A 55,643-nucleotide genomic window follows, 5' to 3' on the forward strand; every position below is an offset into this window, starting at 1 on the left:
TAGGCCTCACAGAAGTACAAAGACCCGCCCCCTCCGCAGCGGAAACGCTGGGAAGGGGCGGGCCAATCGTCGTGAAGCGAAAAACTAGCTGTGGTAGTTCGGCGCCTCGACGGTCTGGGTGATGTCGTGTGGGTGCGATTCGCGCAGACCAGCGGTGGTGATCTGCACGAACTGCTTCGTCTGCAGCTCCTCGGTGGAAGAAGAACCGGTGTAACCCATTGCAGCACGCAGGCCACCGACGATCTGGTGGGTAATCGCATCAATCGTGCCACGGTAAGGCACGCGACCTTCGATGCCTTCTGGAACCAGCTTGTCCTCGCTGGTCACATCTGCCTGGAAGTAGCGGTCCTTGGAGTAGGAGCGCTTCTCGCCGGAGAGGCCACGGCCCTGCATAGCGCCCATGGAACCCATGCCGCGGTAGCGCTTGTACTGCTTACCACCGACAACGACGATGTCGCCTGGGGCCTCCGCGGTACCTGCAAGCATGGAGCCGAGCATGACGGTGGATGCGCCGGCCGCGATGGCCTTCGCTACATCGCCGGAGTGCTGCATGCCGCCATCGGCGATGATTGGCACGCCAGCCGCGCGAGCTGGAACGGACGCCTCCAGGATCGCGGTGATCTGAGGAGCGCCTACACCTGCGACAACGCGGGTGGTACAAATCGAGCCTGGGCCGATACCGACCTTGATGGCATCCGCACCAGCATCGATCATGGCCTGGGCTGCCTCGCGGGTAGCCAGGTTACCGCCGATAACCTCGACGTTGGCGCCGAAGTCCTTCTTGATGCGCGCGACCATCTCAAGCACGCGGTTGTTGTGTGCGTGAGCGGAATCGGCCACGAGTGCGTCGACGCCAGCGTCGACCAACAGGCCTGCGCGGGAGTAAGAATCCTCACCGGTACCGATACCAGCTGCAACGAGGAGGCGACCGGAATCGTCCTTGGATGCGTTCGGGTAAGCCTCGGACTTCACGAAGTCCTTCACCGTGATCAGGCCGGTGAGCTTGCCCTCGCCATCAATAATCGGCAGCTTCTCCACCTTGTTGGTGCTCAGCAGCTCAAGTGCTTCTTCCTTGGTGACACCCTCGCTGGCCACAACCAGTGGCATCTGGGTCATGACCTCAGAGACCTTGCGCTCGAAGTTGGATTCGAAGCGCATGTCGCGGTTGGTGATAATGCCAACGAGCTTGCCCTCGTCATCGATGACAGGCAGGCCAGAAATACGGAACCGCGCGCACAATGCATCGACTTCCTCGATGGTCATGTCTGGGCGCGCGGTAACTGGGTTGGTGACCATTCCGGACTCGGAACGCTTCACAATATCTACTTGCTCCGCCTGCTCTTCAGCGGACAGGTTGCGGTGCAGCACACCGATACCGCCCTGGCGTGCCATCCCGATCGCCATGCGTGCCTCGGTGACAGTATCCATAGCAGCAGACGCCACGGGGATGCCCAGGCGGATCTTGCGGGTTAATTGCGCCGAGGTGTTCACTTCGCCTGGCACGATGTGCGATTCAGCTGGCAAAAGAAGAACATCATCAAAGGTCAGTCCACGTAATGCAATCTTGGTTGGGTCATCTCCACCGGTAAACACGTGTGGTTCGGTCATATCTTTAAGTTCTCCTATCACAGACACCTACAATTCGCTTGCTCTTACCTTAGTGCCTAAAGGCCCTAGATTCCTAGCCCGCACGCAAGTCGTGTTGTGCGCTGGCAAATTGCTCTATGGCACTTGAAACAATAGGGTGACCAGTGTGAACTATGACTCCATGATGCCACGCGATCCGTTTGCCGATGATCCCAACGATCCGGCCTCGTTTCTCGATGAAGAGCACATCGAGCCGCTTAGCGACGATGAACGCGCCGCCGTCCTTGAGGATCTGCGACACGTGCGCGAATTTCGCCAGGTGCTCAAGCCACGCGGCATTCTGGGAATCTACTTCTTGTGTGAAGACTGCGACCAGATGCACTTCTACGACTGGGACATCATGGAAACAAACATGGTGGCCACGCTCGGCAATCAGATTCCGCCTGTACATGAGCCCAGCGTGGAGCCTGACCCCAACGCGTTTGTCCCATGGGACTACGCCTTGGGGTACCTAGACGGGCTGGAATCCCGCTAGTACTGCTGCGGTGCTACCGGCGCCGCGGTAGGCTGCGGTTCAACCTCTACCGGAGCCTGCGTCGGTGGCAGTGGGTTTTCGCGCACGGGCGCTTCCACGTACACCGTTTCTACCTGTGTTTGGGTCTGGGTTTCTGTCTGCGTCACAGTCACTGGTGCGCCAGGACTTGGGGTCACTGTCTCAGTGACGGTAGCAACCTGCGCGTCGGTCACGGACTCCGCACTCTCGCGCTGGGACGATTCTGCAGCATCTCGCGGTGCTCGAGTCACGGTCACCGTCACCGTCTCGGTGCCAGGAGTACCCGCCTCGCGGGATTGATTTGCGCGGGCATCGGTTGCAGTGACGTCCGTGCCTTCCTTCATGTCTCCCACGATGGAACGAGCCTGACTGAGCAGCTCGCGCGCCCGATCCTCGTCGCCGTTATCGGTGGCAGACTGCATCTCGTCTAAGGTGCCTGCAAGTTCAACCACGGCCGTACGATCGCCGTAGATGGCCGTAGAGATCGGCCACAGAGCAGAACCTGGGGTGGCGTTATAGATCGCCGCACCGGATCCCACGACAACGACCGCAGAGGCGGCAGCACCGACAAAACCAGCTAGCCACGGATTCACGCGACGCTTATTGCGGGCAGGGCCAAGCGGGAGGACAGCAGCATCAGTGCTCTCCCCCGAGCCATTCGCGCCATCATCCGCGACTTCTTCGCCGCCCTCGATGACGGGTGCCGGTGGCATCTGGCCGTTGACCTCTTGGCGTAGCTCTAAAAGAAGCTGCGCCAACTCGTCTTCGCCGCCTGAGGGATCTTCCCCTCGCGACAAAGACGTCAAGAATGCGTCATCGTCGATCAGCGGTTTGAGCTGATCTGTGATGTCGCTGTTCGCATCCTCATTGCGCCGCTTAGTCATTGTTCGACTCTTTCTCTTGCTCTAAAGACTGCCTTAAGGAAGCGAGCGCACGGTGCTGTGCCACTCGCACAGCCCCCGCTGTACTTCCAACGGCATCCGCAGTTTCTTCTGCAGAAAGTCCCACGAACACTCTCAGAATGATAATGTCTCGGGCCTTCTCACTTAGTGAATCGAGCAACGCTCTGACTCTGTTACTTCCATCAATAACCAGCGCAGATTCCTCTGGAGTGGTCCCGGAATATTCCCCATCTGGAACGTCTTCTGTGGGGTTCGATTTGTCTCGCGACATGCTTCGGTGGGCATCTGCAACTTTGTTGAATGCAATGCCGTACACAAAGGCCATAAAAGGCTTCCCGCGGTCGACATACTTTCCAATCGACTGGGACACAGCGAGGCAGATTTCCTGGGCAGTATCCTCTGCCGTCGGGGTTCGGCCACCACCGATGCGTGCCCGGGTGTAGCGCAGAACCCTCGGGTAGACAATCCGTATCACTTCCTGCAGTGCCCTACGGTCACCGTCTGCAGCCATAGGAACGAGCTCTGCGAGCCGTTCGTCGGCGGTTGAGTCTGACACGATAGCCCTACTTTGCATCTACGGATTTGTACAAGTGCGGTGAAAAACGATTCAACGGATTGATACAGCTTTTCAATCAGTTAAATCGAATCCCAATCATACCCTGTGGCCCAGACATTTCTTGAAGCACGTCACATAAACCCCCACCTGGCCGAAACATTTTCCCAGTTCAGAAGTGATATTACGCGCGCCTTCACTTCTCCATGACCCCAGAAGTACTAGACAAAACGTAGAACATAACCGAAGCCAAACCTGTGAACTGCGTAGGAATTACCCAATTTGGCATACCTAACGTTAAATCGTTAGCAAAAAGCAATATTTTCGCCCCAGACGAGCACTAACACCACACCCTTAACAAACTTTACAAGTGGCTTTACAAGGTAGTTGAGAGGGATTCTTCAGCATTTTCCAAAAGTTCACCCACCTTTAACCTGGACAGTCTGCGCAGGTCAGGAACACCTTTTCACCTAAAGGGGCCACCTATCAAACTTCCGGCAACACAAATTCAACCAAATGTTAACCATGGGATACCACACTTCATCTCGGGTCGCAGCGCGAGCTCAGCGCGAACACTGCACGAACTCAGCGCGACGCCTAGTCAACATCCGTGTCCACCATCTGCGTACAACGCAGCTCCGGTGCTCATATAAAGGGGAATACAACCATGTCTCAGCCACAGCAGCTTCCAGGACCAAACGCCGACTTCTGGGATTGGCAGTTGCACGGTTCCTGCCGTGGCCAGGCATCAGATGTGTTCTACCACCCGGACGGCGAGCGCGGTCGTGCTCGCGCACAGCGCGAGAATCGTGCCAAGTCTATCTGCTACACCTGCCCGGTCCTCGAGCAGTGCCGCGAGCACGCGCTCAAGGTGGCAGAGCCTTATGGCATCTGGGGTGGCATGAGCGAATCCGAGCGCCAGAACCTGCTGCGCGCCCGCCAGCCACGTAAGGTGCGCGCGAAGGGTGCTCCAGCAGTGCCCACCGTTGCAGCTCGCGCTAAATAACACGCAAGTAGCGCGCAAGCGGTATACGCAACGCAAAACGCCCCCACCTTCGCAGTGGTGCACTGGCGAAAGCGGGAGCGTTAAGGACTAGCTCTTAGTGGTGATGTCCGTGGACACCGGCTGCTTGAGCCTCAGGCTCAGCGGGCTTTTCCACAACGGATGCCTCAGTGGTGAGGATCATCCGAGCAACAGACGTTGCGTTTACAACAGCAGATGCGGTGACCTTTACCGGGTCAATGATGCCCTGCTCGATCAGATTGCCGTACTCCATGGTTGCGGCGTTGAAGCCCTCACCATTGGCGCGCTCAGCGATCTTGGAAACAACAACTGCTCCGTCAAGACCTGCGTTGTCTGCGATCCAGTACGCAGGTTTTACCAGCGCACGAGACACAGCCAGCACGCCGACCTTCTGGTCGTCTTCGAACTCGTTCGCGTACTCCTTCAAGATCTCGGAGATCTGCACAAGTGCGGAACCACCGCCGGCGATCACGCCTTCCTGTGCAGCAGCACGCGCAGCGTTGATGGCGTCTTCGACGCGCAGCTTACGCTCGTTGACCTCGGTCTCGGTTGCAGCACCAACGCGGATGACAGCGACGCCACCGGACAGCTTGGCCAGGCGCTCTTCTGCCTTTTCCTTGTCCCAGGTGGAATCGGTATTTTCGATTTCGCGACGAATCTGCTCACGACGAGCCTCAACGGCCTCAGCAGAGCCAGCACCGTCAACGATGACCGTGTCTTCCTTGGTCACGTTCACGCGACGTGCGGAACCAAGAACGTCCAAATCAGCATCCTTGAGGTTGATGCCAACCTCAGGATCAATCACGGTGGCCTGGGTAACTACAGCCAGGTCATCCATGAACGCCTTACGACGCTCACCGAAGTATGGCGCCTTCACAGCAACGACCTTGATGGCCTTGCGGATCGAGTTCACAACCAGGGTCTGCAGTGGCTCGCCGTCGATGTCTTCAGCGATAATCAGGACTGGCTTGTTGGTAGCAACAATCTTTTCCAGCAGTGGCAGGAAGTCTGGCAGCGAGGAGATTTTGTTGCGTACCAGCAGGACGTATGGGTCCTCGAGATCAGCGTGGCCGGTCTCAGCATCGGTGACGAAATAAGGAGACAGGTAGCCCTTGTCGAAGGAGATGCCTTCGGTCACGTCAACGTACGAATCGATGGACTGGGATTCCTCAACGGTGAGAACACCGTCCTTGCCCACTTTGTCCATTGCGCCGGAGACCATCTCGCCGACGATAGCGTCGCGGGAGGACACGGTAGCAACGTTGGCGATCTCTTCGGAAGAAGAAACCTCGGTTGCGCGTGCGCGCAGTTCCTCGACGACCTTCTCGGCTGCGGCAGAAATGCCCTTGTTCAGCTCGATTGGGTTCGCGCCGGAAGCAACGTTGCGCAGGCCTTCCTTCACCAGCGCCTGCGCGAGCAGGGTTGCGGTGGTGGTGCCGTCACCAGCAGCGTCGTTGGTCTTCACAGCGACCGACTTCACCAGCTGTGCGCCGAGGTTTTCAAATGGATCTTCCACGTCGATATCGCGTGCGATGGTGACACCGTCGTTGGTGACGGTTGGGCCACCGAAAGCCTTGGACAGAACGACGTTGCGCCCCTTCGGGCCGAGGGTTACCTTGACCGCATCAGCGAGGATATCCACACCACGCTGAATGCCCTCGCGGGCCTCCTGGTCAAATGCAATAAGTTTTGCCATGGGTTAAAAGACCCCCGACTACTTCTCGACGATTGCGAGCAGGTCACGAGCGGAGAGCAGCAGGTACTCTTCGCCGTTGTACTTCAGCTCGGTGCCACCGTACTTGGAGAAGATAACGGTGTCACCTTCCTTGACGTCAACGGCAATCTTGTTGCCCTTGTCATCGGTGCGACCAGGACCCACTGCAATGACGGTAGCCTCTTGTGGCTTTTCCTTTGCAGAGTCTGGGATAACCAGGCCGGAAGCGGTGGTTGTCTCCGCCTCGACGATCTGAACCAGAACCTTGTCTTCCAATGGCTTGATGTTTACGTTTGCCACGTTGTGTAACCTTTCGAGAGAAATCAGTTTTGTTCTTGTGCTGGTTGGTTTAGTCCTGCACAGCCGTCGTCGCGGGTGAACAACTGTGTGTCAAACAACCTATTTAGCACTCTACCCATGCGAGTGCTAAGTTTCAACATGAATCGCTACAAGCTAACTTTTCTCCAGCACCAGAGGCACTTCTGCCTCCAACGACGTGTCGGTTCCCACACCATAACCGGATTCCGGAGCTCCCTCGTGAATGAGTTGCGCGCCTAGCGCTGCGATCATCACGCCATTGTCCGTGCAGAGCTGAAACCTGGGCACGCGCAGTTCGATCCCCGCCTCGTCGCAACGCTCTTGTGCCATCGAACGCAACCTGGAGTTGGCCGCAACGCCGCCACCAAGCAGCAGCGTCGTCGCACCGGTGTCCTGGCACACGCGAATGGCCTTTTGGGTGAGCACGTCGGCGACGGCTTCCTGGAAAGAGGCACACACATCCTCGATGGAAATGACCTCGCCGTCGCGCTCGGCACGCTCAACGTAGCGCGCCACCGACGTTTTCAGCCCGGAAAAGGAGAAGTCGTGGCGGTGCTCGCCGCGCAAATCCTGCGGGCGGTTGAGGCCACGCGGGAAGGCGATCGCCTGCGGGTTGCCGCGTTGCGCAAGCTTATCGACGATCGGACCGCCCGGATATCCCAACCCCAAAAGGCGAGAGACCTTGTCGTAGGCCTCCCCTGCCGCGTCGTCGAGCGTGGAGCCAAGTTCTTTCATGGGCTTGCCCACGGCCTCGACCTCGAGCAACTGCGTGTGTCCGCCGGAGACCAGAAGCGCGATCGAGTGCGGCAACTCCTCTGCCCCATCGAGGTTGGCCACGGCCACGTGTCCGCCTAAGTGGTTGACACCGTAGAAGGGCACTCCCCACGCCGCGGCATAGGCTTTCGCCGCCGACGCGCCCACCAGCAGCGGGCCGGCGAGACCCGGGCCGACCGTCGCAGCAACGGCATCCGGCTTATCAATACCCGCCTGCGCGAGTGCATCGGCCATCACCTGGGGCATGGCCTCGAGATGTGCGCGGGAAGCGATTTCGGGCACGACGCCGCCGAAGCGCGCGTGCTCCTGCATCGAGGAAGCAACGGAATCGGCGACGATTGTCATCGAGCCGTCCTCGCCTAAGTCGATGACTCCCACACCGGTCTCGTCGCAGGAGGATTCGATACCTAAAACGATCACGGTTTACTTCCTCTCACTCAGGCTGGGACGCTTCATGGTGTACGCGTCTGCACCTGAGGGCGAATAATATTTCTTCCGCAGCCCGATCTGTTCAAAATCAAACTGTTCATAGAGTTTGATCGCGGCCTCATTGTCTGTGCGGACTTCCAAGAACATCTGCCCGTCGTATTGGTCAGCCACGTGGACCAGTTGCTCCATTAAGAAGCGGCCAATGCCACGGCGCTGGAACTGTGGGTCCACGCCAATGGTGTGCACCTCGAATTCGGGATCCTCGCGGGGGCCGAGCATGGCCAACCCTGCGTATCCCATCAGCACATCCGATTCATCGGGTTCGCTGGCATCATCGTCGTTCTCAGCATCAAAGACACCCACGTAGAACGTGTGTGGGGCCGCAAACTCAACGAGGAAAATCTCACGCGACCAGGGGTTGTCCTCGGCGAAGAGCAGCGCTTCAATTTCTGCTACCTGATCGGCGTCCGTGCGCGTCAGCGTACGTAGTTTCACAATTGAACCTCAGGAATTGCCGGTGACTTCGGTTTCTGCGCCGGGACCTTCGCATCGGGCCTGCGCAAGTAGTGCGGCTCCAACGGTGCCGGCGTGGATGTCAGATCCGCGACGGCAACCAGCGCCGCAGCCGTCGGCGCCACGTTGCTCGCCTTCGGAGCTTTAACAGCAAGTGAATCTCGGAGGTGATCCGGCACGCTGATCGCATCCACCTCGTGGTCAAGAGTAAGTGAAGCAGGGGCAGTCACGTCGGGTCCAGCAGTGCGGACACCCTGGTCATAAGCCGCCCAATACACCTCGCGGCGACGTGCATCGGTGACCACGAGGACACGTGGCTCGTCGATTAGCGAGGCGACAGCGTCATGGGTGACCACGCCGTGGACCGGAATGCCGAGGGCCTGGCCGAAGGCGCTGGCCGTGGACATGCCGACGCGCAGCCCGGTGAACGGGCCTGGGCCACTGCCAACGACGATGGCGCCTAGGTCAGCGAATGTGAGCCCGCCGCGCTCCAGGAGCTTCTGGACGGTGGGGACCAAAATCGCGTTGTGATTGCGCGTGTTCGGCACGATCTCGTCGATGGTGTCACCCGTGTCGGTATTGACCAATCCGGTGACAAGGTCCGGTGTTGCTGTATCGAGGGCAAGGACCCACATTAGATGCGGTACCCCAAAGTCCACGCCTCGCCGTCCTTGTAGAACGGAAGCGGGGTGTTCATCGGAATGGCCTGCTGCATAGCGGCTGACTGGCCCTCGAACTCTGGGCACAGCTGAATCTGATCAGTGGAGACCTGGTCGACACCGATCTCTGCGTTTTGATCCATTGGCAAAAGCAGCACGTAGTCGTAGTCGCCGCCGAGGTCGAGGTCCTGGCCGACGAGCTCCAGCTTGATCTGCTGCAACTCAGGTGGCTCGTTGCTGCACAGCGTCAGAATGCCCTGGTATTCGTCGCCGTAGACATCTGCGGGGTTAATCTCAGCGTCAGCCATGAGTGCTGGTCCGGTTGCTGGGGTGATCTGGTTCAAGGTCGAGCTCAGGGAACTCTGACCAGCAGATCCAGCATTGCCCTTAGGCAAAATAAAGATCAACACCGCCAGGATAATGACCCAGACGGCGATGACGATGCCGAACCAACCTTTGTCTTTGCTGTTGAGATTCATGATCCCGATCCTACAACCACTTAGATAACTAGCAAGAACAGCACCTGGGCTGCCACGATTTTGCCGATCATGGTTGTCGGATACACCGTGGCGTATCCGCGCTCAGCGAGATCGGTGCGGGTCTGGGTATTGAGGTAGCTAATCACCGCGGGGTTGGTGGTCATACCGGCGGCAACACCCATGGCCTCGTCCCATTTCAGCTTGAACATCCATATGCCCACGAAGCCGATCACCAGCGCGGAGATCATGGTGAGCGCGAAACCCACACCCATATAGGTCAGTGATGACGGATCGGTAAGCGCGCTGCGGAAACCCGCGCCCGCGGACGTGCCCACACCAGCGAGGAATAACGCCAAACCAAGAGTGGAAATCGTCCGATTGGCATGGAACGGCAGCTGCCAGTGGATCGGACCGGTGCGATTGACCGCGCCGAGGATCAGGCCCGCGACAATCGGACCGCCGCCGAAGCCGAGCGTGAGCGTGGTGCCACCAGGTAGTGGGATGGGGATCGCGCCGATGAGCAGGCCGAGTGTGAGGCCCATAGCGAAAGGCAGCAGATCGACGTTGCCCAGCGCCTTCTCCGAGTCGCCGATGTAGGCCCGGACCTTATCCATCTGGCCTGGGGCGGTGACCACGCGCACGCGGTCGGAGTAGTTCAAAACGGTGCCCGAGGTCGGCACAATGGAGGAATCACCGCGGCGTACGCGCGCGATGAGAAAACCCTTCTTCGCCGGGTCGAGGTCGCGGATTTGATGGCCGGCCACCTCGGGATTGGACACAGTGTATTCGCGGTAGACCAGATCGGTGTCTTCGATTTTTATCACGCGTTCTTCCCCGAGCTGCGGAATTGCCGCAGATAGCGCCTCGGCGGTGCCGTGGATCAGCAGGATCATCCCCGGTTGCAGCTGGCCGGATTGATCGGCCAGCTTGTGGTCATCCGGGTCGTTGGTGATGCGTGTGGCCAGGATTTCTTCGCCGGTGATCTCTCGTAAGTCCCCGATTGTTCCGGAGATTCCTTCCCGGATTTCCACTCCCGTCCACTTCAGCGGAGCGGTGATCAGCCCCTCGTCCGCGGCATCCTGCTTGTGCTTAACTTTCAGCGCTGCTGCACCAATGGCGGCCACGAGGATGGGGCCAATTACGCCGCCTGGATAGGCCAGCGAATAGCCCACCACGGGTGCTTGTGATTGGGCGGGATCGACCATTTCCACCACGGCTGCCATACCAGGGGTCGAACTCAGCGCGCCCGCGAACATACCTGCACCCATCGCAGGATCGAGGTCGAGGCCCTTAATGAAGAGGATTGCAACGCCGACTAGTACCACGATCATCACGATCATGAACACGGAGAGCTTCCACCCGCGGTTTTTGAATTCGCGGAAGAAGGCCGGCCCCGAGGACAAACCGATGACGTAGACGAACATGGCCAGACCGAGCTGATATAGCAGCGGTGGGAGTTGGATGTCGGGATTTGCCGTGGACAGGCCCAGTGCCACGAACAAGACCGCCGCGGCACCGAGCGAAATCCCGAAGATGTTAATCTTGCCGATGGCCAAACCCAGCGCCAGCATGATGGCCAGGGCGAGCAGTGGATTTGTAGCGAGGTAATCCAACATCTCTACGATCTCCGTCAGTGTCCGAAGTTAGTGTCCGAAGTGCCCAGCCACGACCGAGACCGGCCACCTGACGGTGAGCTGGCGCGTCCCCCACACGAGCGCAAGAGTTTCGGCGAACTCGTCGAAAAGGTGCTCGTGTCCGTCCCGGCGCGCATTGGCCGTGGCCGACCAGGTGCCCAAGTACGCCATGAAGTCCTGCACACCCATGGTGCGCACGATGTCAGGGCTAGTGATCTCTACCCGCTCGAATGGAAATGGCAGGCGCTTCATGCCGGTTTCGACGTGCACGCGGCGTTCATCCCAGAATTGGTGGAATTCGCCGTAGTAGAACTCCTGGTAGGCGCGGTCTGCCTCCGCATCATCAATCATGCACAGGCCGTAGCTGACTAGGGCGATCAAGGCGCCGGGGGCTGCCACGCGCTCGGCCTCTGCGTAGAACTCATCTAGGTCGATCCAGTGTGCAGCTTGGGCCACCGTGATCAGGTCGGCGCTGCGCTCCGCGACAGGCAATGCTCCGGCATCGCCAGCGGCGTAGCAGGCCTTCCCCGTGGCTGCCTTGAGCTGGGACAGCGAAATATCGGTGCCCAGGGTGAGGTCGTATTCGCTGGTCAAGGATTCGGTGAGCTGGCCGGAGCCACAACCGATATCGAGTGCAACGTTGTGCGATTCCGAGTGCTCGGCCAAGCTGTGCGCCAGCTCTGTCGGGTAGGTAGGGCGAAACTTGGCGTAATCCCCGCCATTATCAAATGTCAGCGACATGATGCGTCCTCCACGAAATAATTCGACCTTCGGAATCTGGATCCTTCTGCACTAGTGTCTCACGATCGAGAGAAACTAGCAGGTAATCTTGGCTCAGTTGTTCCACCAGTCCACCGCCCCATTCGGCAACAACCACCGATTCCTCAAGCGCGGTATCAAGATCGAGGGAATCTAGTTCCCCTAGCGGATCGCCGGACCCGGACTCGTCGATAAGCCGGTACGCGTCCATGTGGATCAGCGACGGACCGCCGACGGTGCTTGCGTGCTCGCGTGCGATCACGAACGTCGGGCTGGTCACGCGCCCCTTAACCTGCATACCCTTGGCAATGCCTTGGGTCAGGGTGGTCTTCCCGGCGCCGAGGGGGCCGTCCAGGATCACCACGTCGCCGGCCTCAAGTGCTGCGCCGAGTTCTTCGCCGAGGAGCTGGGTGTTCTCGCGGGCATCGCACTGCCGTGTGCCTTGAGGTGGGAAGGAGTCTTTCATGGTGGCCTAGATCCTTTCTGCCATCACGCCGGTGCCAACATAAGTCCGTTCGGTGCGGCCGTTGGGGCGACACACGACCTCATAGTTGATGGTGTCTGCGCGCTCCGCGAGCTCGGTTGCGTCCATGCCGCCCGCTCCGAAGATGACACCTTCGTCGCCAATGTCGACGCCGCGTGAGTTATCCCCCAACCAGATCACGATCTGGTCCATGCAGACCCTGCCGACCTGCGGGTAGCGGTGCCCATTGATCGTGACCTCGATCTTGTCCTGCCAGTTACGCGGCATGCCATCGGCGTAGCCTGCGGGAATCACGGCGGTAAAACCATCCGCCGGAGCAGTCCAGGTCAGACCATAGCTGGTCCCCTCCCCCTTGGAAATTGGTTTGACCACGGTCACTTTCGCTACCCAGCTCATCGCCGGGATCAGACCGTGCGCGCGTCCCGCGACGGGTTCTAGCCCATAGAGACCGACACCGGGGCGCACCATGTCAAAGTGCAGATCCGAGCGGGTCAGGGTCGCCGGGGTGTTGGCCAAGTGGTTGACCGGCAGCTCGAGGCCCGCCGCCCGGCCTTGATCGATTGCGCGCCGAAAGTGGTCTGCCTGTTCGTCGTTGAACGGGCTTTCCGGTTCGTCGCCACAAGCGAGATGAGTCATCAAACCGACAACTTCGAGCTGCGGGGCATTTTGCGCGAGCTCGAAGGCCTCGGCCCAATGCGCCTCGTCGATGCCCGAGCGATTCATCCCGGTATCCACCATCAAATGGATCCTGCGGGGCGTGGGGTCGTCGATAAGCACCCGCATGTGCGCCAGCGAGGGAACGCCGAGCTCAACGTCGACGGGTAAGTCGTCGCTAAGCGCCCAAATCCAGGCCAGCACCGGCTTGTCTGTCAGGGTGCGCACGCGCCGTGCCTCGGCGAGTGTGGCCACGCCGAACGCGTCCGCGCCCGCCTCATCCATCACTGGCACGACGCGCTCAACGCCGTGGTTGTACGCATCGGCTTTCACCACGCACATCAAGGCGGCGGGTTCGACCATCGCCTTGATGGTGCGCGTGTTGTGCGCGATGGCATCTAGATCAATGCGGGTGGCAAGCAGACTCATGGTGCTTATTGTGCCACTACTGTCCAGCGAGATGACCAACGCCGATCGCAATGAGCAAGGCGGCCACAAGCCAGGTCGCCCACAGGGAGACCTTTTGCGGGTTACGGCGTGCTTTTTCAAAGAGCTTTCCGACGAACGACTGTGGAGATTTCCTCACCCAGCCCACCAAGATCGCGCAAACAATGGGCAAGCTCAGCGCCACGGTCGCGTACAGGATGAGCCCGGCATAACGCGTTCCCACGTCGATTCCGCTGGCGGAAAGCACCGCGAGGCCGGCGTAAAACGGTGCCGAGGTTGCCGACTGGACCAAACCCAAGATGAAGCCCATCAGCACGGTGCGCAGGGTTGGTTCGCGCATGGGCACCATGATTGTGTTTACCAATTTGGAGTTATCGCCGCCGCGCAGCGCCATGAGTCCGACGATGCCACCGGTGGCCACCAGGACCCAGCCGAAGACGGGGCCTTCGACAAACGTACGCACGATGTCGCCCAATCCGTCGAAGATGAACAGCATCACCAGCGACAGTGTGGCCACACCCAGCCAGTCACCGAGGATGAGCAGGCTCGTGACCTTGGCGTATTTCTTCCTCACCGGCGGGATAGTGATGCCTACCGCGACGATCACGCCGATGAGCAGGACGTTGATCGAATCGATAAAAGCAAAGCGGAGTGCATCAAGCATAAGGTTTAGGCTACTTCCTTAGTGGCTCTGAGTGCGAGCGATGAGGGCTTCGATCGCCGCGATGGCTTCGTCTGGGTCCTTGACCGAGACCAGCGTCGATTGCGGGGCGCCGAGCTCGTCGGCGCCGTGTTCAATCCGCACCGTGGGGCCACCGACGATGAAGGCGGTTGCCCCTTCGATATGGCGCTTACCTGCACCATCGGAGAGTTTAGTGGTCGGGCCCGCACTGACACCTGTGATGGCGGATGCTGGGACCTGTTCGTCGAACAGACCGCCGGAAAAGTGGATATCCACCCCGCCCTGATGGACGCGCACGGTGATTTTTACGAATAGAAGCAGGAGCGCAACCACGGCGAGTACCAAGAAGATGGCCACTTCGACGATGGCGGGTGCCGCCAACCAGCGATAGATGGCCCCGCCGATCAGTAGCGCTGCGATCGCGATCAAGACGATGCGCATGCCTCCGTTGAGTCGCTGGGCAAATACGGCTGTTTTCATATGCGGTGGGGTCCTCGAGGTTGGCTGAGCTCTACTGTATGAAAGCCTAGTCAAGGCCCGGGCCACGGGTTAATTGTCGTGCGTTCTTTGCAGAATCGACGGATGTGCTGTTTTCGGGGCCCGTGGGCACGAAAAACGCCCCTGGAAAGTTTTCCAGGGGCGTCGTCGTCAAGCGAAGTGCTACTCCACGGTGACCGACTTTGCAAGGTTACGTGGCTTATCAATGTCCTCATTGCCGCATTCGTGCGCGATATCTGCGGCCAGGAACTGCAAAGGCACGGTGGCTAGCAGCGGCTGCATGATGGTCGGGGTCTGCGGGATGCGCACCAACCAGTTCGCGTACGGCTCGACGGCAGTGTCGCCGTCTTCAGCGATCACGATGGTCTTCGCACCGCGGGCACGAATCTCCTGAATATTGGAGACGATCTTCGAGTGCAGCTGAGGCAGGCCGCGAGGAGAAGGCACGATGACCACGACAGGCAGGTCGTCCTCGATCAGCGCGATCGGGCCATGCTTGAGCTCGCCAGCGGGGAATCCCTCGGCGTGAATGTAGGCCAGCTCCTTGAGCTTCAGCGCGCCTTCAAGCGCGATTGGATAGCCCACGCCTCGGCCCAGGAAGAGCATGGTCTTAACGGCCCCGAGGGTCTGAGCGATCTGCTCAACCTGCTCGCGAACGCCGAGTACCTCTTCAACCTTGGCGGGGATCGACTCGAGCTCCTCCCAGATCTCGCGGATCTCGTCGGGGTACTTGGTGCCCTTCGCCTGAGCGAGAGCCAGGCCGACGATGTAGTTCGCAGCCACCTGAGCCAGGAATGCCTTCGTGGAGGCCACGCCGATTTCTGGGCCCGCGTGGGTGTAAATCACGGCGTCAGATTCGCGCGGAATCTGCGAGCCGTTGGTGTTACACACAGCCAGCACCTTCGCACCCTGAGTCTTGGCGTGGCGCACTGCTTCGAGGGTGTCGGCGGTTTCGCCGGACTGGGAGATGGCCAACACGAGCGTGCGCTCGTCGAGAACTGGGTCGCGGTAACGGAACTCGGACGCCACCTCGATCTGCACAGGGATGCGCACCCAGTGCTCGATGGCGTACTTTGCTGCCAAACCGGAGTGGTATGCAGAACCACAGGCCACAACGAAGACCTGGTTGAACGACTTCAAATCAGTATCGGAAATGCTGTTCTCGTCGAGAGTGACGCGCTCACCATCCCAGTGACCTGCCAAGGAATCGCGCACAGCTGCAGGCTGCTCGTGGATTTCCTTCATCATGAAGGAATCAAAGCCTTCCTTCTCCGCTGCCGAGATATCCCAGTCAATGGTGAATGGCTTGCCCTCGCCCGGGGTGCCATCAAAGTTGAGGATCTCATGGGAGTCCTTCTTAATGATCACCACGGAATCCTGGCCCAGCTCGATGGCTTCCTTCGTGTAATCAATAAACGCTGCCACATCCGAGCCCAGGAACATTTCGCCCTCGCCCACGCCAACGATCAGTGGCGTGGAACGGCGAGCCGCGATGATCTGATCAGGGTGATCGGCGTGCAGGAACAGCAACGTGAACGCGCCTTCGAGACGGTTCAGCGTCTTGAGCGCCGATGCACGGAAATCACCTGCGGTGTCGCCCTCGTTGTACGCCTTGGCGAGAAGGTGAGCTGCAACTTCCGAGTCAGTATCGGACTTGAACTCGACCCGGTCACGCTCGAGCTCGTCGCGTAGTGCCGCAAAGTTCTCGATGATGCCGTTGTGCACGATGGCAACCTTGCCATCAAAAGACAGGTGCGGGTGTGCATTCTCATCCGTTGGACGGCCATGGGTTGCCCAGCGGGTATGTCCGATCGCTGTAGATCCGCTCAGCGCATCGGCCCCTACTTCGTTGATTTTGTCTTCGAGGTTGGCCAGCTTTCCTGCGCGTTTCGCCGAAGCAATCGTGCCATCGTTCGCGACCGCAATACCTGACGAGTCGTATCCACGGTATTCCATTCGACGCAATGCATTTACTGCTACATCAAGGCCTTGATTATCTCCAACATATCCAACGATTCCACACATGGGAACAGAATAAACTACGATGCCTCAATCGCAACACCCTTCCCATTCCGCTGCGCTTTGGACGGAAAAATGCCTAAACCACGATAGGTTGCACCTACCCCCGGAGGTAGCAAAATAAAGTATCGTAGGGGACGTGTCTGCGAATTTGAAGAAAACACTCAGCGAATTGTCCAAGCGTGGTCCCCATCGCGTCATGGAGGGCGATCTTGGTTTTACCGGCCTACCGGGCAAGGTGTACACCCCTGCCGAAGGCAATGGTGTTCCCGGAGTCGCGTTCGGCCATGACTGGACGAAGTCAGTCAAGGACTACCACCGCTTTTTGCGGCACCTGGCCAGCTGGGGAATTGTTGTAGCCGCCCCTGACACCGAGAAGGGTTTTAATCCTAATCACAGCGGTTTCGCTGCCGATTTGGAAACGTGCCTGCAGATTGTCGCCGGTGTGAAGCTGGGCCAAGGCAACACCACGGTGTCCCCCAACAAGCTTGGCGTCGTTGGCCATGGCATGGGTGGTGGTGCTGCTGTACTGGCTGCAGCAGACAATCCTAAGGTTAAGGCAGTGGCAACGATTTACCCTGCCAACGTTGCCCCTTCCGCTGTCGCGGCTGCGCGCGCATTAGATATCCCAGGCTTTGTCATTGGTTCCGGTAAGTCCGATCTGTTCAACGCTGGTAACCCTGCCAAGCTCGCCTATAACTGGAAGGGCGATGTGGTCTACCGCGAGATCGCGAATGGTAATCAGCAAGGGTTCTCCGAAGACACCGGTTTCCAATTTGTCCTGGGTCAGGGTTGGTCGCAATCCGGAGCACGCGAGACTGCTCGTGGATTGGTGACCGGCTACCTGCTGCATCAATTAGCGCAAGACAACAAGTATTCCGACTACTCGGAGATCGAGGCTGAAGGACCGAAGGTGACCTCCTTCTCCGGCGAGGAGCTCGCCGAGAAGGCTGGTTTTGCTAAGGACGACGCGAAGTTCTAGCTCGCCTGGCTTGGGTCTTCCCGACGCAACACGCCTTGGACCCGACCGCCGCGAAGTGTCCCCTTGGGATACATCGCCGGCGGTTTTTTGATGTTCATTTCTCGAGCTCGTTCTTGCTGGCGAACTTGTTCTTCCATTTGCTTCTGGGCTTTGGCCAGCGCCGCCTCGAAATCAAGCATGCGTTTGGCGGTGCGCTGTTGGAATTGTTCCGCAAATTCTTGAAAATCCATTAGAACGAATCAACCTTTCGTACTCGGCTCTGTGGCTCCGGGGACTCAGGTGGATCGCTGGGCTCCGGTGAAGGTGGGTCGGGTGAAATAGATGCGGCTGCCTCTGTAGAAGTCTCTGGCGCAGGCTGTGGCTCTAGCTGTGACGCTGACTGTGGCTTTTCAAATCCTTGTTGTGGCTCTTCTACCGCTGCAGGTTCAACGCTTTCTTTCTTCGGCGGTGGAGGCGGTTCCGCAACATCGGCGAGCTCCTTTGGAGGAGGAATCACACCGTATTCGGGCTCGGGTTCTGCCTGTGCAGCTTCAGTTTCGGACTCCGGTGCTGGCGGTGCTGGAGGTGCTTCAGGCTCGGTCGCAGACTCCGGCGGGCAGTCTTTCTCCAATGCTGGCTCGACTACAGGCTCCTCCTGTTGTTCCGGTGCGGGCTCTGGGCAGAGTTCCGTTGAACAGCTTTCAAAGAATTCCGCGGAAATAAGGCTGAGCGCACCCAAAACACGCGCACACCCGAGTTGCCCCATCGGCCCCTGCATCATGTCTTGTACATCTTGTACCTCAACCGACTTCGGTGCGAGTCCTTCAAGCGGTGCAATGTCCACTTGGCCCGAGGAGGTGAAATCAACATCAATATTGAAGTTGACGGTCAACCCAGCAGACGCCGTTGTGGTTGCTGAACTGGCCAAAGACGTGGATTCAAGGTTATCGAGGGCGACATTCGTCTCCTCGATTCGAATCGCTTCGTGTGTGGTGGGTGTTTGTTCGACAACTGGCGCTACTGCACTGGGTTGAGGCTTTTCAGGCGCAACAGGCGAAGCAGGAGCACTCGACACGTCACTTGTATCTTGTGTGAAACCCGACGGCTTCCCTCCGGAGGTAGGTGGCAGAACATCATTCGGAACAGCGTCAGGCTCTGGCACTACAGGCTCTGGCACTACCGGTGGCGGCGAATCCGGAACCTTCCGGTCGGCCTTGGGCTCCGTATACGTCTCACAAGGGGGCTCTGGATCCCTCTCCGCTAATTCTTCGCATTCATCCCCCAGCTGATCCAGGATTTCCCCGATGCAAGAATTGGCATCCTCGTTGACGTCCTTCGCATTTTGCAGTGCGTGCAACACAAGTTCCGTGATCACGGTGCCTGAAATCCCGAGCGGTGTGGTCAAGCGAGCAGTTTTGAGAACGCGCAAGGCCAGCTGAAGCAGCACGTTCGATGAGAGCTCTGTCGATTCCACAATTGTGCCCACCGACTGCCCACCGTCCTCCATGCTGCAGCGCAACTGTTCAACGCTTTCAGAGAAATCGTCTTGGTCTTGCTCGATGCGTTCCTCATTTTCTGCCGGGCGACCGTCCCCAATGCCGCTGAACAGAGGTGCAATATAGGTTCCGAGGAAGTGCTCGATACCTAGAACGAGGCTGGTCGCACTGCCCCACTCACGGATGGTCCAGCCTTCCCCGCTGTCGTCTTTAGCACCAGCTGGCCCCTTCTTCCGGGGCGCGGCAAATAACTGGGTTCCTGCCGCTGAAATACTCCCCGGTTGCAGCCCATCCCGCTCGTCAAAGGACCCTTTCAAGTCCGTAAGAAAATCATTGATCGCAGGCCCTGCTAGGGCCGATACTTCCGGATTCGAGGACACCTCACCGGCAATCTGTGCGATAAGCGCTCGAGAGTCAACGGAGCTCATGTGCACCCAACCCTTCCGCGGTGTTGTGGTCTTGCTCCGAAATCTCGGATGCCAGCGAGTGCAACGCATCAAAATGCGTTAACCGATTGTCCAGTCGCTGGAGCATCGACGCATGGACTTTGCTTAACGACGAAGCCAAGCGCTGGCCTTGTTCTGCGAATCCCTGCCCCGTGTCACTTACTCGAAGCTGCGGAGCGTGCCCCTGCCCTTCCACACGCATCGCCTCAATTTCTTGTCGTGCGCTGTGCAGCGCCGAACGGATCGCTTCAGTATTCGCTCTCAAGTCAGACATGCACCTTGCCTCCCCTACTCAATCCCCGCACTTATTAAATGCGCTTACCTTCTCTTGGACTGTGCGGGCATGCAAAAGGTTCCCTGGATGAGGAAAATTCTTTCCACTCCAGGGAACCGGGGTGTTACAGGTACTGCAGAGACTACAGGTACTACAAAGGGCGAAACTAGACGGCAGCGACGACTGCGGCGAGACTTCCAGCTACCTTGCGGGCATGTTCTTGGTCGGCAGCCTCTACCATCACGCGGAAAAGCTCTTCGGTACCAGAGGGACGCAGCAGCACGCGACCCGCTTCTCCTAGCTCAGCTTCCGCCTCGGCGATAGCGCTCTTGACTGTTTCGGAGTCCATGATGGCTGCCTTGTTCGAGACAGGAACGTTAATCAGGACCTGCGGTAGGACCTGCATCACCCCTGCGAGCTCTGCGAGGGACGTGCCGGTTTCTACCATGCGCGCCATCAGCATCAGGCCGGTCAAGGTGCCATCACCGGTCGTCGCATACGCCGGTGCCACGATGTGGCCCGACTGCTCTCCACCAAGGGAGTACCCGCCACGGTTGAGTTCCTCGAGAACGTAGCGATCGCCCACCGCGGTCTGCTTGATCTCGATGTCTTCGCGCTCCATCGCCAGCTTCAGGCCGAGGTTACTCATTACTGTGGCCACCAAGGTGTTCTTGCGCAGCGAGGAATTTTCCTTCATGCCCACGGCGAGGATGGCCATGATCTGGTCGCCGTCAACAACATTTCCCGCTGCATCTACGGCCAAGCAGCGATCGGCATCGCCGTCGTGGGCGAGACCGATGTCAGCGCCGTGCTCACGAACAGCACGCTGCACCTGATCAATGTGGGTGGAACCGCAGTTGTCGTTGATGTTGAAAGAGTCGGGCTTGTTGAAGATAGCCACTACCTCGGCACCAGCCGCAGCATAGGCCTTCGGTGCCACTTCGCTGGCTGCGCCGTTAGCAGTATCGACAACAACCTTGATACCACTCAGATCGGTGTCCACTGCTTCTTTCAGGTGGGCCAGGTAGCGGTCCTGGGCATCATGGGCTTCTTCAATGACGCGACCGACACCGGTACCAGTTGGTCCGCTGTCTTCCAGGTTGTCCAACGCCTTTTCAATCTCGTCTTCAACATGGTCTGGGAGCTTCTTACCACCAGCGGAGAAGAACTTGATGCCATTGTCAGGCATAGGGTTGTGCGACGCCGAGATCATGACGCCAATGTCCGCGCCATAATCATCAGTCAAAAAGGCAAGTCCTGGTGTGGGGATGACGCCGACGCGCAATACGTCCACGCCACGCGAAGCCATACCGGCAGCCATCGCTGCGGCGAGCATCTCGCCGGAGACTCGTGGGTCCCGCCCGATCAGTGCCATCGGGCGACGCTTGCTGGAGTCACGGTCCCTCGTCAGGACGGTCGCAGCAGCTGCACCGAGTTTCAGGGCCAGGGATACGGTAAGGGTGTCGTTGGCCAAGCCACGGACACCATCTGTTCCAAACAGTCGAGTCATAAGAAACATTATGACTGTCTCACTAGAAAAAGCGAACGCCACCCCTCCCAAAACTGGAAGAGGTGGCGAAAACCACGCGTAGAAAATTTAACGCTTGGAGTACTGAGGTGCGCGACGGGCCTTGTGCAGACCTGCCTTCTTACGCTCAACAGCACGAGCGTCACGGGTGAGCAGGCCAGCCTTCTTCAGGGTTGGGCGCTCAGCCGGGTTGTAGATGTTCAGCGCACGTGCGATAGCAAGACGCAGAGCACCGGACTGGCCGGTTGGGCCGCCGCCTGCAATGTTTGCCTTGATGTCGAACTGACCTTCACGCTCAAGGGTGGTCAGTGGCAGCAAGATGTCCTGCTGGTGCAGCTTGTTCGGGAAGTAATCCGCGAACTCGCGACCATTAACGGTGATCTTGCCGGAGCCCTCAACGACGGTCACGCGAGCGATTGCGCGCTTACGACGACCAACGGTCTGGATTGGGCCCTCGTGCAGAACTGGAGCTTCAACCTCAGACGCTTCGTCTTCGGTACCAGCTGCGCCTGCGAGTGCGTCACCGATGGTGTAGTTGAACTCTTCGGTTGCAGCGGTTGCAGCAGCGATGTCGCCAGCGTCAGCAACGTTGTCTTCTGCTGCGTTGTCGATGTTGGTGTTGTTTGCTTCAGTCATTACTGTGCCACCTGCTTGAACTCGTAGGTCTCTGGGTTCTGGCCTGCGTATGGGTGCTCAGAGCCAGTGAAAACGTGCAGCTTCTTAATGGACTCAGCGGAGAGGCGGTTGTGTGGCATCATGCCCTTTACCGACTCTTCGATGACGCGGTCAGCGCGCTCGTCCAGTGCACGACCCAGGGTCATGGACTTCAGACCACCCGGGTAACCGGAGTGGCGGTAACGCATTTCGCGGTCGCGCTTGTTGGAGGAAATGTGAACCTTGTCAGCGTTGATAACGATGACGTGGTCGCCGGTGTCGGCGTTAGGTGCGTAGATTGGCTTGTGCTTGCCGCGCAGGATGTCCGCAACGGTAGATGCAAGCTTGCCCAGGACCACGTCAGTGGCGTCGATGACGTACCACTTACGGGTAATGTCACCGCTCTTTGGGTGGTAAGTAGACATGCATGACTCCTTAAAAGTCTGTCTCGATGGCTGCCGGCCGGAAAAGTCACAACGTATTTCCCACTCCTTGCGGCGGCCGGTGGAGACCCGTGGAGTGTGTGCACGCAATATCGCTTCACGACGATTGCCTGCGTGGAAATACACAGCTCTGAAAACAATACTCCAGCTTGGTCCAAGACACCAAAACGCTACTACCACGAAAATCAGTCGAAGGCGCGGCAAGGCTCGGTGCAAGTCCCCCCTCCTGCACCGAGCCTTCACCAACGTTGAAGTTCCACGCACTGCCCGGCGCGAGAAACCTTCCGCTTATGCCTCACTAAGCCCCCAGTTGCGATCCGCGTCCGCCCTCGCCTAACTCTGGGCTGACTGCACCTGGTGATTAGTGAAGCGACGATCCGATCGAGTTACCGCAGCCAGCTCGCTGCAGCGGCATCATTGATGCCCTTCATGCGCATGTTGCCGTCGCTGACGGTCTTAGCAATGGAGTCCAAGATCATGTTCAACTCCGCTGCGGCTTCGTCCCATTTGCGCTGGTGCATCTGGTAATTCTCCGAAGCTTCACCAGTCCAAGTGGCAGCCATGGGGCGGAGCAAGTTCTTGAGTTCTTCCAATTCGGCCCCGACGCGAGCGGAACTTGCCTGAAGGTCATCGGCCGCTCCCGCGAGGCTACCGAAGCCATACTGAATTGAGTTTGTCATGTGCAGTCCTTTACTTGTGATTTACAGGTTGGTCTCTAGAGCGCAAGGCCCTCATCGGGAGTGATGGTCTGGAAAGCCTCGGCGTTCATGGCTTCGGCTTCCTCGTAGTTGCTGGCGTTGTCGCGGATGTTCAGCGCGATGTCGCGCAGGGCTTCGGCGAGGCGACGCTCTGCATCGTCGTAGCGCACCATCAAAGACGAAAAGGTGTTCTGCGCCGCGCCCTGCCAGAAGCTGCCGGTGGATTGAGCGACGTCCTGGACGCGCGCGAGTTCTTGCGACACCGAGTCATTGACATTGTCGGTGTGGTTAGCCGCTTGGCGCATGACGTCGGCTTCGGTGCGCAAGGATGCGCTCGCCGTATCAGTTGGTTGAGTCATCGTGGTTGATCCCCCTGGTTGGTACTGTTTTTGCCGGTGGAAAGATCCTGATTCGGACCCTTCTACTACTCTTTGACTTCAAAACTGGTGCTTCGGTTCCCTCGGATCCCAAAAAAACTGAAAACTTTCCTGATCAGCGCGAGTCCCCGGAGAAGTCCCCGGAAAAGTCCGCAGAGTCACGGGCCATCGTGCACGTGGCTCGCTGCACTGTCGACGGTGCTACGCGGGTATGGCATCCCAGGGAGACCTGTTTCCCGTCTTCGACCCAGGTGATCCAGGTGGCCTCGGAGCCATCGGGAGCATTTTGGTGATATTCAATCCGGGCGGCGTCCACGGAGATCAAACTCAGCTCGGGATCCATTTCAATCTCTGACTCCACTTGGGAGAGAAGTTCTTCCGGCGGAAGCCCAAACAGGTCGTCGACGGCGAGTTGCAGCCGCAGATCGGGATCGTCTCCTTCGGCTTTCCACATATCTCCATCAGCAAGGAGCTGAAACCCGACGGGAAGCTCCACGCTGAGACCCGCTTCGTTCAGGATCACTGTGTCTTTGGTTTGTTGCTCTGTCGTCTCGTCGGGAGAGACCGTCGGTTCGTGTACCTGCTCTACATCCGGATCCTCGTCGCCTTCGACGTCTTCTACCTGCGCCACGCCCGCCGGAGCGTCATTGTCCGAAGAGGTCGTCGTTATGGCCCAGAGTCCTGCTGCCAGGACTCCGACGACCGCTACGGACAAAATGAGCATCGAGCCCCGACGCCCACCGGTTTCCAGTGCTGCCGCAGTCGCCGCGGGCCGTGTGATGTCAGTACTCGCGGGTTCTTCCTCCACTGCGACGGGCTCGAGCTCGAAAGAGGTGGCAGGGGGATCGTCGTGAAGCGGAAACGTCCCGATCTGGAAACCGCGCGCTGCGCACTCGTCGACGACCTGCTGCGCCACATCCGCCGTGGCGGACACGGCGACCGTGCACTCTTCAGGGGCGGTGGGCGCCAGGCTCACGCAGTACTCGGCGAGCTCGGCTGGACTCGGGTTGTCGTAGCGGTAGAAGGAGGTCTCGGCGGTAATAACGGTGACGGATGGTTGGATCGAGATCAAGATTGTGCTCATGGTTGAACCTCCCCTGTGGCATCGACGCTGGCGGGTTCGGCTGAGGCCACGTGGACGGTGCCGAAGACCTCACCGGATGTGATCAGCGTGCCTCGTCCTGGTGGCTGCGACCCGGGGCGCACGCCAAAGACGGCGCCTTCCTCGCGGTGGGCGTCCATGATGAACACGGTCGGTTGTTGGTCGCGGAGGGCGCTGAGGAATCGGCCCATCAACGCCCGCGAAATACCTCCGAACTTGCGCCCCACATAGATATGGAGGCCGATGTCTCCGGAATGCGGGAGCAGCTCGATCAGGGCGCGCAGGTGGTCTTCGGGGAGCAGGTCGAAATCATCGATGACGAGGTAAATATCGGGGCCCTGCCACCACGATCTCGCCGCGATCTCCTCCGGCGTGACATTGGGATGCGGAAGGCGTGCACGAAGAGTGGCAACCGTGGAATTGATGGCCTTGCCCGCCGCGTCCGTGGTCGGGGCGTAGGAGGCGACCATCGAGTCGTCGATAGCTCCGAGGTGGTGGCGCCTGGGATCGACGATGACTAACCTGGCCTCCTCGCGAGGCAGAGAGGCAATACTGTGCATCAGCGAGGCCAGCACCGTCGATTTGCCCGACCCCTGGGTGCCTGTGACCAGGAAGTGCGAGGACTCGAGGCCAACAGGCGCCAAGTGTGGCCCGCCCACGCCAAGCGGGATCGTGTGCGTGCCTGCCAGCTGCGCCAGGTCGATGTGGCTCGGCAGCATCTTCAGCTGAGGGACGGGCTCGTACCCGGCGCGCTGGGCCTGTGCCGCGATGTGCGCCACGTCTTGTTTCGCGGTGCGGGCAATCAGCATGAATCGGCCCTGGCTATCTAGACCGCGGCCCGGCGCACTGGGGAGTTTATTTTGTAGTTTTCTGTCGATGACCGAGTCCATGGCCTCACCGAGACGCAGCTCCAGGCGAGTGCCAATGAGATCGCGGATGACAGCGCGAATCGCCGACCACCGTTGAGTCGCTATTACCAAGTGCACCCCGGCGGCTGGACCATCGGAGGCAATCGCGCCGACTTGGTTTTTAATGTCGTCGAATTCCTGGTCGGCTCCCACCAGCGCGTGCCAGCCGTCGAGGACCAACACAATGCGACGCGGAGGCGGGTCGGTGAGAAAGCCTGCCACTTCGTCGATGATGCGTCGCAGCTTTTCGGGTTGGTTTTTCGTCGCAAAGCCTGCAAGGTGAGGCAACCGCTCGAGGTCGCGGTAGTCGCCATTGCCCGCATCGACGATATAAAAGGCCAGATCAGCGGTCGAATGTGTGGCAGCGAGGGAAGCAATAATGGTGCGCAGCGCGGTGGATTTTCCGGTTTGTGGGCCTCCAGCGATGGCAACGTGCCCGCCCGACTGGTTCAAATCCAGCACGAGATCATCTTGGCGTTGGTGATAGGGCTGATCCACAATGCCGATGGCACAGCGCATTGTGCCCTTGTCCTCGCAGACGCGAGAAATCTCGATTTCCTTGGGCAGCGGGGGCAGCCAGACCTGATGCGCGCGCTGTTCACGCAACGCAGCGACACGGCTGGCCAGCGCCACCACCTCGCGTAGTAGCGTGGTCGTTTCATCCACCGTGACGGTCGTTTCGGTACTGCGCGCGCCACCAGCATCGAGGGTGCTCCAGTCGTGATACAGCTGCACGGAGGCGACCTCGAGCGGCGCATCGGTCAGTTCGCGCTTCTCCAACGCGCCCGAGACATACGCGCCCTGGAAACGGGTGAGCTGATCGGAATGCCGTTTCAAATATCCCGCGCCCGGTTGCGAGGGCAGCTGATAGGCGTCGGTCACACCAAGGACCTGCCGCGACTCGGCCGCAGAGAAGGTTTTCAGCCCGATCCGATACGAAAGGTGCGAATCCAACCCGCGCAGCTTGCCCTCTTCCAAGCGCTGGGAGGCCAATAACAGGTGCACGCCCAAGGACCTGCCGAGGCGCCCGACGGCGACGAAGAGTTCCGCGAAATCAGGATGCTGTCCGAGTAGCTCGGAAAACTCGTCGACGACAATCATCAGACTCGGCAGCGGTGCGAGATCCGGTCGCGTGCCCAACCGCGCCTGCGTGTACTCGGTGACATTGGCAAAGTTGCCGGCATGACGCAGGAGCTCTTGACGACGATTGAGCTCCCCCGAAATCGCATCAAACATGCGCTCCACCAGGATCGCCTCGTTATCCAGGTTCGTGATTACTGCTGAGGTATGAGGCAGTTCCTCACACCCCAGGAAGGTCGCACCCCCTTTGAAATCGACGAGGACAAAGTTCAGCTCATCGGGCGAATGGCTCACTGCGAGGGCAACAACCAGGCTTTTCAGCAGTTCCGATTTGCCTGAACCGGTCGCCCCAATGCATAGCCCGTGCGGCCCCATCCCGCCATGCGCGGCCTCCTTCAGATCAAGCTGGACCGGAAAGCCACGTTCGTCCACACCGATGGGCACCGTGAGCTGCCCGCGCGTGCCAAACCTGCCCGGCCACAGCTCATGTTCGCGAATCTGATCGATGGCCGGCAGCTCCAACAGTGACATGAGATCGCTATGGGTTTCGGCCCGCCCACCAGCGGGTCGTCGAAAAGCGGCGAGAGCGCGCGCCACCAGCTCCGCGTCCTGGTGCCCAAAATCGTCGGGTGCGCCGAGCCTTTCCGGCCCCACCACGGTGCGCACCTCCACCGCATCCTCGCCGATGTGTAGGTGAATCCCGTCGTCGTCGCTGAAACGATGCACCGGGTCATCGGCATCTTCGGCCACAACAATCACGCAGACAAACGCATTAGAGCCTTCGCTTAACGACGAATCCGCGCGCAGCACCACATCAGTCAGATCCGGCGAGTGGGTGTCCACCACGATAATGCGGCACTCTGCCTGCTCGGGATCACGCGAGTGAATCGACCACTTCAGCCACTGGAAACTCTTCGCTGCGCACCGATTGTCCACGCTGACGGTCTCGGGGCCGTGGAAGAAAATCAACTGCGAAAGAATCGCTGCGGCTGTCGACTCGGCCTTCTCCCCCGACAGCGTGATCAGGCGGAAGGCCCGCAGTTGTAAAACAATCGGGATGCTGTGCACCGCGCTGATCGCAGCCACCGTGCGACGCAGAATGACCGCACACACGGGATCCAAGTCTTCCGTGGAGCCCGGGTCGTCGACCTCGACTGGGGTGCACAGCGAGGCAACTCCCAATCCGAGCCGCACTTCGAGTGCGTGCGGATCGCTGCTCCCTCGCTCCCACAGCCTGGCCGGGTCTGTGCCGTTGACCAGTGTTTTTGGGTCCGGGTGCCGGAATTGTTCGTGTGCACGTTGGGCCTCGGCGTTCTTCAGGGCTTGCTCACCGAGCGCATCAAGGTGGCGCAGGTAGACTCGGCGCTGCTCATCGATATCGCCGGTGCGTTCCGGAGGCGCGATCATCATGACCATGCTCATCCCCATCATCAGAGGCATGAGCATCATCATCGGGCTCATCCCTTGGCCTGACAGCGCCATGATCAACACCATGGCCACCATCGCCGTGACCATGACAATGGGCATGATGATGCGGATGATCGGTTCTTTTTGTGGCTTTTGTGCCTCTGGAACTGTCTCGACTTTCAGCGTGCCCTGCGGCAGCGCCGGTGCCTCAACCCTGTCCTCGGGTTGTGGTGGCACGATTGTTGTTTCTCGGTAAATACCAAGCACTAGAAACCCCCGTTTCCCTGTGTTTATGGTGTGCACCGCCAGCCACGTCCCCCGACATGGTCCCCCTAGCTGTGGACACGATTGCGATGTTAAGTCATGATGGTCGTGTTCGGGCGGTGAGGGGACCGCTCACAAAATTACGGGGGTAATTTCGAACGTGACTTCGGCAACGCATCACATAGTCCGCGTGACCATACGTTTAGACATTGGCGGGCACCATTCACACGCCGACATGGCGCTACCTAGTTCGTCGACGTTCAACGAGCTCCTTCCCGAGCTCGCCGTGCTGTTGGAGCTTCCTGAAAGTGATCAGCCCTGGGAATTTGCTTCGGTGGCCGGTGCCGTTTTCGACGCGGACACTCCACTGCATAGCCACGGGATCCGCGACGGGCAGATCGTTGTCCTGCATCCGAAGACCTCGTCGGCCCCGCCGGTCGTGCGCGATGCCGCCGAATCCCTGGTGGCACGGGCCCACTCTCTTGCCGAAACGCGGGGGTTGGACACGGTGGCCTCTGTCATCGGCATCGCCGCCTGCACCATCGTGGCTGCATCGTTTATGGCGGTGCCCTTTGCGCTTGCGGGAGCTGCAATCGTCGCTACGCTGCTCGCAGTATTTACCCGCAGGCAGGCGTTCAGTGTGGGAGCAATTCTGGCCGGAGGTGCGGCGCCCGGGCTGTGGGTAGCAAGTGCCAGCGACTCGCCAACGAGCCTGGGGATGGGGCTGCTCGTCGCCATCGGAAGCAGCAGTGTCTTGCTCTTCGGCGCGCGCATTGCCAACATGGTGAGCTCACGAGTCACCGCGACATTATCGGCTGTGTTCCTGGTGATTGGCAGTGGTGTTGTGGGGCTTTGGCTGCCGGGCGACGCCGCACCGGCAGCAGTATCAATCCTTATTGCGCTGCTTCTGGTCATGGTCGCGCCGGGATTAGGCACAAGGTTAAGCGGGCTGAAGATCCCGCGGGTGCCCACTGCCGGGGAGGAACTCCCGGATGCCACCGACCACCAACCCGATGTGGATGAGCGCGCCGAAGCAGCAAAACTCATCGCCGACGGACTGCTGTTGGGAACTTCCCTCGGGCTGCTTCCTGCCTTGGTGCTCCTAGCGCATACGGGAGGGGTGTGGGAATGGGCGCTGCTGATGTGCACCGCCGGTGCGCTCGCAGTGCATGGTTCCAGGCACCACTTCCCCATCCCGCGTGTGGCACTGACGGCGACGGTGTTGCTCGCCCTTGTCGCAGCGAGTGTGGCCATTACCACCAGCGATGCCCACCCCGTGTTCATCGCACTCACGCTAGTTATCACCGCGATTCCGATAACGAGCCCGTTGTGGTCGAAGTATGTCTCCGAACTCGAGCCCACAACGGTCGTCTGGTTCGAGCGCGCTGAACAAGCAGCGATCATTGCGGTCATTCCGCTGGCGATGCAGGCCGCCGGACTCTTCGTGTTGATTAGGGGTCTCGGATGAACACCTGCGTGAGGCTTGGTGTGGCTGCCTGCCTCATCGCCATCGCCGCGGCCACCGGGGTACCTTCCGCTAAAGCACAGGACCGCGAATGCGCTCTGCCCGCGCTGCTGCCCCAGGATCCCAGCCCGACAGATGCTTCGGCGCTGCACGACATTGCCACGGGGCGCGGGGTCACGGTTGCGGTAATCGATACCGGGGTTTCTCCGCATCCCGAGCTCACCCGCGTTCTTCCCGGCGCGGACTTCGTGACGCCGGAGACGCCCGATCCGCTCTTCGACTGCGATGGTCACGGCACCGTTGTTGCCGGAATCATCGCAGGCCACAGCCTTGGCATCGCCCCCGGCGCCCAGATTCTTTCCATCCGCCAGACCTCGGGTTATTTTGAGGCCGCCCCCGGGGCAGAAGAAACCGCCGGCAGCCTGGAAACGTTGGCGCATGCTATCAACGACGCCGTCAATCATGGTGCCGACGTGATCAACATTTCGGTTGTGTCCTGCGTTCCGCAGTCCATCGCATCGCGTATCGACGATGGCGTGTTGCGTGGGGCACTGGAGCGCGCAGAGGCCGAACAGACAGTAGTGGTCGCCGCCGCGGGCAACACCTCGGAGATCTGTCCGCAGGGTTCCTTCGTTTATCCGGCGCACCTACCGACAGTGGTGTCCACAGGTGCGCGCGAAAGTGGGTACCGTCTCGCCGACTATTCGGTCTCCGGTCCAGCAGACATGGAGATGGTGTCCGCGGCTGGTTCCCCTGTGGCTGGCTTGTCTCATTCGGGCAGCGGGTTTGCCGAGGGAATCACCTCCCCAGGCAGCGACAGCATTGAGCATTTCGCCGGCACTAGTTTTGCCGCACCAGTAGTCAGTGGCATCGCTGCCACCCTCAGGCAGCGCTACCCCACCGACTCCGCGGCGGAGATCAGGCAGCGTATCTACGCTGCGGCGGAACCTGCCGATGGCTTTATTGATCCTCACTCAGCGCTCACGGGCATTCCGTCTCCCGGATCTGGCCACGCACACCCGGTTGAGGTCATCCCCACAGCCCACGACGACGATCGCACGCTGCCGCGTGCCGGGGTGGTGGCGATCGCGCTGCTCATCATTGCTGCGTGCGTGGCCACGGTTGCGGGTGCACGCCTTCAGCGCCGAGCATGAAACTCGCCTAGCGGTGCAAGCCCATCGCATACATTGCTGGATCCGCGAAGTTCGCCCAGCCCATCGACCAGGCACCGTAGAACAGGGCCATGAAGGTCACCCAGACCACGGCCACACCTGCAGAAATCACGGCGTAGCGCGTGGTGCGGTTCTGGCGGTGATACCAGGCAAAGAAGCCGTCATAGGCTTTGACACCGAAGCCCAAAACGCCACGCGCCCACTTCTGTTCCAGCGAGATGATGGCCACGCCAATGAACACGGTCAGCCACCCTGGTCCCGGCAGCGGGATGGTGATTAACCCAACGACCAGTACGACCCAGCCAAGCAAAATGGTCGCCGGTGCCACGAGGAAGCCACCCTTGCGAGCTTTCAAACCCTGGTGATGGGCTTCAAATGACGAGATTTTCTGTGAAATCATCTCGCGCATCGTCGGTGATGCGGTTGTTGTTTTAGCTTCCATGTTTCCTAGAACGCATCATGAACTGCGATCGTTCCCCTTAAAACGGCTCCACATGTGATTAATGTGGGGTTGGTTTCAAATCAACAGCTTTTGCACAGCTATCTTTGCAGCTACATTAAGTATTATGTCTGGCGCATCTTTTCCATCGACAAGCCCTTTCCGAAGGCGCGCCATTGTTGGCCCCCTTTTAATCCTGGTCGCCACGCTGCATATTATTTTCGGCATCATTGGTTCGGGCCAGCTTCTCATCGATGCAGCCATCGACGGCTGGATCGGAGCATTCACCGGTGAGCGTGCCACCTTTCAGTGGTACCTGATGACCGGACTGGTCGGCATCATCGGTGGGATCGCCATCAACACCATCGAGCGGGCCGGGCGCCTGCCGTGGCCCGTGTCGTGGGGCTTGTTGCTCACTTCCATCCTCGGTCTGTCCATGGACCCCGCATCAGGGTTTATCTTGGTCTTCCTCGTGGGACTCATCGCCGTGTGGCGCTCGTATCGCGACAGCATCACTCCCGATCAACCGCCTGAAGAAGCGCTCGATTAATCCCCCTTCGGCCACTTCCCCGTTTCCGTGAAAGTGCGCACCATGTCAGTGAAGAGCTCGGGATCCTCGGCGCTCCACGCGTGATGAACCCTCGGCGCGGTCCAGGTTTGCAGTTGTGGCAGCGCCTCACGCAGAAGCGGAAACGCTTTGCTTATCGACGAAGTCTCGTGCTCAGCGGTCACTGCGAGCACTGGGCCCGAATACGAGATGGTGGACTCCGTCAGAGTCTTGTCGACGACGTCATGAAACATGGCTCGATTCGTGTCCGGACTCGGCCGTGACGCCGTGGTGATGAATAGTTCTTGTGCATCTTGTGGAATGCGAAACAAGGGCACCTGGAGTGCCCAGTACCACCGCCGATGCCACAACGGTACCTGCAGGGAGATCACGAATTTTTCCACCCGTGAATAACCAGCCACTGGGGCACCTGTAATGAGGCACGAACGCACGACCTCTGGATGGCGCGTGATTAGGCGGATCGCCACGACCCCGCCTAATGAGAGGCCAACTACGTGTGCTTGCCCGCCTACCGCGCGGGAGCGGATGAGTTCTGCGATTTCATCTGCCACCGCATCCAAGCCTGGCCATTGTGTCTTATACCGCTCGCCGAATCCTGGAAGATCCGGGGTGAGGATGTGCCGGTCGGGCAGGTGCTCGACGACCCCTTGCCACGTCCATCCACCGGCACTGCCTCCGTGCAAAAAGATAATTGTTTCGCCTGTGTGTGGTCTATTCTCGGTCGGATATTCGGTTGGGTATGTGGACATGATCATGGCTCCTTGGTGGGCTCTCTCTCCGAAAGGTGATGCGCGATCTGCTCAATCCACTCAATTTCGGCCTTGGCGTGGTGGACACCATTCATCCTTGTGGCCCCTCGCAATACGCTGGCCAGGTCATCCCCAGCGATGTCAATCTCGGACAGCTCTGCGATGACCTCTTCGGCGTGCCGTTTTCTTTCGCTGAGCAGCGCCAGGACGGCATCCTCACCCAGAGGTGCTGCGAAGAAGAGCCTGGCCAGGAAGGGTTCTTTGACGCGCTCGGCCTCGAGTGGCGATTCCAGCCACTCCCTCAGCTCGGCGGCGCCAGCTTCGGTGAGCGAGTGGACCTTGCGGTCCGGCTTGCCCTCTTGGGGAATCACTTCGGTATCGATGAGCTTGGCCGATTCGAGGCGCCCGAGAGTGCGGTAGATCTGCGAGAGGTCCGCGTGCCAAAAATGGGCGACGGAACCCTTAAAGGCACGTCCCAAGTCGTAGCCGCTCATGGGTTTCAGAGACAGCAGGCCAAGGATTGCGTGTTTGAGTTCCATACCTCTATAGTACTACGCACATATATGTATAGTCCATTATGAATGTGGGTGCGAAAATGCCCCCGCACCGGAGTTCGATCCGGGGCGGGGGCAGTCGTCGTGAAGCGAAATCTTTTTAGAAGACGGAATCATTCCACCAGCGACGCTCCGGCACACCGCCGCGGCCGCCGTCCTCGTCGAGCTTAACGCCGACGAACTGGTAGAGGTTGACCACGTTGTGCTCAAAGCCCCACTCGGAACCTGCCATGTACATGCCCCACAGCTTCGCGGTGGGCTCGCCCGCGAGCTCGACGGCGCGGTCCCAGTTCCCCTTCAGGTTCTCGCACCAATCACGCAGGGTGCGCATGTAATCGAAGCGCAGGGACTCGGTGTGCACGACCTCGAAACCGGTGTCCTGCATCTCCTTGGTGATGGTGCCGGAGCCGGTGAGCTCGCCGTCGGGGAAGATGTAGCGGTCGATGAAGGTACCCTTGGCGGTCTTGTGGTTATCCGGGTAGGTGATGCAGTGGTTGACCATGATGCCGCCGGTGCGCAGCTTGTTCTGCAAGAACTCGAAGAAGCTCTTGTAGTTATCCACGCCGATGTGCTCGAGCAGGCCGATCGCGGAGATGCCGTCGAAGCCGGTCTCCTTCACGTCGCGGTAATCGAGGTAGCGCACCTCGGCGAGGTCTTGGAGGCCCTCTTCCTCAATCTTGGCCTGTGCCCAATCTGCCTGCTCCTTCGACAAGGTCACGCCGAGCGACTTCACACCCTGGCGCGCCGCGTAGCGGACCATGCCACCCCAGCCACAGCCCACATCGAGGTGGGTGTCGCCGGCCTTGAGACGCAGCTTGTCGAATACGAGGCGGTACTTGTTCTCCTGGGCGTCGTCGAGCGATGCGTCCTCGGTTGGGTAGTAAGCGCAGGTGTAGGTCATGGCCTTGCCCAGGAAGAGCTCGTAGAACTCGTTGCCCACGTCGTAGTGGTCGGAAATGACCTCGGCGTCGCGCTCCTTCGAGTGGCGCGACAGGCCCTGGCGGATGGTGCGCTCGATCCACGAGGAACGCTCGACCTCTGGGACCGGCTGGACCTGGATGCAGCCCATCGACGCCAGCGAGCGCATGATCTTTGCCAGCGTGGTGAAATCGGGCTTCTTGAACTTTCCATACATGTCCCGCAGCGCGTCGAAGATGCCATAAGGGTGCGCGAGGTGCTCGCCCTCGACGGTGATGCCCTCGGTAACGTACGCGCGAGCGAGTCCGACATCGCCCGGCGAGGTAACAATGTAGGACAGGCCCTCAGGCGAATTGACGTTGACCGTGTACTTCGCATCTGGCGAGCCGGCGGTCGATCCGTCGAAAGCCTTCCAATAAAACGGGCTTTCACCCTCAATAAAGGTGTCAATGATCTCGCCGACGGTCAGCGGTTCAAAAGCGGAGCTCATGGTTCGTACTTTCCTTGTCTTAGAGTTAAATATTCTAGAAATTTTTGCGCCGGTGGCTAAGTGCTTTACGCGCTCTACACGCCGCCGACAGTTTTCTCGTACAGGCCCGGGAAGCGCTGATCGGGGTCATAGACCTTCTTCAACTCCTCCGGCAGCTTCCCACCATAGAGTTTCTCGAACTCATCGCGGGTGTAGAAGGCCTCCGAGTACAGGGACTTATGTCCGCCGAGCTCGGAGACGCGCTTCTCAATCACCCGGTTAAATGCACCTGGTGTGGCCTCCGGGGTGACTAGGTCGCCGGGGACGGCAGACCAGAAGCCCACATTGATCCAGGTGGAATGGGTATCGAGTGGGTAGAGCGGCCACGGCACGGTGGCGTCCTTTGTGACGTCGCCGGTGCCGATGAGTTCTTCGGAGCCATCGCGCAGCCGGATCGGGCACAGCCACAACGGCTCGATATCGCAGGATTCGAAGAACCATTCCAACCATTCCGCCAGCTTGTCCACGGTGACCTCAATGTCTTGGACAACGCGCTCGCGGTGTGGCAGGCCCTTGGGCTTGTTCAGCAGGTTGTGCTCCACGTCGTACTTGCGGTCAATGCCGATGAGCTTCCAGTAAACGGAGCTGCGGCGCATCTCGCGTGGCCAGAGCTGGCGCACCGTGGGCTCCTGCGCGCCGAAGGCTCGCGAGCACCAGAACCAGTCCGTGTCCCAGCGCCAGATGTAATCGCGGATGGTGAGGCGATCATGCTTCACACCGTCTGGGTGGTGCAGGGAGCGGTAGTAGATCTGATCGCGGGTGTAGTCAGAGACTGGTCCTTCCTCGTCGCTTGCGACGGCGAGGATCAAATAGGACTCGTCCGGAGAAAACGACACGCCATCGATGCCGTGCAGCGGCTGGCCTTCGAATTGCTTCTCCTCGACGGCTTTCGCCAGGCCTTCTTGGTAACTTTGCAGATCGTGGAAGCGCACGTGCTTCAGCTCGATGAAATCCTTCACCGGCTCCAACTCGATTTTTAGGCGCACAGCATAACCCAGCGAGCCATAGGAGTTCGGGAAGGAACGGAACAGATCCACATTTTCGGTGCGCGAACAGGTGACAACTTCGCCCGTGCCCGTCAGGATGTCCATTTCAATCACGGACTCGTGAGGCAGGCCATTGCGGAAGGAGGTGGATTCCACGCCCATACCCGTGACTGCGCCGCCAAGCGTGATCGTCTTGAGCTGCGGGATGACAAACGGCGAGAGCTTGTGTGGCAGGGTTGCATCCACTAGGTCTTCGTAGGTACACATGCCCTGCACGTCGGCAGTGCGCGCGACGGGGTCAACCTCGATAACCCCATTGAGTTCGCTGACATCGAGGCCTGCTGCTTCTCCTCCACGCCCACGGAAGAGGTTGGACGTCTTCTTGGCAAGGCGCACGCGCTTGCCCTTCGGTACTGCTTGGAAACTGCTCAGCAGCTTCTCTACGCCTTGGGTGTGCCGGTACCAACCAACTGGCTGGATGTGTTCTGCATCCACGCTGCGGCTCTGGAAAGTCGACCCGAGAGCGTTACTCAGTGTGCCACCAATATTGACCAGACCTTGGGGAATACTCATGACATACCACTCTAACTACTTTTTCGTATCGCTGCCCGCCGAGTAAGTAAAAAACTTAATAAGTACTCTTGAGGGCCGCTTCTCTTGAAAGCGCCGCGCCTTCTGGGAGGAGGCGGATAATGGCCCACGGTGCTTCGTCGACACGGTTAACTCCTAAAGATTGCAAGGCCTCGGGTTGTTCCACTTCGTGGTGCTGCCCGACAGGGGAAACCACGTGGTAGCTGTGGCCGGTATCGACGCCGACCGCGCCGGCGGGAAGTCCTTTGAAGTGCGTTGCCACGGACTCGCCGGAAAGCTCGACGCTCTCACGTAGTGCGTCTGGCTGAGTAAGCGTGGCCAGTGCATGCGAGTCGGTGGCGCACAGTGGTTGCTCGCTGGGGTCGAGGAATTCCGACGCCTGTGCGGGCAAGGAGAGCGCAGCTGGGTCGGCGGCATCGGGGTAGGCATTGAGCTCTGCGCGGGTGATGTTTCGGGCGGGTGCGCCTGCTGCTAGCAGCATCTCCTTCTGAGTCGCCGTGATGGGCGCAATCCCGCCGCTTGCGTGTCGCACCCATGGGTCTGCTTCTGCGACACTAAGCACCTCCGGCAGCGGCTGCGGGAGTCGGATCGGTTGTCCTTCCTCCAACACGCTTAATACTTCGGCCGGCGGCTCCCACCTGGGGGTCTGTTCGGAGATCCCCAAGACGCGCCGGATGGCTCTGCCGTCGGGAGTATCGCTCGGCGGCAGTTGAGTTCTCCTCTCTGCGGTGGCCAACCACTCGGTCTGGCCGACCCGTGCAACCACGGCGGCGTCGTCGTCAAGCGATTGCACTGAGGCGCCCACGATGACGCTGACGCTTTCGCCCTCGTGGCACACGGCCCACCCACCGGGCGTGGTGTCCTCCGGTGCAGGAGCGAAGTCATTCGGAGCCACGGCAATACCCACGGGCACACCCTGGACCGCTTCGGCCAGCTTCTCCGTACCAATGGTGACGGGTTGGACCGGCTCGTCGACGATGAGGCGTGCCGACGAGAGGTTGGCTACCGGATGCAGGCGATCGTCGATACGCACGAACAGCGAGCCCTGCTCAGAGCGCACCACGGGCGCATCGCCGGGATCGGAATTTGGCTGCAACCATGCCAGCAAACCGGCCACCGCTGCGATTAGCGCGACGGCCACCATGCCTAGGATCCCAGCCCGCTGCCGAGACGCGAGCGGGTCGTGGATCATCCGAATATCGCCAAATACTAAACCGTGCTCTACCCGCCTGCGCAGAAACTTATGCCCCGAAACCTGCGCACGGGTGGTAGGCAAAAGCTTGCCAGCCACTAGATTCCCCCGAATCCCCGAACTTTTGTCTCCCGCGAGCTGCTCCCGCGGTACTAGGGCTCAGTGTAAAAGCTCACCGGGGAAGCCTCAACTGGAATCGCTGGAACCGCTGGGCTTTCCGCAGCTTCCTGGGGTGTCCGATCCGGTCCAAGCGAATCCGAGCCCTGCTCCAACGCATCCCGGCGCATCTGCGTGAGTTCGGCTTCGGTGAATGCGGCGTCAACGGCGAAGATGACCGTCGAGCCCTTGCGGAACACCGGGGTGGCGCCCTCTGCGGTCCATAGGCCGCGCAACATCTCCCAGCGGTTCGTCTGCTGCGACCAGAAATTTCCGGGGCTGAGTAGGTAGAAGCGCACGTCCATCGCTTCGGCAGCCCGGTCAATCTCGTTGTCAGCATTCGGATTGTCGCGCGTGCCCTCGCCCAGCAGGTAGGGCTGCGCATAGAGTTTCTTCGTATTGGAGTTCTCGTCCGCCTTCGGCCACTGGTAATGGCGCGACACCGTGGGTACCCCGTTGTAAGCATAAATCCAGGAATGGCCATCGGCGGGTTCACCCATGGTCAACCCTTCGTAGGCGGCAGGTTGTGCGCCCAGCCAATCGAAGGCGGCGAGGTCGTTCTCGTTGACCATTCGCCCGCTGAGGCGGGAAGATTTGAATATGGCCCGGGCCCCTGCTTCGGAGGTGTCGGTGACCCACCAGGTGGCGCCCCACCCCACGACGATCGCCACGACGACGGCTAGGGCGCCGGTCACCCGAGCCCACACGGGGCCGTTGGCGCGCGCCGAAAGAGGCGCGAGGGTGACCACGCGGATCAACACGGCGATGCCGATTGCGGCTGCGGCGACGATCACCATGGCCACGGGCATGACAAGTCTGTGTGCTCCGTTGTAGTGCACCGACGTGATCATCTCGAGGACATCCCCGAACCATCCGTCGAAGGGACGAAGACTGTGCACGAGGACTACTAGGAATACGCCGTACACTACTGCGACCCAGACGAGACGCTGCTTGAGCACAATGAACAATGCACCGATGAGCGCGAGCCACAGCAAGATGGTGGGATCGAAGTTCGGGAAGAACTCTTCTACGTGACGGGTCTGCATCCAAAATGCTTTCGTCCACGCTTCCGCCGACGTCAGCTCGCCGTCTCGACTCCACGAAGCAACATCTTCTGCTTGGTTACTTCCCGCAAGAATTTGCGGCACGTACAACAACGCCCCGACTACCGCCGGGCCGACCAACCAGAAGAAGTCCTTCACCCTGGAAGCCGCCGGGACCCACAGCAGATAGAACAACCAGAAGATCGCCACGGCTAGGGCGACGACCGTCACCGACGATGGGTGAACCTGGATGAGCCCGACAAATCCCAGAGCCGTTGCCAGCGCCGTGACGTGGTTTCTAGCCACACCGACGAATTGCGCAATCACGATCCCAGTCATGGCCATAGCAAGCAGATACGGCCACGCACCGACATAGTTGCCAATCCAAATGATCACCGGCGTAGCGAAAACCAGTATCGGTGCGAGCGCCCCACCAATCTGGAACACCAGCCCACGGTTGCCCACCATCACCCAGACCAGGCTCACCATTGACAAGGTCAAAGCCAGGCTCGGCGCGATAATGCTGGCGAGGTTGACCGCAGGAATCGGATCGAGCGAGGCGGCCTCTGCGAACAACGCTGTCCCAGCGTGAAACGCCGAGGGGTAGAGCATGACCGCATGGGTTTCCAGATTCTGTAGCTCACCCATTCTCGTGGCCGAGGCGATGCCCTCGTCCATGATGAAGCGCACCAGGTTGGCGTGCCACTGGGAATCCCATCCCTGCACAATGTTGCCCACTCCACCCGGGGTGGCCTTCAACCATCGCACCTGCTTGGAGATAAGCAGCCAGGCTCCCACCGCCACGCCGGCCGCAGGAAGGATCCACGAGGGATCCAGGATGCTGCCCTGGCGATTCTCTTTGGACCACAGCCTCTCACGCCACGTTTTATCAGGGTCTTTTCTCCTCGCGCGCCATGCAAATGCGAGGCGCCATAAAGACACGAGCGCTAGAACAACCAGCCAGAACAGTAGGAAGGTCGCCCAAGTAAAGGGAATATTTAGCGCGCCCCAGATCCAGGCGGACAGGCCCAGCAAGCCAAACGTCACCGGCATGGCAGAGGCGACAGCCGCGGGGAGTTTTACCCCAGAGACAAACGCAATGAGGAATCCCGGCAGCATGAAAACAGCAATTGCCACCCAAATGGCTACATCGGTACTCATCGCATCGCGCTTTCTACTTCAGCCTCTTGATGAGGCAAGGACACACTGATTGTAGACCGGCTCTCCCCTGCTTTTGAGAACAAGTGACCGGAACCTAACCAACCGATGGGCCCGGCTCCTCGTCGAGTTCGCTCGCGTCACGCATCCCGCGCGTGGCCGCACTTCTAAGTGCCAGTTCTTCGTCGGGCGGGTACGTCACGCCCATCAGCGTCAGCCCGCGTGCGGGTGCGAGCGGCACCTGGGAACTGCGCTGCTTTTCCTGCAGCAGGACTGCGGCCCACGAGAGATCACGCCTGCCCTCGCCTACCGCCAGGCACGCACCCACCAGTGCTCGCACCATGTTCCAGCAGAAGGCGTCGGCGATCACTTCCGCCTCGTAAAGGTTAGGCTCCATGCTTGTCGACGAATCCCTCCACACAAACGATTGCAGGTCACGAATCGTGGTCGCGTGTGGGCGTGGTTTACAAAAGGCCGCAAAGTCATTGAGTCCAACGAGCGCGTGGGCCACTTCCTGCATTGCCGTGACTTCGACCGGTTTGATCCAGGTGGCTGTATCGCGCACCCGCATGGGTAAGGCCCCGCCGGGATGGGTGGTAATCCGGTAGACATACCTGCGACTGAGCGCTGAAAATCTCGCGTCGAACCCCGCAGGGGCAAAAGCAACCTCGTCGACCCGGATATCTTCGGGTAAAAACCTGCCTAACCTACGTACCAAGCGGTGAGGATCACCATTCAAGGTGCGCTGATCCAGGCACTCGAGGGGAATATCGAAGTGCGCCACCTGACCGGCAGCATGGACTCCCGCATCGGTGCGGCCCGCAACCGTGAGCTGAACGGGAACGCGCAGAATGGTGCTCAGCGCGTCTTCCACTACCTCCTGAACGGTGCGGATCGGACCATCCGGTCCCTCCTTCTGCCGAGCCCAACCGTGAAAGTCGGTTCCGTCGTAGGCCAGGTCAATGCGCAGGCGCGAAGTTGGGTGTGAGGCGTTCTCCATGATTGATTCAGCGTAGCAAGTTGCGCCGTGTCGGAGGTGTTCTCCCCTGTCATCTGTTATCGACCAGTATGTACTTTTCGGCCGTGAAACCCCACGAAACCTTAAATCGGTAGATAGTGTCCGTGACGCCCGACCAGCGGACCAGCATCCCAACCCCAGGCATGCGAAAACCGCCTGGCACGCACCAAACGGTGCGCACTAGGCGGTTGTCGGTCTAAGAAGAATTACTTCTCCTCGGACTCCTTAGCTTCTTCAGCCTCTGCCTCTACAACCTCAGCCTCTTCAGCTTCGGTCTCCTCAGCAGCAGCCTCTTCAGCCTGCGCTTCTTCGGCTGGAGCCTCTTCAGCTTCAGCCTGCTTGGAAGCAGCAGCGCGGGTTGCGCGCTCAGCCTCAGAAGAAACGGTCTCCTCGAGAACGAGGGAGATCTGGGACATTGGTGCATTGTCGCCGGAACGGTTCTCCAGCTTGATAATGCGGGTGTAGCCGCCTGGGCGGTTCTCGAACTTCTCAGCGAGTTCGTTGAACAGGTACGAAACAACAGCCTTATTAGGGATGTGCTTCGCAACTTCGCGGCGGTCGGCCAGGGTTCCACCCTTAGCCTTGGTGATCAGCTTTTCAACGTACGGACGCAGGACCTTTGCCTTTGCGTCAGTCGTCTTGATAGCACCGTGCTCGATCAGAGCCGCAGCCTGGTTAGCCAGAATGTGCTTCTGGTTGGATGCGGATCCGCCGAATCGGGCGCCCTTCTTTGGGGTAGGCATTTTCGTACTCCTCGTGTGCGGATTGTTGAGCGCGCGAGCCGTTGATCTCCGAATTGCTCCGAAGAACTCAGGCTCTTATGTCGCGTGGCAGTTACTCGGCTTCGTCCGCGCTGGAATCGATGTAGTCGCCGGTTTCGGCGTCGTACCCTTCGATCTGAGTTGGGTCGAAATCTTCCGGTGCGTCCTTCAAGGTCAAGCCCAAAGAAGCGAGCTTGATCTTAACTTCATTGATCGACTTCTGGCCGAAGTTGCGGATATCCAGCAGGTCCGACTCGGTGCACTCAGCGAGCTCACCGACGGAGTGGATTTCCTGACGCTTCAGGCAGTTGTAGGAACGAACGGAGAAGTTGAGGTCCTCGATCGGCAGGTTGTACGCGGCAATGTACTCGGTCTCCTGTGGGGATGGACCGATCTCAATGCCCTCGGACTCGATGTTGAGCTCACGGGCCAAGCCGAAGAGCTCGACAAGAGTCGAACCAGCAGATGCGAGAGCGTCACGTGCGGACATGGAGTTCTTGGTCTCCACGTCGATGGTGAGCTTGTCAAAGTCGGTGCGCTGCTCAACACGAGTAGCTTCGACCTTGTAGCTGACCTTCAAAACTGGAGAGTAGATCTGGTCAACCGGAATGCGGCCGACCTCACCAGCGGAATCTGGCATTGCTGGAACGTAGCCACGGCCACGCTCAACAATGAGTTCCATGTCCAGCTTTGCCTGCTCATTCAGGGTTGCAATCACGAGGTCAGGGTTGTGGATTTCCACACCTGCAGGAGGCTGAATGTCGCCTGCAGTGACCTGGCCTGGACCTTCCTTGGACAGGTACATAACCACTGGCTCATCAGAGTCAGAGGAAAGAACCAGTTCCTTGACGTTCAGGATGATCTCCGAAACGTTCTCCTTGACACCGTTGATCGTGGTGAACTCATGGAGCACACCGTCGATCTTGATGGAGGTCACAGCTGCTCCAGGAATGGAGGACAGCAGGACGCGGCGCAGGGAGTTGCCGAGGGTGTAACCGAAACCTGGCTCGAGTGGCTCGAGAACGAACTTTGAACGGTTGGTATCGATGTATTCCTCAGTCAGCTGAGGGCGCTGTGAAATGAGCATGGACTTCTCCTTTGTCGGCGACCGCTATTTGACGCCGGTAGGAACGAATATATGAAAGAGTGTCCGACTTCCCTGAACCGAAGGATATGGACAAGCCATAAACTTACATCGGGTAGGCGGGATGAAGTGATTACTTCGAGTAAAGCTCGACGATGAGCTGCTCTTGGATAGGCACCTCAATCTGAGCGCGCTCGGGCAGCTGGTGCACGAGGATGCGCAGGGTCTCAGGAACGACCTGGAGCCATGCTGGAACAACAGCATCGACCAGGTTGTCTTGAGCTTCTTCGAACCAGATCATCTTCTTGGACTTGTCACGAACATCGATGATGTCGTGCTGAGTCACGTGGAAGGATGGAACGTTCATCTTCTTGCCGTTGACGGTGAAGTGTCCGTGGGAGACCAGCTGACGCGCCTGACGGCGGGTGCGAGCCAGACCTGCACGGTACACAACGTTGTCCAGGCGGGATTCGAGCAGAACGAGCAGGTTGTCGCCGGTCTTGCCGGAGAGACGGTTAGCCTCTTCGTAGTAACGACGGAACTGCTTCTCCATTACACCGTAGGTGAAACGGGCCTTCTGCTTTTCCTGCATCTGCAGCAGGTACTCGGATTCCTTGATGCGAGCGCGGCCAGCCTGCCCCGGAGGGTATGGGCGACGCTCGAAGGACATATCTCCGCCAACAAGGTCGACGCGAAGACGACGGGACTTGCGGGTTGCTGGGCCAGTATAACGAGCCATAATTTAGAACCTTTTTCCTTTCCCTTAAACGCGACGACGCTTCGGAGGACGGCAGCCATTGAATGGCTGTGGCGTCACGTCCGAGATCGACGACACTTCGAGGCCTGCAGCCTGGATGGAACGGATTGCGGTTTCACGACCGGAACCTGGACCCTTGACGAAAACGTCGACCTTCTTCATGCCGTGATCCATTGCCTTACGAGCAGCATTCTCAGCAGCCAGCTGTGCAGCGAACGGAGTGGACTTACGGGAGCCCTTGAATCCGACGTGACCAGAGGATGCCCAAGCAATGACAGCACCGGAAGGGTCAGTGATAGACACGATGGTGTTGTTGAAGGTGGACTTGATGTATGCGTGGCCGTTGGCCACATTCTTTTTTACGACGCGACGACGCGCGCCACGAGACTTAGGAGGCATGAATTACTTCTTCTTTCCTGCGATGGTCTTCTTCGGACCCTTGCGAGTACGTGCATTGGTCTTGGTGCGCTGACCATGAACTGGCAGGCCACGGCGGTGGCGCAGTCCCTGGTAGGAACCGGTCTCAATCTTGCGACGGATATCTGCCTGAACTTCGCGGCGGAGGTCACCCTCGACCTTCCAGGTAGCTTCAATCACGTCACGCAGGGCGGCAACCTGGTCATCAGACAGGTCGTCGGTACGCAGGTCAGGGGAAATGCCGGTCTGCTCGAGCAGTTCCTTGGAACGGGCTGGGCCAATTCCGTAGATGTAGGTAAGTGCAATCTCCATGCGCTTGTTGCGAGGCAGATCAACACCAGCTAGACGTGCCATAAGGTACATGCCTTTCGGGTTGTTACGATGGTTTTCTCCCTATCCGTCCGTGCCAACCGACACTTGCCCCGGTCCGTACCGGGTGTTGGGTCGTGATACGCGCGGCTCCGGCCATCGCAGCCAGAGGTAGTAACAGGTGCACACAAGTGCGCGCCCTGGGTAAGGAGGCTTAATGTCTTACTTGTAGCGGTACGTGATGCGCCCACGGTCCAAGTCGTATGGAGAAAGCTCCACGACGACGCGGTCCTCAGGGAGGATACGGATGTAGTGCTGGCGCATCTTGCCGCTGATGTGGGCAAGAACCTTATGCCCATTGTCTAGTTCGACACGAAACATTGCATTTGGCAAAGGCTCGATAATTCGGCCTTCAACCTCAATTGCGCCTTCTTTAGCCATAAACTCCGCATTCCCGGCATACAAATTGGCTTGTATACCTGCATTTTTGGTGGTCCACTATCATGGTGAGCACGTCTTGTGCTACACCAATGGCCAACTATAGCGCCTCCACCCCCAAAAACAAAACCGTTCCCGCAGGTCGCGCGGAAACGGTGGGGCAAAGCTTGACGACGATTGACCGGCCGCCGCGGCCAGTGGGCCGAAAAGGTTCTAGTAGATGTAGACCTTGTCGCCAATGTTGAGATCGTTGAAGTACTTCTCTGCGTCTGCGCGGTACATGCGAACGCAGCCAGCAGACATGTTGTCTGGGGTGCCCTCATGGAAAGCGTGGCCGTAGTTGGTGAAGTAGGTTGCGAATGGCATTGGTGCGTTGTTGAACTCGTAGGAGATCTCGTCGCGTACCTGGCGGTTGACGTAGAAGGTACCACGTGGGGTCTCCTGGCCGACGCGACCGGTGGAGACGCGAACTGCACCGTAGTAGACCTGACCATTGTTCTGCAGCCAGGAGCGCTGACCTGCGATATCAACGCAGACCTTTGCATCAGCTGGGCAGGAGCCGTAGTCGAATGCAGGAGCCTTCGCAGCCTGCTTGACTACTGCCTGTGGGCGAGGAGCAGGAGTTGCACGTGGGGTGCGACGCTCGATAATGCCTGGGTAGACAACCTCGATTGCCTCGTCGATGCCGGCACTGAACTGCTTGGTCAGGTTGGGATCTACCTGGTCGATAACGCGCACTGCACGCTGCGCGTCATTGCGAGCAGACCACGCAGTATCTTCCACCTGCTGAGAGATTTTGTCTGCTTCCGATTCAATATCGAAAGGCAGGGTGGAAGAAAGTTCGTTGAGGTCCTGGGCCTGAGCAGTAGGAGCTGCGAAGAGACCCACTGCGGTGATCAATGCTGCGCAAGCTGCGCCAATACGACGAGAAATCAAAGACATGCCGACAGTATATGGCAATACTTATGAGTCTGTTAGTTAACTGTCGATTCGGGGGGTAAGGATACGTGGACCCTGTGAGGTCGCTGCCACCGTGTGCTCCCAGTGCGCGGCAGGTGCCGAGTCGAAGGTAACCACTGTCCAATCGTCGTCAAGCACCTCGGAATCGACTTCCCCTCCGAGGATGAGCATCGGTTCGATAGCGAGTGTGGAACCTTCCTCGATGAACGGACCACGGCCCGCTTTGCCTTCGTTGGCGAGGTAGGGATCCTCGTGCATTGTGCGTCCGATGCCGTGACCGCCATATCCGTCGAGAATGCCCAACTCGATGCCGAAATCACGCTCGGCCTTACGAGTTGCCACTTCGAGGGCGTGAGACACGTCGGTGAGGCGATTGCCTGGCACCATGGCCTGCAATCCCTCGAGCAGAACCTGTTCGGTAGCGCGATTGAGCTTGTCCACATCACTGGCAAGTTCGCCGACACCGAAGCTCCATGCGGAGTCCCCTACCCAACCATCGAAGGTGGCGCCGCAGTCGATCGACACCAGATCTCCTGTCTTGAGGACTACGTCGGAGCTCGGAATGCCGTGCACGACAACTTCGTTGACCGAGGTGCAGATGGAACCGGTGAACCCCTGGTAACCCAGGAAGGTAGGAATTGCACCGTGCGCGCGAATGACCTCTTCGGCCACCTTGTCCAGATCTGCCGTGGTCGCGCCTTCTACCGCAGCCGCACGAACTTCTTGGAGGGCAATGCCGACGATCCGGCCGGCGGCCTCCATGGCGTCGAGTTCGCCTGGAGTCTTACCGGGAATGACCTTTTTACGTTTGTGGAACACCACGACGGTGCCCTCCTTTGATTGTGCAGAAACTTTGGAACGATGAAACGCCGGTACCCGACAATGCGTCAAGGTACCAGCGTTTCAGAGTAGTCGCCTACAAGGTAGTTGCCTAAAAGTGAGTTACTTACCCAGCTTCTCCATCGCGCGGGCGTTGATTTCCTCAACTTCGCCCTCTGCCTCGATGGAGATGATCTGATCACCGTAGTGATCGATCAGTGGCTTGGTCTCCTCGTTGTAGACCTGCAGACGGGTACGAATGGTCTCTTCGTTGTCGTCTGCGCGGCCGCGGGCGAGCATGCGCTCGACAACAACGTCCTCGTTGATAACGAAGTTCAACACGCCATCCAGCTGCACGCCGGACTTCTCCAGCAGATCCGCAAGGATCTCAGCCTGCTCCACGGTGCGTGGGAAACCATCCAGCAGGAAGCCGTTCGCAGCGTCTTCCTCAGCGAGGCGGGACTCGACCATGCGTGCGGTGACATCGGTAGGTACGAGCTTGCCGGCGTCGATGTAGCTCTTAGCCTCAACACCGAGCGGGGTGCCTTCGCCGATGTTCGCGCGGAAGAGATCACCGGTGGAAATGTGTGGGACGCCTAGCTTCTCAGAGAGGATAGCTGCCTGGGTGCCCTTACCAGCGCCCGGAGGGCCGAGGAGTACAAGTCGCATTATTTCAGAAGTCCTTCGTAGTTGGATTGGAGGAGCTGGGATTCAATTTGCTTCACTGTAGTCAAGGCTACAGAAACCATAATCAAAATAGCCGTACCGCCGAACGCCGACATAGTGCTGTCGCCGCCCATGCTTTGACCCAGGGCCAAGTTTGGCAGCACCGCAATCAGTGCCAAGTACAATGCGCCGACGAAAAGCAGACGGTTCATCACATAGGACAAGTACTGTGCGGTTGGACGTCCCGGGCGAATGCCTGGGATAAATCCACCGTACTTCTTCATGTTGTCGGCTTGATCATTCGGGTCGTATTGAATGGAGACATAGAAGTACGAGAAGAAGATGATCAAGACGAAATAGATCAAAATGTACTGCCAGGACGAAGGCGTCTGGAGCCAGGAATAGATATTCCTCATCCACCAGTTATCCGGCGGTGTGGTCTGATTCGAGATGATGATCTGCGTAATCAGCACCGGCACGTACATCAGGGAGGACGCGAAGATCACGGGGATCACGCCGGCCTGGTTCACCTTCAGTGGCAGGTAGGTCGACGAGCCACCGTACTGGCGGCGACCCACCATGCGCTTGGCGTACTGGACCGGGATGCGGCGCTGGCCCTGCTCGATGAAGATGATGCCGATCACCAGCACGATGACGGCGGCGACGACCAACGCGAACACCAGCCCACCGGACTGCTCGAGGATGGCCATGCCGTCGGTTGGGATACGCGTTGCAATACCGGCGAAAATCAGCAGGGACATGCCGTTGCCGACGCCCTTCTCGGTGATGATTTCACCGAGCCACATCACCAGCACCGCACCCGAGGTCATGACAACGACCATCATGATGAGCGTGAAAATGTTGCGGTCTTCCACTAGCACGGGATTGCCCTGGCCAAGGAGCTGCTCACGGTCGGCGAGGGCGACAATGCCTGCGGACTGCAGAAGCGCCAGCGCCACAGTGAGATAACGCGTGTACTGCGTCATCTTTGTCTGCCCCGACTGGCCTTCCTTCTTCAGCTCCTCGAACTTCGGAATCACCACTGTGAGCAGCTGCACGATAATCGACGACGTAATGTACGGCATGATGCCGATGGCGAAGATCGACAGCTGGAGCAAGGCGCCGCCTGAGAACAGGTTAATGACCGAGAATACGCTCGCAGATTCGCCGGCAAGTTGCTCAAGGCGACCGGCCACCACAGCGTAATCGACGCCCGGTGTTGGGATCTGAGCCCCGATTCGGTACAGGATAATCAGCGCAAGGGTGATGAAGATCTTTTTACGTAGATCCGGGTCCTTGAACACCTGAAGAATGGCAGACACAAAGCCTCCTGGCTTCTACCCCTCTGTATGGGTTGAAGGTTTTCGGAATGGTTTTAAGGCAGGCTTCACACGCGCCTCAAACACAATTGACTTTTCCACTCTATCAGCCAATCCACCTGAGGCTAATTTTCAGGGCCACAAATGCGCGCGTTTTCCACAGCGGCAAGCGTTGTTCGCTTTACGACGATTTCCTCTCCCCTCTCACAGGTCGCTTCGGTACCATGGCGACTACACAAACCCCCGAGGCTTTGGAGGCGTGATGGACAACAGTCCTGACATCCGCGTCGGCGAGGCGGAGCGCAATTCCGCACTCGATCGCCTCAGCGAACTTTTCACCAATGGCTATTTGGATGTGGCCGAGTTCGATCGTCGCACCGGCGAAGTCGTTGCTGCGACCTATCGCAGTGACCTGACGAAGGTTTTCAGTGATCTTCCGGAACAATCCATTGAAGCACCGGAGCAGAAAACATCGCTCGGGGCTGATGCCGAATTGGACCGGATTGAAAAACAAGGCGCCAAGGTCCGCCGTGCCGATGGCGTGATCTGGACCGTAGTCATGGTCGCCTTTGTTCTCGGGCTCTTCGTGTTCAATCTGCCCTATTTTTGGATCATTTTCCCTCTCGGAGCGTTTGCGTCCTGGGGAGTGCGCAGTCTTTATGGCTTAGAGGAAGAGGACGAGAAAATCTTCGAAGAACTCGACGAAGCGCAAAAGAAGGAACGCTCCGAGCGCCTCCGTATAGCTATGGAGCGCAGGAAAGAGCTCGGGCAGTAGCATTCGTCGTAAAGCGAAAAAACGGCTACATCCATAAAGGATGTAGCCGTTTTAAGCTATCAGCGGGGCTTATGCCTCGGTGACAGAGCCTCCAGCAGCTTCGATCTTCTCAACTGCAGACTTGGAGAACTTGGTTGCGGTGACGTTGAGCTTAACGCCCAAGACGCCGTTGCCCAGGACCTTGACTGGCTGCTTAGCGCGAACCAGGCCTGCTGCAACAATGTCAGCAACGGCGATGTCGCCGCCCTGTGGGAAAGCCTTCTCCAGATCAGAAACGTTAACCACCTGGTAGATGGTCTTGTTCTGAGCCTTGAAGCCCTTCAACTTAGGCAGACGCATGTGCAGTGGCATCTGGCCACCCTCAAATGCGTGTGGAACCTGCTTACGAGCCTTAGTACCCTTGGTACCGCGACCAGCAGTCTTACCCTTGGAAGCCTCACCGCGGCCGACGCGGGTCTTAGCCTTGTTAGCGCCCTTTGCTGGGCGCAGATCGTGGAGCTTAATAATGTCGCTCATGATATCTCTACTCCCCTGCTACTTCTTCGACGGTAACCAGGTGAGCGACCTTCAGGATCTGGCCGCGCACTGCGGCGTTGTCCTGCTTGGTCACGGTCTGGCCGATCTTGCGCAGACCCAGAGCCTCAAGGTTTGCACGGTGGACTGGCTTGCTGCCAACCTTGCCGTGGTGCAAAGTAATCTTCAAAGCCATGGTGATTACGCCTCCTGACCTGCGCGAGCGCGCAGAATACGTGCAGGTGCGACCTCGTCGAGAGTCTTGCCGCGCTTAGCAGCAACCTCTTCTGGGCGAGCCAGGGACTTCAGACCCGCAACGGTTGCCTTCACAACGTTGAGGGAGTTGTCGGAGCCCAGGGACTTCGCCAGGATGTCCTGAATGCCTGCGCACTCAAGAACTGGACGAGCTGCGCCACCCGCGATCACACCGGTACCAGGAGCTGCTGGGCGGAGCATAACAATGCCCGCTGCTGCTTCGCCCTGGACTGGGTGAGGGATGGTGCCGCCAACCATTGGGACGCGGAAGAAGTTCTTGCGAGCCTCTTCGGAGCCCTTCTGGATAGCTGCTGGCACTTCTTTAGCCTTACCGTAGCCAACGCCGACCATGCCCTGGCCGTCGCCGACAATGACGAGTGCGGTGAAGGACATGTTGCGGCCACCCTTAACCGTCTTTGCGACACGGTTAATGGAGACTACGCGCTCGATGTACTTATCGCGCTCATCATTCTGGTTACGACGATCGTCGCGGCGGCCGCGGCCACCACGTTCGTTACGATCGTTCTTGTTGTTCTTGTTCTGGTCGTCGGCGGAGCGTCCGCCGTCACGCCGTTCACGTCCCGGCATTACGCGTTCCTTCCGTTGATGTTCATGGTCAAGTTAGTCATTAGAACTTCAGTCCACCTTCACGAGCGGCGTCTGCAAGTGCTGCGACGCGACCATGGTACTTGTAGCCGGCGCGGTCGAATACGACCTGCTCGACGCCGGCTTCCTTAGCGCGCTCAGCGATGAGCTGGCCGACCTTTGCTGCCTTGGCCTTCTTGTCGCCCTCGGTGGAGCGAACGTCTGCTTCCATGGAGGAAGCAGAAACCAGGGTGTGGCCTGCCAGGTCGTCGATGACCTGAACGTGCATGTGGCGGGAGCTGCGGTGCACAACGAGGCGTGGTGCCTCTGGGGTGCCGCGCAGGGTCTTGCGAATACGGAAGTGGCGACGTGCGCGTGCCTCGCGGCGGCGGGACGAAATGTCCTTGCCAACCGGGGTGCGCTTGGTGTTCTCTGCAGTGTTGCTCATTGCTTACTTACCCGTCTTTCCGACCTTGCGACGAACCTGCTCGCCCGCGTAACGGATGCCCTTACCCTTGTAAGGATCGTCCTTGCGCAGACGGCGGATGTTCGCAGCAATCTGGCCTACCAGCTGCTTGTCAATGCCCTCGATGGAGAGCTTGGTGTTGCCATCAACGGCGAACGTCACGCCTTCCGGCGCTTCGATCAAAACTGGGTGCGAGTAGCCGAGAGCGAACTCGAGGTTCTTGCCCTTCAGTGCCACACGGTAGCCAACGCCGAAGATCTCCATGTTGATCTTGTAGCCCTCGGTGACGCCAACAACCATGTTGTTGACCAGCGAGCGAGACAGACCGTGGAGGGAACGGTTGGTGCGGTGGTCATCCGGACGGGAGACCACGATTTCATTTTCCTCGACAGCAACGGAGATCGGTGCTGGAACGGAGTAAGACAGGGTGCCCTTAGGACCCTTAACTTCTACGTTCTGGCCGTCGATCTTGGTTTCAACGCCGTTAGGGATTGCGATAGGTGCCTTACCTACACGTGACATATTGTGCTACCTCCCTATTACCAGACGTAAGCGAGGACTTCCCCGCCTACGCCTTTCTCGCGAGCCTGACGGTCGGTCAGGAGACCCTGGGACGTGGAGATGATGGCCACGCCCAGGCCGCCGATAACCTCAGGCAGGTTGGTGGACTTTGCGTACACGCGCAGCCCAGGCTTGGAAACACGGCGCAGGCCAGCGATGGACGCCTGGCGAGTTGGGCCGTACTTCAGCTCGAGGGAAAGGGTCTTGCCGACCTTTTCTTCCTCGACCTTGTAGTCAGCGATGTAGCCCTCTTGCTTCAGGATCTCAGCGATGTTCGCCTTGATCTTCGAAGAAGGCATGGACACGGTGTCGTGGTGCGCGTTGTTTGCGTTGCGCACGCGAGACAGCATATCCGCGATTGGATCTGTCATGGTCATGGAATTGACCGTTACCTTTCTCGTTACGGTTCCTTCCCCACCTGACCCAGTAATTAGGTCGCGTTATCCGTGTGATCTGTCGGGGGCTACTTACGCTCCACGCGCTCAATAACGCGTGGTGCTCGCTGCCCAATCCATACACTCGGTTCGCATGTCGGCGAGGGGCCTGCAACAAAGTTGGAATCATATGTACTTGGAGGATTCGCGGCGCACTAAAATAGCACGCACTAATCCGCCGACAAACGTTACACGCACATTAACGCAGGACAAAATCGCCTTTTCGCTTAGCGACGAGCGCCTTGGCCACTGTGTTTTCCGGCGCACGCTATCGAGGGCTGATTTTCTCAAGTAAAGTTCGGCTTATGTCTACTCCGACCGAAATTTCACGTTCCAATCCCATTGCCAACCGCTTCGATAATCCCAAAATTGGCCATCGGACTACTGCAGCCGCCGGCGTTGGAGGTGTGCTCCATGCCATGCAGCATGCTGTGCCAAACCACGGCTTAATTCCCCTGCTGACCATGAATAAGCATGGTGGCGTTGACTGTCCGGGGTGTGCCTGGCCAGAGCCGCCGCAGGGCGAACTCGGCATCGTTGAGTTTTGTGAGAACGGTGCCAAGGCGATCGCGCAGGAGACCACTCCGAAGCGTGTCTCGCGTGAGTTTTTTGCTTCTACCCCGATTGAGAAGCTGCGCGAGATGACCGATTACGAACTTGACCAGCAGGGCCGCCTCCAGGAACCGATGTTTTATGACCGCTCCAGTGGCACGGAGACTTACCAGCCGATTTCCTGGGAGGAGGCCTTTGCGATGATCTCGGAGCAGCTGAAAAAGACGGAACCGGATCGGGCACACTTTTATACCTCGGGCACCGCCGTTAACGAATCCGCCTACGTGATGGGTCTGCTTGGCCGTCGCATGGGCACCAACAATTTGCCCGACTGCGCGAACATGTGCCACGACTCCACCGGTGTCGCCCTAGCGAACATGGTCGGTGTTGGCAAGGGCTCCGGCACCATGCAGGATCTGCACAATACCGACCTTATTATCTCTGTGGGTCAGAACCCGGGCACGAACCATCCGCGTTCGCTGACTGCCTTCCATAAGCAGAAGGTCAACGGCGGCAAGATGATCGCCATAAACCCGATGCCGGAAACCGGTTTGATGAAGTTCAAGGAGCCGCAGTCGCTCAAGGGCGCGTTGAATATCCCGAACAAGCTCGCCGACGAATACGTGCAGGTCCGCCTCGACGGCGATCGTGCGCTCTTCCAACAGATCAACCGGGAAATCATTCGTCGTGACTTGCTCGACCGCACTTTCTTGGACACATTCTGTTCCAACGTGGACGAGACCATCGCCTACCTCAACTCCCTCGACGACGCAGCCCTAGAGCGCGGCTCCGGAATCAAGCAGGCCCAGGTAAAAAAGATCGTCGATTACGTAGAGAAGGCCGAAACCATCACCTTATGCTGGACCCTGGGTGTGACCCAGCATAAAAACGCCGTGGACACCATCCAGGAGATGATGAACTTCCTGCTGCTCACCGGCAACATTGGCAAGCCCGGCGCGGGTTCCTTCCCCTTCCGTGGCCACTCGAATGTCCAGGGCGATCGCACGATGGGTATTTCCGAGAAGATGCCCGAGTGGTTCCTGAGCAATCTGGAAAACGAGTTTGGTTTCGACGTTCCTCGCGAGCATGGTCGCGGTTCCGTGGAGACAGCCATGGCGCTGCGCGACGGGAAGAGCGACTTCTTCTTGTCCTTGGGCGGTAACTACGTGCGCGCCATCTCGGACACCACTGCCGTGGAAGATGGCATGGCCCAGAACGAAATGACGGTACACCTGCTGACCAAGCTCAATGCCACCTGCGCTTGGCCAGGAGAGAAGGGCCTGATCTTGCCGGTGCGCTCCCGCAGCGACTATGACCCGCAGAAGTCCGGCCCGCAAATTACTTCCGTCGAGGCTTCTGATTCCAAGGTCTCGGGTTCTCGCCCGAAGCGCAAGGCCAACCAGGACCTTGACCTCAAGTCGGAGGTGGACGTGATTTGTTCCATCGGCCGTGAGACCTTCGGTGACGATTTCTGGCAGCCGATGATTGACAACTACGCCGTGATCCGCGATCACATTGCTAACACCATCCCAGGTTTTGAGAACTACAACGAGCGCCTCGAGCGCCCTGGTGGATTCATGTTGCCGCACGCCGCCCGCGAACGCGTGTTCAACACCTCGGACGGTAAGGCGCAGCTGACTATCAACCCCACCAACACGATCGAGCTTAAAGACGAGCAGCTGTTGCTCTCTACCGTGCGTGGCCACGACCAGTACAACACCATCTCGTATGGCCTCGACGATCGCTACCGTGGTGTGCGCGGCGGCCGACGCGTCTTGTTCATTAATAAGGCGGACCTGGTCAAGCGTGGACTTAAGGACGGTGACCTTGTCGATGTGGTCTCCGTCTACGAGTCTGGTGAGCGCCGTGCCAAGAACTTCCGCTTGGTCGAGTACGACCACGCCGTTGATTGCGTAACCGGCTACTTCCCTGAGCTCAACATCCTCGTCCCACTCGAGGAGCACGCGCATGGCTCCGAGACTCCTGTGTCGAAGTCCCTGGTTGTCCACCTGGAACCCCTGGGAACCAACGCGAAGGATCTTTGATCGCAATGGCGAAGGATAGCCCAGAAGAAATTAAATCTGCTCACGATTGGTTGAACAAAGCATCGGCCTCTCTGGATGTCTCACCGGATGTCACGCGCGCTCTTGTGGGTGATCTCCTCGATCTCACCAGGAACGTCGCGCACGGTCCTTCCCGTGCCGCCGCCCCGGTGACAGCGTTTCTCGTTGGATTGGCATCGGGGCGTGCGGACATGACAGATGAGCAACTGGTAGCCCAAGTGCGGGCAAACATCGCGCACATCAACTCGATTCTTGAGGAGTACAGCAACAGTGGGACGGATTAACCGAAACTTCGCGGTAACCAAGGTCACCCTTGACGGCGACGCATACACGGTAGATACCCGCGCGGATACGGTCACGGTAGAAGAACCACTAGAAATCCGCGACAACGGACAAACCCTGACCACCACGATGCGTACTCCCGGCCACGATATTGAGCTCGCGCACGGGTGGCTTTACGGCGAGGGAATCATCACCGACCCAGCGGAAATTTCCACGGCTCGCTACTGCGCCGGCGCGACCGGACCCGACGGGCAGAACACCTACAACGTGCTCGACCTGAACCTGGTCACCGCTGCGAACACGCCACGCCAGGTGGATCCGAAATTCATTCGTTTGGCTCCGACGACGAGCGCGTGTGGTGTCTGTGGCACCTCGTCCATCGACGAGATCATGGACAAGACCCATGCTCCCATCGAACCCCTCGCGCTTGATCCTGCTCTGGTGATGTCACTGCCCGACAAGCTGCGCGAAGGTCAGAAACAATTCCGCAAAACCGGAGGGATCCATGCCGCTGGCGCATTTGACCTCGACGGCAACCCGATTGTGATCCGCGAGGACATCGGCAGGCACAATGCCGCGGACAAGGTCATCGGCCATCTGCTGATGGAGGGCCGCCTTCCGGCGAAGGACATGATCCTGGTGATGAGCTCGCGGGCCTCCTTCGAGCTGGTCCAAAAGGCCGTCATGGCCGGTTTCCCAGCCCTCGTGGCGGTATCGGCTGCGTCGTCGCTGGCCGTCGAGCTTGCTCGTGAAGCCAATATGGCATTGG

60 protein-coding genes (1 of these 60 cut by a window edge) are annotated in these 55,643 nt (G+C 59.1%); 10 read left to right on the top strand and 50 right to left on the bottom strand.

Going from position 1 to position 55,643, the window contains the following annotated elements; translation table 11 throughout:
* Positions 1-84: 84 nt before the first annotated feature.
* The gene (guaB, locus tag A37O_RS0111770; protein ID WP_018297703.1) at positions 85-1,608 is read right to left on the bottom strand and encodes an IMP dehydrogenase; all 1,524 of its coding nucleotides are present in this window, start codon (positions 1,606-1,608) and stop codon (positions 85-87) included.
* Positions 1,609-1,744: 136 nt separating this feature from the next.
* On the opposite strand from guaB, the gene A37O_RS0111775 reads away from it, so the two are divergent.
* Positions 1,745-2,122, top strand: a complete 378-nt coding sequence (locus tag A37O_RS0111775) for a DUF5319 domain-containing protein (protein ID WP_018297704.1) — start codon at positions 1,745-1,747, stop codon at positions 2,120-2,122.
* On the opposite strand, the gene A37O_RS15480 is transcribed toward A37O_RS0111775, so the two are convergent.
* Both A37O_RS15480 and A37O_RS0111785 read right to left on the bottom strand, forming a co-directional pair.
* A complete protein-coding gene (locus A37O_RS15480; protein WP_018297705.1) occupies positions 2,119-3,024 on the bottom strand; it encodes a hypothetical protein in 906 nt (301 codons plus the stop codon). The two genes, A37O_RS0111775 and A37O_RS15480, sit on opposite strands and share 4 nt — an antisense overlap.
* Positions 3,017-3,616 (bottom strand): sigma-70 family RNA polymerase sigma factor, encoded by a 600-nt coding sequence (locus A37O_RS0111785; protein ID WP_018297706.1) that lies wholly within the window; start codon positions 3,614-3,616, stop codon positions 3,017-3,019. Before A37O_RS0111785 ends, A37O_RS15480 begins: the two co-directional genes overlap by 8 nt.
* A gap of 646 nt (positions 3,617-4,262) precedes the next feature.
* Between A37O_RS0111785 and A37O_RS0111790 the strand changes: the two genes are divergently transcribed.
* Entirely contained in the window at positions 4,263-4,601 is a 339-nt protein-coding gene (locus tag A37O_RS0111790; protein ID WP_018297707.1) for a WhiB family transcriptional regulator, read from the top strand.
* A gap of 94 nt (positions 4,602-4,695) precedes the next feature.
* On the opposite strand, the gene groL is transcribed toward A37O_RS0111790, so the two are convergent.
* The 13 genes from groL to glmS form a co-directional block, all read right to left on the bottom strand.
* The gene (gene groL / locus A37O_RS0111795; protein ID WP_018297708.1) at positions 4,696-6,315 is read right to left on the bottom strand and encodes a chaperonin GroEL; all 1,620 of its coding nucleotides are present in this window, start codon (positions 6,313-6,315) and stop codon (positions 4,696-4,698) included.
* Positions 6,316-6,333: 18 nt separating this feature from the next.
* Complete coding sequence (gene groES, locus A37O_RS0111800) at positions 6,334-6,633, bottom strand: co-chaperone GroES (RefSeq protein WP_018297709.1); 300 nt, start codon at positions 6,631-6,633, stop codon at positions 6,334-6,336.
* Between the two features lie 153 nt (positions 6,634-6,786).
* Positions 6,787-7,845, bottom strand: a complete 1,059-nt coding sequence (gene tsaD, locus A37O_RS0111805; protein WP_018297710.1) for a tRNA (adenosine(37)-N6)-threonylcarbamoyltransferase complex transferase subunit TsaD — start codon at positions 7,843-7,845, stop codon at positions 6,787-6,789.
* Positions 7,846-7,848: 3 nt separating this feature from the next.
* A complete protein-coding gene (rimI, locus tag A37O_RS0111810; RefSeq protein ID WP_018297711.1) occupies positions 7,849-8,349 on the bottom strand; it encodes a ribosomal protein S18-alanine N-acetyltransferase in 501 nt (166 codons plus the stop codon).
* Complete coding sequence (tsaB, locus tag A37O_RS0111815; RefSeq protein ID WP_018297712.1) at positions 8,346-9,002, bottom strand: tRNA (adenosine(37)-N6)-threonylcarbamoyltransferase complex dimerization subunit type 1 TsaB; 657 nt, start codon at positions 9,000-9,002, stop codon at positions 8,346-8,348. The genes rimI and tsaB overlap by 4 nt, the downstream gene beginning before the upstream one ends.
* Entirely contained in the window at positions 9,002-9,505 is a 504-nt protein-coding gene (locus tag A37O_RS0111820; RefSeq protein WP_018297713.1) for a hypothetical protein, read from the bottom strand. Before A37O_RS0111820 ends, tsaB begins: the two co-directional genes overlap by 1 nt.
* 20 nt (positions 9,506-9,525) lie before the next feature.
* The gene (locus tag A37O_RS0111825) at positions 9,526-11,121 is read right to left on the bottom strand and encodes an aspartate:alanine exchanger family transporter (protein WP_018297714.1); all 1,596 of its coding nucleotides are present in this window, start codon (positions 11,119-11,121) and stop codon (positions 9,526-9,528) included.
* 27 nt (positions 11,122-11,148) lie between these two features.
* The gene (locus A37O_RS0111830; RefSeq protein WP_018297715.1) at positions 11,149-11,880 is read right to left on the bottom strand and encodes a class I SAM-dependent methyltransferase; all 732 of its coding nucleotides are present in this window, start codon (positions 11,878-11,880) and stop codon (positions 11,149-11,151) included.
* Positions 11,864-12,364, bottom strand: a complete 501-nt coding sequence (tsaE, locus tag A37O_RS0111835; RefSeq protein ID WP_018297716.1) for a tRNA (adenosine(37)-N6)-threonylcarbamoyltransferase complex ATPase subunit type 1 TsaE — start codon at positions 12,362-12,364, stop codon at positions 11,864-11,866. Before tsaE ends, A37O_RS0111830 begins: the two co-directional genes overlap by 17 nt.
* Before the next feature lie 6 nt (positions 12,365-12,370).
* Positions 12,371-13,465, bottom strand: a complete 1,095-nt coding sequence (gene alr, locus A37O_RS0111840) for an alanine racemase (RefSeq protein ID WP_018297717.1) — start codon at positions 13,463-13,465, stop codon at positions 12,371-12,373.
* 16 nt (positions 13,466-13,481) lie between these two features.
* A complete protein-coding gene (locus tag A37O_RS0111845; protein WP_018297718.1) occupies positions 13,482-14,147 on the bottom strand; it encodes a GAP family protein in 666 nt (221 codons plus the stop codon).
* Positions 14,148-14,165: 18 nt separating this feature from the next.
* Positions 14,166-14,645, bottom strand: a complete 480-nt coding sequence (locus A37O_RS0111850) for a hypothetical protein (protein WP_018297719.1) — start codon at positions 14,643-14,645, stop codon at positions 14,166-14,168.
* Between the two features lie 180 nt (positions 14,646-14,825).
* Entirely contained in the window at positions 14,826-16,688 is a 1,863-nt protein-coding gene (gene glmS / locus A37O_RS0111855; protein ID WP_026196343.1) for a glutamine--fructose-6-phosphate transaminase (isomerizing), read from the bottom strand.
* 133 nt (positions 16,689-16,821) lie between these two features.
* Between glmS and A37O_RS0111860 the strand changes: the two genes are divergently transcribed.
* Positions 16,822-17,664 (top strand): poly(ethylene terephthalate) hydrolase family protein, encoded by an 843-nt coding sequence (locus tag A37O_RS0111860; RefSeq protein WP_018297721.1) that lies wholly within the window; start codon positions 16,822-16,824, stop codon positions 17,662-17,664.
* Here the strand turns inward: A37O_RS0111860 and A37O_RS0111865 are convergent.
* The 10 genes from A37O_RS0111865 to eccCa form a co-directional block, all read right to left on the bottom strand.
* A complete protein-coding gene (locus tag A37O_RS0111865) occupies positions 17,661-17,894 on the bottom strand; it encodes a hypothetical protein (RefSeq protein WP_018297722.1) in 234 nt (77 codons plus the stop codon). The two genes, A37O_RS0111860 and A37O_RS0111865, sit on opposite strands and share 4 nt — an antisense overlap.
* On the bottom strand, positions 17,894-19,567 hold the full coding sequence (locus A37O_RS0111870) for a hypothetical protein (RefSeq protein WP_018297723.1): 1,674 nt from the start codon (positions 19,565-19,567) through the stop codon (positions 17,894-17,896). Before A37O_RS0111870 ends, A37O_RS0111865 begins: the two co-directional genes overlap by 1 nt.
* Positions 19,554-19,859 (bottom strand): hypothetical protein, encoded by a 306-nt coding sequence (locus tag A37O_RS0111875; protein WP_018297724.1) that lies wholly within the window; start codon positions 19,857-19,859, stop codon positions 19,554-19,556. Before A37O_RS0111875 ends, A37O_RS0111870 begins: the two co-directional genes overlap by 14 nt.
* Positions 19,860-20,025: 166 nt before the next feature.
* Positions 20,026-21,369 carry a phosphoglucosamine mutase gene (gene glmM / locus A37O_RS0111880; RefSeq protein ID WP_026196344.1) on the bottom strand — a complete coding sequence of 448 codons (1,344 nt, stop codon included), beginning with the start codon at positions 21,367-21,369 and terminating at the stop codon, positions 20,026-20,028.
* A gap of 87 nt (positions 21,370-21,456) precedes the next feature.
* On the bottom strand, positions 21,457-22,023 hold the full coding sequence (gene rpsI / locus A37O_RS0111885; RefSeq protein ID WP_018297726.1) for a 30S ribosomal protein S9: 567 nt from the start codon (positions 22,021-22,023) through the stop codon (positions 21,457-21,459).
* The gene (rplM, locus tag A37O_RS0111890; protein WP_018297727.1) at positions 22,023-22,466 is read right to left on the bottom strand and encodes a 50S ribosomal protein L13; all 444 of its coding nucleotides are present in this window, start codon (positions 22,464-22,466) and stop codon (positions 22,023-22,025) included. Before rplM ends, rpsI begins: the two co-directional genes overlap by 1 nt.
* Before the next feature lie 404 nt (positions 22,467-22,870).
* Positions 22,871-23,164: a WXG100 family type VII secretion target gene (locus tag A37O_RS0111895; RefSeq protein ID WP_018297728.1), complete on the bottom strand. Its 294-nt coding sequence runs from the start codon at positions 23,162-23,164 to the stop codon at positions 22,871-22,873.
* 35 nt (positions 23,165-23,199) lie between these two features.
* Positions 23,200-23,541, bottom strand: coding sequence for a WXG100 family type VII secretion target (locus A37O_RS0111900; protein ID WP_018297729.1), 342 nt, complete (start codon positions 23,539-23,541; stop codon positions 23,200-23,202).
* Between the two features lie 133 nt (positions 23,542-23,674).
* A complete protein-coding gene (locus tag A37O_RS15940) occupies positions 23,675-24,643 on the bottom strand; it encodes a type VII secretion-associated protein (protein WP_018297730.1) in 969 nt (322 codons plus the stop codon).
* A complete protein-coding gene (gene eccCa / locus A37O_RS0111910) occupies positions 24,640-28,323 on the bottom strand; it encodes a type VII secretion protein EccCa (RefSeq protein WP_156802598.1) in 3,684 nt (1,227 codons plus the stop codon). The genes A37O_RS15940 and eccCa overlap by 4 nt, the downstream gene beginning before the upstream one ends.
* Positions 28,324-28,510: 187 nt before the next feature.
* Between eccCa and eccD the strand changes: the two genes are divergently transcribed.
* Both eccD and A37O_RS15490 read left to right on the top strand, forming a co-directional pair.
* Positions 28,511-29,788 carry a type VII secretion integral membrane protein EccD gene (gene eccD / locus A37O_RS0111915; RefSeq protein ID WP_169332162.1) on the top strand — a complete coding sequence of 426 codons (1,278 nt, stop codon included), beginning with the start codon at positions 28,511-28,513 and terminating at the stop codon, positions 29,786-29,788.
* Positions 29,785-30,939 (top strand): S8 family serine peptidase, encoded by a 1,155-nt coding sequence (locus tag A37O_RS15490; protein ID WP_018297733.1) that lies wholly within the window; start codon positions 29,785-29,787, stop codon positions 30,937-30,939. Before eccD ends, A37O_RS15490 begins: the two co-directional genes overlap by 4 nt.
* Positions 30,940-30,946: 7 nt before the next feature.
* Here A37O_RS15490 and A37O_RS0111925 read toward each other — a convergent pair whose 3' ends face one another.
* Positions 30,947-31,399 (bottom strand): TIGR02611 family protein, encoded by a 453-nt coding sequence (locus A37O_RS0111925; protein WP_033378162.1) that lies wholly within the window; start codon positions 31,397-31,399, stop codon positions 30,947-30,949.
* Between the two features lie 124 nt (positions 31,400-31,523).
* Between A37O_RS0111925 and A37O_RS0111930 the strand changes: the two genes are divergently transcribed.
* Entirely contained in the window at positions 31,524-31,946 is a 423-nt protein-coding gene (locus A37O_RS0111930; protein WP_018297735.1) for a DUF6463 family protein, read from the top strand.
* On the opposite strand, the gene A37O_RS0111935 is transcribed toward A37O_RS0111930, so the two are convergent.
* The 17 genes from A37O_RS0111935 to secY form a co-directional block, all read right to left on the bottom strand.
* A complete protein-coding gene (locus A37O_RS0111935) occupies positions 31,943-32,713 on the bottom strand; it encodes an alpha/beta fold hydrolase (RefSeq protein WP_211208377.1) in 771 nt (256 codons plus the stop codon). The two genes, A37O_RS0111930 and A37O_RS0111935, sit on opposite strands and share 4 nt — an antisense overlap.
* 2 nt (positions 32,714-32,715) lie before the next feature.
* Positions 32,716-33,252 (bottom strand): PadR family transcriptional regulator, encoded by a 537-nt coding sequence (locus tag A37O_RS0111940; protein ID WP_018297737.1) that lies wholly within the window; start codon positions 33,250-33,252, stop codon positions 32,716-32,718.
* 115 nt (positions 33,253-33,367) lie between these two features.
* Complete coding sequence (locus tag A37O_RS0111945; protein WP_018297738.1) at positions 33,368-34,675, bottom strand: class I SAM-dependent methyltransferase; 1,308 nt, start codon at positions 34,673-34,675, stop codon at positions 33,368-33,370.
* A gap of 74 nt (positions 34,676-34,749) precedes the next feature.
* A complete protein-coding gene (locus A37O_RS0111950; RefSeq protein WP_018297739.1) occupies positions 34,750-36,273 on the bottom strand; it encodes an FAD-binding oxidoreductase in 1,524 nt (507 codons plus the stop codon).
* 55 nt (positions 36,274-36,328) lie between these two features.
* The gene (gene eccB, locus A37O_RS0111955; protein ID WP_033378164.1) at positions 36,329-37,582 is read right to left on the bottom strand and encodes a type VII secretion protein EccB; all 1,254 of its coding nucleotides are present in this window, start codon (positions 37,580-37,582) and stop codon (positions 36,329-36,331) included.
* A gap of 53 nt (positions 37,583-37,635) precedes the next feature.
* On the bottom strand, positions 37,636-39,843 hold the full coding sequence (locus A37O_RS0111960; RefSeq protein WP_018297741.1) for a DUF6541 family protein: 2,208 nt from the start codon (positions 39,841-39,843) through the stop codon (positions 37,636-37,638).
* A gap of 94 nt (positions 39,844-39,937) precedes the next feature.
* The gene (gene truA / locus A37O_RS0111965; RefSeq protein WP_018297742.1) at positions 39,938-40,840 is read right to left on the bottom strand and encodes a tRNA pseudouridine(38-40) synthase TruA; all 903 of its coding nucleotides are present in this window, start codon (positions 40,838-40,840) and stop codon (positions 39,938-39,940) included.
* Between the two features lie 224 nt (positions 40,841-41,064).
* The gene (rplQ, locus tag A37O_RS0111970) at positions 41,065-41,601 is read right to left on the bottom strand and encodes a 50S ribosomal protein L17 (protein ID WP_018297743.1); all 537 of its coding nucleotides are present in this window, start codon (positions 41,599-41,601) and stop codon (positions 41,065-41,067) included.
* A 91-nt stretch (positions 41,602-41,692) separates the two neighbouring features.
* Complete coding sequence (locus A37O_RS0111975) at positions 41,693-42,706, bottom strand: DNA-directed RNA polymerase subunit alpha (protein WP_018297744.1); 1,014 nt, start codon at positions 42,704-42,706, stop codon at positions 41,693-41,695.
* 130 nt (positions 42,707-42,836) lie between these two features.
* Positions 42,837-43,442: a 30S ribosomal protein S4 gene (gene rpsD / locus A37O_RS0111980; RefSeq protein WP_018297745.1), complete on the bottom strand. Its 606-nt coding sequence runs from the start codon at positions 43,440-43,442 to the stop codon at positions 42,837-42,839.
* A gap of 24 nt (positions 43,443-43,466) precedes the next feature.
* On the bottom strand, positions 43,467-43,859 hold the full coding sequence (gene rpsK, locus A37O_RS0111985; RefSeq protein ID WP_018297746.1) for a 30S ribosomal protein S11: 393 nt from the start codon (positions 43,857-43,859) through the stop codon (positions 43,467-43,469).
* Between the two features lie 3 nt (positions 43,860-43,862).
* Positions 43,863-44,231 carry a 30S ribosomal protein S13 gene (gene rpsM, locus A37O_RS0111990; RefSeq protein ID WP_018297747.1) on the bottom strand — a complete coding sequence of 123 codons (369 nt, stop codon included), beginning with the start codon at positions 44,229-44,231 and terminating at the stop codon, positions 43,863-43,865.
* 177 nt (positions 44,232-44,408) lie between these two features.
* On the bottom strand, positions 44,409-44,627 hold the full coding sequence (gene infA, locus A37O_RS0111995) for a translation initiation factor IF-1 (RefSeq protein WP_018297748.1): 219 nt from the start codon (positions 44,625-44,627) through the stop codon (positions 44,409-44,411).
* Between the two features lie 210 nt (positions 44,628-44,837).
* The gene (locus tag A37O_RS0112000) at positions 44,838-45,566 is read right to left on the bottom strand and encodes a L,D-transpeptidase (protein ID WP_018297749.1); all 729 of its coding nucleotides are present in this window, start codon (positions 45,564-45,566) and stop codon (positions 44,838-44,840) included.
* Between the two features lie 36 nt (positions 45,567-45,602).
* The gene (gene map / locus A37O_RS0112005) at positions 45,603-46,406 is read right to left on the bottom strand and encodes a type I methionyl aminopeptidase (protein WP_018297750.1); all 804 of its coding nucleotides are present in this window, start codon (positions 46,404-46,406) and stop codon (positions 45,603-45,605) included.
* A 120-nt stretch (positions 46,407-46,526) separates the two neighbouring features.
* Positions 46,527-47,072 (bottom strand): adenylate kinase, encoded by a 546-nt coding sequence (locus A37O_RS0112010; RefSeq protein ID WP_018297751.1) that lies wholly within the window; start codon positions 47,070-47,072, stop codon positions 46,527-46,529.
* Positions 47,072-48,391: a preprotein translocase subunit SecY gene (secY, locus tag A37O_RS0112015; RefSeq protein WP_018297752.1), complete on the bottom strand. Its 1,320-nt coding sequence runs from the start codon at positions 48,389-48,391 to the stop codon at positions 47,072-47,074. The genes A37O_RS0112010 and secY overlap by 1 nt, the downstream gene beginning before the upstream one ends.
* Positions 48,392-48,650: 259 nt before the next feature.
* Between secY and A37O_RS0112020 the strand changes: the two genes are divergently transcribed.
* Complete coding sequence (locus A37O_RS0112020; RefSeq protein ID WP_018297753.1) at positions 48,651-49,163, top strand: DUF1707 SHOCT-like domain-containing protein; 513 nt, start codon at positions 48,651-48,653, stop codon at positions 49,161-49,163.
* A gap of 69 nt (positions 49,164-49,232) precedes the next feature.
* Here A37O_RS0112020 and rplO read toward each other — a convergent pair whose 3' ends face one another.
* From rplO to rpsH, 6 genes are read right to left on the bottom strand one after another with little or no spacing between them, the layout of a single operon-like run.
* Complete coding sequence (gene rplO / locus A37O_RS0112025) at positions 49,233-49,679, bottom strand: 50S ribosomal protein L15 (RefSeq protein ID WP_018297754.1); 447 nt, start codon at positions 49,677-49,679, stop codon at positions 49,233-49,235.
* A gap of 7 nt (positions 49,680-49,686) precedes the next feature.
* Positions 49,687-49,872 carry a 50S ribosomal protein L30 gene (gene rpmD / locus A37O_RS0112030; protein WP_018297755.1) on the bottom strand — a complete coding sequence of 62 codons (186 nt, stop codon included), beginning with the start codon at positions 49,870-49,872 and terminating at the stop codon, positions 49,687-49,689.
* Positions 49,873-49,877: 5 nt separating this feature from the next.
* Positions 49,878-50,519: a 30S ribosomal protein S5 gene (gene rpsE / locus A37O_RS0112035; protein WP_018297756.1), complete on the bottom strand. Its 642-nt coding sequence runs from the start codon at positions 50,517-50,519 to the stop codon at positions 49,878-49,880.
* 40 nt (positions 50,520-50,559) lie between these two features.
* Positions 50,560-50,964, bottom strand: a complete 405-nt coding sequence (rplR, locus tag A37O_RS0112040) for a 50S ribosomal protein L18 (protein WP_018297757.1) — start codon at positions 50,962-50,964, stop codon at positions 50,560-50,562.
* Positions 50,965-50,967: 3 nt separating this feature from the next.
* Positions 50,968-51,504, bottom strand: coding sequence for a 50S ribosomal protein L6 (rplF, locus tag A37O_RS0112045; protein WP_018297758.1), 537 nt, complete (start codon positions 51,502-51,504; stop codon positions 50,968-50,970).
* 17 nt (positions 51,505-51,521) lie between these two features.
* Positions 51,522-51,920, bottom strand: coding sequence for a 30S ribosomal protein S8 (rpsH, locus tag A37O_RS0112050; protein WP_018297759.1), 399 nt, complete (start codon positions 51,918-51,920; stop codon positions 51,522-51,524).
* Between the two features lie 362 nt (positions 51,921-52,282).
* Here rpsH and A37O_RS0112055 point away from each other — a divergent pair, with 362 nt between their 5' ends.
* The 3 genes in view from A37O_RS0112055 to fdhD are tightly spaced (at most 5 nt apart) and all read left to right on the top strand, a layout consistent with a single transcriptional unit that may run on beyond the window.
* Positions 52,283-54,574, top strand: a complete 2,292-nt coding sequence (locus A37O_RS0112055; RefSeq protein ID WP_018297760.1) for an FdhF/YdeP family oxidoreductase — start codon at positions 52,283-52,285, stop codon at positions 54,572-54,574.
* A gap of 5 nt (positions 54,575-54,579) precedes the next feature.
* The gene (locus A37O_RS0112060) at positions 54,580-54,876 is read left to right on the top strand and encodes a DUF6457 domain-containing protein (protein WP_018297761.1); all 297 of its coding nucleotides are present in this window, start codon (positions 54,580-54,582) and stop codon (positions 54,874-54,876) included.
* Positions 54,863-55,643 carry the 5' portion of a formate dehydrogenase accessory sulfurtransferase FdhD gene (gene fdhD / locus A37O_RS0112065; protein WP_018297762.1) on the top strand. It continues 92 nt past the right edge of the window, so 781 of the gene's 873 nt are visible here — the first part of the coding sequence; it begins with the start codon at positions 54,863-54,865; its stop codon lies beyond the right edge, outside the window. Before A37O_RS0112060 ends, fdhD begins: the two co-directional genes overlap by 14 nt.

Source organism: Corynebacterium lubricantis DSM 45231 (assembly GCF_000379425.1).
GTDB lineage: Bacteria > Actinomycetota > Actinomycetes > Mycobacteriales > Mycobacteriaceae > Corynebacterium > Corynebacterium lubricantis.

What these genes read in the sequence shown, in the direction of transcription:
- A37O_RS0111895 (WP_018297728.1), bottom strand. Translation starts at nt 23,164, where the DNA reads ATGACAAACTCAATTCAGTATGGCTTCGGTAGCCTCGCGGGAGCGGCC.
- rplF (WP_018297758.1), bottom strand. Translation starts at nt 51,504, where the DNA reads ATGTCACGTGTAGGTAAGGCACCTATCGCAATCCCTAACGGCGTTGAA.
- A37O_RS0111785 (WP_018297706.1), bottom strand. Translation starts at nt 3,616, where the DNA reads ATGCAAAGTAGGGCTATCGTGTCAGACTCAACCGCCGACGAACGGCTC.
- A37O_RS0112060 (WP_018297761.1), top strand. Translation starts at nt 54,580, where the DNA reads ATGGCGAAGGATAGCCCAGAAGAAATTAAATCTGCTCACGATTGGTTG.
- A37O_RS0111790 (WP_018297707.1), top strand. Translation starts at nt 4,263, where the DNA reads ATGTCTCAGCCACAGCAGCTTCCAGGACCAAACGCCGACTTCTGGGAT.
- A37O_RS15490 (WP_018297733.1), top strand. Translation starts at nt 29,785, where the DNA reads ATGAACACCTGCGTGAGGCTTGGTGTGGCTGCCTGCCTCATCGCCATC.
- A37O_RS0111865 (WP_018297722.1), bottom strand. Translation starts at nt 17,894, where the DNA reads ATGGATTTTCAAGAATTTGCGGAACAATTCCAACAGCGCACCGCCAAA.
- glmM (WP_026196344.1), bottom strand. Translation starts at nt 21,369, where the DNA reads ATGACTCGACTGTTTGGAACAGATGGTGTCCGTGGCTTGGCCAACGAC.
- A37O_RS0112000 (WP_018297749.1), bottom strand. Translation starts at nt 45,566, where the DNA reads ATGTCTTTGATTTCTCGTCGTATTGGCGCAGCTTGCGCAGCATTGATC.
- A37O_RS0111945 (WP_018297738.1), bottom strand. Translation starts at nt 34,675, where the DNA reads ATGAGCTCCGCTTTTGAACCGCTGACCGTCGGCGAGATCATTGACACC.
- A37O_RS0111960 (WP_018297741.1), bottom strand. Translation starts at nt 39,843, where the DNA reads ATGAGTACCGATGTAGCCATTTGGGTGGCAATTGCTGTTTTCATGCTG.
- guaB (WP_018297703.1), bottom strand. Translation starts at nt 1,608, where the DNA reads ATGACCGAACCACACGTGTTTACCGGTGGAGATGACCCAACCAAGATT.
- A37O_RS15480 (WP_018297705.1), bottom strand. Translation starts at nt 3,024, where the DNA reads ATGACTAAGCGGCGCAATGAGGATGCGAACAGCGACATCACAGATCAG.
- A37O_RS0111900 (WP_018297729.1), bottom strand. Translation starts at nt 23,541, where the DNA reads ATGACTCAACCAACTGATACGGCGAGCGCATCCTTGCGCACCGAAGCC.
- alr (WP_018297717.1), bottom strand. Translation starts at nt 13,465, where the DNA reads ATGAGTCTGCTTGCCACCCGCATTGATCTAGATGCCATCGCGCACAAC.
- A37O_RS0112055 (WP_018297760.1), top strand. Translation starts at nt 52,283, where the DNA reads ATGTCTACTCCGACCGAAATTTCACGTTCCAATCCCATTGCCAACCGC.
- A37O_RS0111830 (WP_018297715.1), bottom strand. Translation starts at nt 11,880, where the DNA reads ATGTCGCTGACATTTGATAATGGCGGGGATTACGCCAAGTTTCGCCCT.
- rpsM (WP_018297747.1), bottom strand. Translation starts at nt 44,231, where the DNA reads ATGGCACGTCTAGCTGGTGTTGATCTGCCTCGCAACAAGCGCATGGAG.
- rpsE (WP_018297756.1), bottom strand. Translation starts at nt 50,519, where the DNA reads ATGCCGGGACGTGAACGGCGTGACGGCGGACGCTCCGCCGACGACCAG.
- A37O_RS0111930 (WP_018297735.1), top strand. Translation starts at nt 31,524, where the DNA reads ATGTCTGGCGCATCTTTTCCATCGACAAGCCCTTTCCGAAGGCGCGCC.
- tsaB (WP_018297712.1), bottom strand. Translation starts at nt 9,002, where the DNA reads ATGTGGGTCCTTGCCCTCGATACAGCAACACCGGACCTTGTCACCGGA.
- rplQ (WP_018297743.1), bottom strand. Translation starts at nt 41,601, where the DNA reads ATGCCTACCCCAAAGAAGGGCGCCCGATTCGGCGGATCCGCATCCAAC.
- rpsH (WP_018297759.1), bottom strand. Translation starts at nt 51,920, where the DNA reads ATGACCATGACAGATCCAATCGCGGATATGCTGTCTCGCGTGCGCAAC.
- A37O_RS0111845 (WP_018297718.1), bottom strand. Translation starts at nt 14,147, where the DNA reads ATGCTTGATGCACTCCGCTTTGCTTTTATCGATTCGATCAACGTCCTG.
- rplO (WP_018297754.1), bottom strand. Translation starts at nt 49,679, where the DNA reads ATGAGCGACATTATTAAGCTCCACGATCTGCGCCCAGCAAAGGGCGCT.
- tsaE (WP_018297716.1), bottom strand. Translation starts at nt 12,364, where the DNA reads ATGAAAGACTCCTTCCCACCTCAAGGCACACGGCAGTGCGATGCCCGC.
- infA (WP_018297748.1), bottom strand. Translation starts at nt 44,627, where the DNA reads ATGGCTAAAGAAGGCGCAATTGAGGTTGAAGGCCGAATTATCGAGCCT.
- A37O_RS15940 (WP_018297730.1), bottom strand. Translation starts at nt 24,643, where the DNA reads ATGAGCACAATCTTGATCTCGATCCAACCATCCGTCACCGTTATTACC.
- A37O_RS0111850 (WP_018297719.1), bottom strand. Translation starts at nt 14,645, where the DNA reads ATGAAAACAGCCGTATTTGCCCAGCGACTCAACGGAGGCATGCGCATC.
- rpsD (WP_018297745.1), bottom strand. Translation starts at nt 43,442, where the DNA reads ATGGCTCGTTATACTGGCCCAGCAACCCGCAAGTCCCGTCGTCTTCGC.
- rplR (WP_018297757.1), bottom strand. Translation starts at nt 50,964, where the DNA reads ATGAGCAACACTGCAGAGAACACCAAGCGCACCCCGGTTGGCAAGGAC.
- A37O_RS0111870 (WP_018297723.1), bottom strand. Translation starts at nt 19,567, where the DNA reads ATGAGCTCCGTTGACTCTCGAGCGCTTATCGCACAGATTGCCGGTGAG.
- rplM (WP_018297727.1), bottom strand. Translation starts at nt 22,466, where the DNA reads ATGTCTACTTACCACCCAAAGAGCGGTGACATTACCCGTAAGTGGTAC.
- A37O_RS0111940 (WP_018297737.1), bottom strand. Translation starts at nt 33,252, where the DNA reads ATGGAACTCAAACACGCAATCCTTGGCCTGCTGTCTCTGAAACCCATG.
- A37O_RS0111825 (WP_018297714.1), bottom strand. Translation starts at nt 11,121, where the DNA reads ATGTTGGATTACCTCGCTACAAATCCACTGCTCGCCCTGGCCATCATG.
- A37O_RS0112020 (WP_018297753.1), top strand. Translation starts at nt 48,651, where the DNA reads ATGGACAACAGTCCTGACATCCGCGTCGGCGAGGCGGAGCGCAATTCC.
- groL (WP_018297708.1), bottom strand. Translation starts at nt 6,315, where the DNA reads ATGGCAAAACTTATTGCATTTGACCAGGAGGCCCGCGAGGGCATTCAG.
- truA (WP_018297742.1), bottom strand. Translation starts at nt 40,840, where the DNA reads ATGGAGAACGCCTCACACCCAACTTCGCGCCTGCGCATTGACCTGGCC.
- A37O_RS0111975 (WP_018297744.1), bottom strand. Translation starts at nt 42,706, where the DNA reads ATGCTCATTTCACAGCGCCCTCAGCTGACTGAGGAATACATCGATACC.
- rpsK (WP_018297746.1), bottom strand. Translation starts at nt 43,859, where the DNA reads ATGCCTCCTAAGTCTCGTGGCGCGCGTCGTCGCGTCGTAAAAAAGAAT.
- A37O_RS0111875 (WP_018297724.1), bottom strand. Translation starts at nt 19,859, where the DNA reads ATGTCTGACTTGAGAGCGAATACTGAAGCGATCCGTTCGGCGCTGCAC.
- glmS (WP_026196343.1), bottom strand. Translation starts at nt 16,688, where the DNA reads ATGTGTGGAATCGTTGGATATGTTGGAGATAATCAAGGCCTTGATGTA.
- rpsI (WP_018297726.1), bottom strand. Translation starts at nt 22,023, where the DNA reads ATGACTGAAGCAAACAACACCAACATCGACAACGCAGCAGAAGACAAC.
- A37O_RS0112010 (WP_018297751.1), bottom strand. Translation starts at nt 47,072, where the DNA reads ATGCGACTTGTACTCCTCGGCCCTCCGGGCGCTGGTAAGGGCACCCAG.
- A37O_RS0111935 (WP_211208377.1), bottom strand. Translation starts at nt 32,713, where the DNA reads ATGTCCACATACCCAACCGAATATCCGACCGAGAATAGACCACACACA.
- rpmD (WP_018297755.1), bottom strand. Translation starts at nt 49,872, where the DNA reads ATGGCTTTGAAGATTACTTTGCACCACGGCAAGGTTGGCAGCAAGCCA.
- A37O_RS0111950 (WP_018297739.1), bottom strand. Translation starts at nt 36,273, where the DNA reads ATGAGTATTCCCCAAGGTCTGGTCAATATTGGTGGCACACTGAGTAAC.
- A37O_RS0111820 (WP_018297713.1), bottom strand. Translation starts at nt 9,505, where the DNA reads ATGAATCTCAACAGCAAAGACAAAGGTTGGTTCGGCATCGTCATCGCC.
- A37O_RS0111925 (WP_033378162.1), bottom strand. Translation starts at nt 31,399, where the DNA reads ATGGAAGCTAAAACAACAACCGCATCACCGACGATGCGCGAGATGATT.